Origin of the sequence: Paenibacillus lactis (assembly GCF_017873605.1) — a bacterium.
GTDB classification, from domain to species: domain Bacteria; phylum Bacillota; class Bacilli; order Paenibacillales; family Paenibacillaceae; genus Paenibacillus_AQ; species Paenibacillus_AQ lactis.
Genome location: NZ_JAGGKI010000007.1, coordinates 1 through 57,671, shown reverse-complemented (window position 1 = coordinate 57,671; position 57,671 = coordinate 1). Strand labels below are relative to the sequence as shown.

The following is a 57,671-nucleotide window of genomic DNA, read 5'->3' as shown; positions in this document are numbered from 1 at the left end:
TGCGGCGCCAATTCCCTCTTACAAAGCTGTGTGCCTGATGCCAGTATCCCACATTTTCATTATGCTGGATGGACATCAGGCGGCCGATCACGCCCTCTTCCAGCAGCTCCTTCAGCGTCCGAAAGAACGGCGAATACCGCAGCACGTGGCAGATCGAAAACACCTTTCCGGCCTTTGAAGCCATTTCCCCCATCCGTATGCATTCTTCCGGATCCGGCGACATCGGCTTCTCCAGCAGCACATGATATCCCGCCTGCAGCGCGCGCATCGTCGGCTCGAAATGCTGCTTATCCTGGGTGCAGATCAGGACGGCGTCAGCCATCTTGGGCGCGGCAAAAAATGCGTCCCAATCCTCGAAGCAATTGGCATCGTCGATCCAATGCCTATGCTTAAAGCTCTCTCTTCGCTCCCGAACCGGCTCCGCCACGGCGGTGACTTCGAGCTCCATGGGATGCTGCAGCGCATACTCCAAATAATTGATTCCGCGAAGCCCGGCTCCGATTAATGCAACCGACACTTTTTTCATATAATAGCTCTCCCCTTCCTGCTTGCTCCGCTGCTTTATTCCTTCACGCTGCCGACGGTTATTCCTTTAACAAAATATTTCTGCAGGAACGGATAGACGAGCATAATCGGAAGCGCACCCATAAAGATTTGGGCCGTTCGGAGCGTTTTCTCGCTTAAATTCTCCATCGCCTTAAGCTGTTCGATCGAGATGGACGTCATTTGCGAGTTTATGGACATAATCAATGTCGACAGGTACGTCTGGAGCGGGTATTTCTCCGGCGAGTTGAGATACAGGATGCCGTCGAACCACGAATTCCAGTGACCCACAATGGTGAACAAGCCGATGGTCGCAATGGACGGAAGGGATACAGGCAGATAAATGCTCCATAACACCCGCCAGTGTCCTGCCCCGTCAATCGTAGCCGCTTCATCCAGTTCTTTGGGAATCGTCCGGAAGAAGTTCAGCATCAGCACCATATTCCATACGTTAAGCGCGCCTGGGAGAATCAAAGCCCAGATCGAATCAATCAGTCCCGTATTTTTAACCGTGATATAAGTCGGAATTAATCCGCCTCCAAAAAACATCGTAATGGCAAAGAACCACACATAAAGCGTCCTGTGCTTGAATTGCTCCTTCGATTTCGATAGCGGGTATGCCGTAATGAATATCAAGAACATATTGACAGCCGTTCCCAGAACGACCCGCTCCAGTGAAACGCCGAACGAGAGGAAGAATTCCACTTTCTCTCCAAGGTACCGATAAGCATCTACATTAAAACCAACCGGCCACAGCTTCACTTCACCAGCCATGGCGGCGGTATTCGAGCTTAAGGAAATCGAAAGCAAGTGAATGAATGGAATAATGCCAAGTACAGTGATCGTCGTAAGCAGCAGCGTATTCAACAAGACAAACAGTCTTCTGCTCATCGTTGGTCTGTGCATTTCTCTCCCCCCAGCCTAAAAGATCCGGTAATTGTTATATTTGTAAGCCGCATAATAGGTCACGGACACCAGGACAAGCGAAATGACCGATTTAAACAGCCCGACGGCGGCCGCCGGTCCGAATTGCTGGCTGAACATGCCGAGCCTGTAGACGAACGTATCGATAATATCCGAGCCTTCATAAACCGTCGGATTATACATAATCAGGATCTGCTCGAAGCCCGCATTCAGGATTCCCCCCAGGCTTAGCACGGCAAGAAGAATCACGATCGGAGCCATGCCCGGCAGCGTGATATGGAGCATTTGCTTCCATTTTCCGGCACCATCGACCTCAGCAGCCTCATAAAGATTGGCATTGATCCCCGCGATGGCTGCGAGCATCACGATCATGTTATAGCCCATGCCCTTCCAGACGTCCGAGCCGATGATGATCCCACGGAACCAGTCATTATCCAGCATGAACATGATCGGCTCCAGATGAAAGGCGGTCAGTAACCCGTTTACCGGACCGCTAAGCGAGAATAATTCGATGATGACGCCGCCGAGAACCGTCCAGGATAGGAAGAATGGCAGGAAAATGGCGGATTGCACAAACCGGGAAAACCACTTTCGGGTGACCTCGTTAAGCAGCAGGGCGAGTATTAACGGCACAAGCAGATGCAGGACCATCTTAAATACGGAAATGACGAGCGTATTCCACATGACCTGCTTAAAATCCGGCAGCCCGAACACGTACTGAAAATTTTCAAATCCAACGAATTCGGAGTGAAAGAAGCCGGACAGCGGCTCAAATTGTTGAAACGCCATCACCAGGCCTACCATCGGCCCATAGGCGTATATCAGTGTCACGATAACACCGGGCAGCAACATCAAATGAAGCAAGTATTCTTTTTTCAGCGTTCTCACAGCTGGACCTCCCGGACATTTCAGGATATGGCAACGTAAGCTCTATGAATTTGTAAAACGGGGGGGAGGCGCCGGTAACCGGTAACGCCTCCTCCCCGCTTTGGAACGACTATTTTACGGCTTGCTGGCTGTACCAATCATTGACTTCTTGCGTAATTTCGTCGCCGCCAAGCGACTTCCAGCTGGCAACAAACTTATCGAATTCATCCACGGAAGACCCCATAATAATTTTGGTGAAGGTCTCCTGCATAAGCTTATCCAGCTGGGCCCCCTTCTCCACCTGCGTGGCCGTTGGAAGACCGTAGAACTCGTGGTTGACAAACGCCTGTTTTTCTTTGATCTGGCGGGTCAAGCCCCAGCCGCCGTCCTTCGCTGCACGGCTGAAATATTGTCCCCAGTTCACGCCTTTACTCGCGTTCGATGTATCACCAGCCAAGTAATCCTTGGTGGCCTTGAAGACGTCGGCGACGTTCTTGTAATTTTCATCATCCAGCGTAATTTCCGTCTGATTCGCTTCAAGCGCTTTATTCACTTCGGTGTAAATGGTTTCGATCTGGGCAGGGTTATAGATCCGCGGACTGAACCAGTTGTATACATATCCCTTCTCTGCCTGGTTCTGATTCAAATACTCCTTATTCCCCATCTCAATATAGAAATTGATCATTTTGATAGCGGCTTCAGGGTTCTTCATTTTCTTGTTCACCGCATATACCTTGTCACCCCGGATTTTAGGCACCAGCGATTTGCCCGGACCGTCTAAACCAGGAATTTGAATGGCAATCCAATTCGCGTTCGGATCTTTATCCACATTCAGGTTCAGCGGCCAGTTCGGATACCACCATTCCCCGTAGGAAATGCCGACTTTGCCTGCGGTAATGTCCTCGACCGCTTTGTTCTCGTCCTTGAGCGCAAACTCTTTATCCAGGATGCCTTCTTTGTACCAGGATTGAAGCTTGCCAAGCGCTGTTTTTACCTCCGGCTGGATCAGACCCGGAATCAGCTTTCCGCTGCCGTCTTGAATCCATGCCGTTTGACCATCGCCCATGGACGGATACGCGCCAAAGCCGTTGAAGAATCCTCTTGCGTCAAAGCCCCAGAAGAACAAATTCTTTTGCAGCACGAGTCCGTAGGTGTCGTTCTTGCCGTTTTGGTCCGGATCCTGCTGGACAAATGCTTTGGCGACCATCTCCAGCTCGTCCATGGTTTTAGGAGGTTCAAGCTTCAGGTTGTCGAGCCAGTCCTTGCGAATCCAGAGCAGCTGCGTCGATAAGAAAGGGTCCTCAAAAGCCGGGATTCCTAACTGTTTGCCGTCCTGGGAATACGTCTTCATGGCGAAACCGCCGTCAGACTCCATATACTTCTTTAATGTCGGCGATGCGTAATCGTTGTAGGCCTCGGTCAGATCGGCAAGCATCCCCTGCTTCTTCAGCTTTTCGAAATTTTTACCGTCCAGCTCCAAAATATCCGGCAGGTCGCCAGAAGCCAAGGCAAGCGAGAACTTTTGACTAAATTGGCTGGATGGGACCGTCCATTTGTATTTCACTTCAATGTTCAGCATTTCTTTCAAATCTTTAAGATAAGCATTCTGCTCCGGCGTAATGCCCTTCGGCGTCCGGGGATCTTCGGGCGGATTGAAGCCCATTACCTCCGTTACGGTTACCGTCTCGGGATATTTCCCCAACGGATCAGGCGGAGCCGCCGCCGTGCCGCCCTCTTCTTTGGTCTCGGTTTGCGGCTGGGAACTTGCTGGCTCTTTACCTTGACCTGAACATGCAGATATGACAAATAACGACAATGTGGCAAGCAAAATCATTTTCCATAGCTTGATTCTTTTCATGTCGATGGCTTTCCCCCTTCGAATCGTTTGTAGACTGCTTTGGTCTTTACTTCTTGGGTCCAATTATATATGCCGGAAGAAAGCGCTATCAATTTTAAGATTTTTACATAGCTTTCAATTTATTTACTTGTTTTCAAGGCTGCGCGATAACCCGGCTCCGTCAACTGCGGTATTCCTGAGGAGACATGCCCATCTTCCGCTTAAAAAACGTCGTGAAATACGAATGCGAATCGAAACCGACCCGGGCAGCGATCTCCTGCAGCTTTAAGTCCGTGTTCCGCATGTAGTCGATTGCTGCTTCAAGGCGCTTGGCCTGAATATATTCCAGCAAATTCTGCCCCGTCATCTGCTTGTAGTAGCGGGACAGGTAGGATGGATTAAAATGCACCTCCTGCGCGATCGCGGTCAAGGAGACATCCCCGGCCAGATGATCCTGTATGTATTTCTGAATCTGGGCAATGACCAATGATTTCGTATCACCCTCGCGATGGCGCGCTTGTTCGCCCGTGTTCCCAATCGGTTCTCCGACTTTCGAAATGTCAGTGATCACCATGCTTTGACCCAACGCTTGCTTTTGCTTCAAGATCATCCGCAGTGTTGCGTATTGCTCCCGGATCGTCCCCCACGCTTCCTTCAGGTTCCCTGAAATTCCGAAGGATACCTGTACCCCGAGCAATTCGTCGCATTCATTTTGTATAGACTCCAGGATCCCTTTCATATAGCCCGTGACTCCGCTCCACGAAATCGTCCCCTCGCTCTCCCCTTCTTGGAAGCGGCCCAATAATTCTGCATCCGGTTGAAGAAGCCAAATGAGTGTTCGTTCATAAACCGCTTGCTCGCAGCTAAACGAGGACGGTAAATCATTCATAAATATCCCCTGTATGGATGAGATCATCTCCCTGGATGCCGAATGCGCCGATTCGTCTATGCACCCCATCACAAATAACGAAGGCAGGTCTGGACAAATGCGAAAGTCCAATCCTTCATAACGCGTATCGGTCAATAGTGCACGGATCGGCTCCCCGTCTAGGATTCGCTCCATCCGTTCGTTTTTCAGCAGGGGCCTGGCGATTTTTGCATGCTGCTTCAACTTGTCTTCCTGTACTCTGCGGCGATTCTCCTCATCAAGCCTCTGGCAAGCCTGTTGGACAGCAGTAAAGATCGGATCGATGCCTTCGGTTTTCAGGATGTAATTGTCCACATTTTTGCGCAGCGCTTCGTGCACGTATTCAAATTCGCTGTATCCCGTCAAAAAGATGATTCGGCACATCGGCCAATAATACATCAGCTCGTCCACCAGCTGAAGCCCGCTTTTTTGCGGCATCCGAATATCGCTGACAAGGATATCCAGCTTCATCTTTTTGGCAATCGCAAGCGCCTCCTTGGCCGAATACGCTTTAAGGACATCCAGCTCAAATTCCGGGTTTTCCTCAAATAACTGAACCAGACCGTTCGTGATCACCGGTTCATCATCTACGATCAACAGTCGATACATTACGAAGCCTCCTCACTTACGTCGATTATGATCAGCTCTACTTTAAGACCGCCATAGACACTGCGCGAAATGAACAGCCCGCTTTCGGGCCCGTATTTAAGGCGAAGTCGGTTATGCACATTCATTAAACCCGTCTTCTCCATTTGCTTGGAATCGTCTCCCAGCCTTTCGCCTAATTGCGCGATCAGCTCATCCGTTACCATCCTCCCATTATCCTCCACCGTTACCCGCAGCCTGCCATCCCGGTAATCCGCGTTGATATAGATCCTCCCATCGTCCATGCCGTCCACGAACGCATGCTCGAACACATTCTCCACGATCGGCTGAATGATGAGCCGAGGAACCGAAAAGGCTGGCGGAATTCCGGACGGCCCTCCATCCTCGTATGCAATCCGGTTGGAGAAACGGATGCACTGAATATCGCAATAATCAAGCGCATGGCGGTATTCCTTGACGAATGGAACATCGTCCGAACCGCTTCTCGTAATGTACTGATAATAGCTCCCCAGCTTCTGCGATAGCTCTGCTGCGCTTTCCGCGTCGTTTACTTTGCACATCATGTAAATATTAAAGAAGCTGTTGTATAGAAAATGCGGATTGATCTGGGATTGAAGCTGCTTAAGCTGGGAGAGCTGCAGCGCCATTTTTTGCTCATAATTTTCTTCGATGGAGTGTTTAAGCTTCAGGGTCATATTGTTGAAGCTGTTGAACACATAGTGGAACTCGTCCTTGGATTTGGATTCGATCGTAATATCCAAATTATCGGTCTCTATCATATGAAACGCCTTGACAAGCTTGGACAGCGGCCTGTGAATCATCAAATTGACGGAGAACGAATACAGGATCAGCACGATAAGTGCAATAATAAACAACGTGTAAAACCAAGTAATAAACTGGCTCAGCGGGCGCGTAATTTCATTCTGGTTTACGTACATGATCAGCTCCAATCCGAGGGAGCTGACGTCATTTTGAATAATAAAATAGTCAACGCCATGCATGCTGCCCTTGGTGGGCGTTTCCAGGCTATTCAAATCTCCACTGCCGGCGAGCGCCAGGATGCCTGTCGTCTGCGCTGGTTCCGCTTCGGTTGCCAGAATGGAGCCGAGCTCCTTATTTCCAAGCAGCACCTCGGATTCGGGATAGAGTTTGGCGATTTCTTTTAAAGCCTCAAGGAGCTTAGGCCTGGCTATTTCGATATAGGACCAGATCTTGCCGTTGTTCTCTGTTTCGATAAAAAAGATACGGTCGCCGCTTCGATAAAACGAAGGCTTGGATTTCACCGAAAGCAGCGATGAAATCAGCTCCATTTCAACATTCGGCGTATTGGTAACCCCGGAGAAGGTTGAGATGGTTTTTCCCACGGATTCCACATAAACGCCGGCATTCAGAACATATTCGCTCGATACCGTTAACGTGGCAAGCCGGTCCCGGATTTGGTCAATCAGCGCCACCTCTTCATAATTATCCAGGGTCCCGCCCCGAAAGCCCAGCTTCTGCAAATCTTGGTCATTGAGCAGCTCCAGCTGCAAATTCCGGATAAAATACATTTCTTTGTCCAGCTGTTTGGAGTAAAAAGAGGCCCCCGCGAATGAAGAATCCAAGATCGCATCCTTGGAAACGGACATTCCTTTGAAGTTGAGCCAGAGGCTCATGGTAATGAGAGGCAGCAATAATACGATAAATACGATCACGATTTTTTGATACACAAACCAAGTGGATGATTTCCCGGACGCCTGCAGCTTCATGAGCTCCCCCCTCTCGGCGTAAGTATAGATGGTTACTGATTCTGGAATTCATCTCCTGCTTAACCTCCCTCCACCTAATTTTTCTCTAAAGTATACATCCGGCACTTCTTGTCGTACAGCACAAAGAAAGCGCTTGACGTTGACAATGCATGTGTAGCTGTAGGCCCCCGATTGCTTTGCTGCTTGCATTCACGGATGTCCGCATCAGCTGCACCAACAAAAAAAGCTTTTATGTCCTAACGATTCCTATCATGAACCCGTATCCCTAATAAGCAGAGGAATGGCTCTTTTAGAGCCTTGCGATGATGAGCTTTACGGACCCATTATTGTATTGTGTATGGTAACAATATCTATGATTGGAAAGATTTGTAGCAAACGGACATTCAGGTGGACAAAGAGAAAACTCAATCTAAGAGGTACGGCATAATCGTTATCATCATCATTGCGATCATTGTTCTGTTTCGACTTTTTATATGGGATGTTTATCTGGTCCATTCAACGCGTGAGGCTGTTTTGGATGGGTTGAAGGAAAACCGGGTCTCGGATTATTCGTCGATGATGCTCGGAAGCAACATCTAACCGTCCGCCCTTTGGGCTATGGCCTCGCCAGCCAATTGATCCAAAGCTTATTCGGGAATTAAGTCCCGCTAATAACACGAGAAAGCCTCCCTGTCGAATGTGGGAGGCTTTCGTCATTATTGAACATTGATTTAGCGTTATTTCTCTTACACTTGGATAAAGAGGCTGAATTCCTGGCCGTTCTTGACCGGCTCTTGTGCCATGCTGTAGCCGTGCTTGACGACCTCTTCCGGCACATTCCGGAAAGCGGACGGGCAGTCGGAAATGACCTGAAGCGTCTGCCCTTTTTTCATATCGCGCAGTGTTTCGAGGGTGTAAATGACCGGGTAAGGACAAGATTCCCCCCGGAGATCCAGTGTGAAATCAACGGACATGAGTTGCATCTCCTTTCTTGAATCCAACGCCGTAGCGGTAGTTCTTCTGCCAATATGCGGCGACCGCGAACCCGGCCCCGAGTACTAGCAGTGTTACAAGTAATGCAGCCGCCGGACCCATCTCAGTGATCAGGTTGACTGGCGCGCCACTCTTCACAAGCAGGTTATATACCCCCATGTGATCCCAAGCAAACGCCAAAGCGGTAGCTCCGATAATGTTGCCGATAAACACTGGCAAAAACACGACCTGCCCTTCCATCAGGCGGTACATCATCCCGGTTTCACAGCCGCCGGCCATGACGATCCCCAGTCCGAACAGCAATCCGCCGATAAAGGTGCTAGGTGCCGCAATTTTCGTAATGGGGTCTAAACCGTATACAAGAATAATGATCAACGTAGCGACAGAGCTGACCGCCATGCCGACGGCAATCGCTTTGGTCATCGTAGCCCGGCCGCTGATCCACAGGTCGCGGAAAGCGGAAGTGAAGCAGATCTGCCCCCGCTCAATCAGGATTCCGAATGCCGCTCCGAAGAGTGCGGCTGTTCCAAGCATGGTGCGTCCAGTGGCATAGAAATATACGATGAGGGCTATGTACGCTAAACCGAGAACCGCTCCAAGAAGGGGCTGCCGGCTTTTCCCGGTCTTAGCTATCGGCGTTGTACCGCCCATCTTCAGAACTGGCTTGCCTTTCCACCACCTCGTATTGACCAGCTTGGCGCCCAGGAACGTGCCCGCAGCCGTAGCAACGATAAAGATCCAGGAATGCAGCGAAAACTGAGGTACACCGGTAAAAAATGCCGCGAGATTGCAGCCCAGCGCCAAACGGGCTCCAAAGCCCGCTATGATGCCGCCCACGAATCCCTGCACATACCGCCGCTTCTGTCTCGGCATCCGGATCTTGAAGTTGTTGCTAAGCAAAATCGTAATAAGGGCTCCAATAAACATCCCCCACACGATCCAACCATCGGTTCGGGTCCAAGTCGTTCCGTTCATATGGACAAGGTCGAAATAGGCCCAGTCCGATACGTCCACCCCGAAGAATTCAAGAATATGGCCTCCAAGACGGGTAAACTCTCCGGTTACGGCCCAAACCGTGTTGGTGATCCCAAAATAGACCGCACTGAGAATACCTGCCAAAGCCATGACCAGATAGGGGCTCCAGTAGCTTCCGAACCATGATGCATATAATTTTTTCACGTGCTTAATAACTCCTCACCCGATAGAGTCTTTGACTCTACTCTTAAATTGAACCGGCAAATTTTATTTTACTATAAAATATTCAATTCGGTAAGAAATTTGAGCACTGATCTAGACGAAGTAGGGGGAACGATCAAAATTCATTGCGATGCTTGACTAAAAACCTGGATATCTGTTCATTTACGGCATTCGGATTATCAAGATTCGTTGCATGGTGAGCTCTCGGAATGATGTGCAGCTCCGAGTTTCTTATTTTCGAGTGCATATATTTCTGCTGCCTTTTGATCATGGTGTCATGTTCGCCTTGAAGCAGTAAAACGGGACATTGTACATGGTCCAAATGCTCGCGGCTCTCCATCCGGGTGATCGCATCCCATAAGCGCAGCCATCTCTCTTGTGTCAGCATATTGAATGCTTCCTCAATGTATGCTCGGTTATCCGGATTATACTTCGAGAGCATGGCCGCCTGGATCCAACCGGTTAGCCGGATCGGGATCATCCGGGAAGACCAACGGTTAAAGGGGACAAAACATTTTTCGAACCAGTTAAATGCGTTGGTGAACGGAGTACCGATTAATACAAGAGCCTCTACCCTTTCAGGAAACCGAATCGCGGTTTGCAGGGAGATATGACCACCCATGGACAATCCGCATAGCACGGCTCGCTTTATCTCAAGGTGATCCATCAAAGCTATTAAGTCTTTGCTGAACGTTTCCGAGTCAACCTTTCCTTCCGGAAGTGAGGAGTAACCATGCCCTCTGACATCCCAAACAATCGTCTTATATCTCTCGGCAAAAAACTGAACTTGCGGCTCCCATTGCTTGTGATTCCAGGAAGCGCCATGGGTAAATATGACCGGATGACCCTCCCCGTGCACTTCGTAGTATAGATCTGCATGGTGGCTAGTCATCGTTGGCATCTTCTTTCCCCCCTATTCGTAGCGGTCCGATCACAACGCGAAAACAATCGTCGATTAGAGCGTCTAGCGACTTCCCGGCATCCCGAATCCAGATCAGGAGCGCACCGCTGATAGCGGACTGCAGCACGGTGCTGACCAGCTCGATATCGCAAGATTGAAGGAACTTGCCCTGAACAGCTTTACTCAGCAGCCTTCTCGTTCCAGCATCAATAATAGCCAGGCGCTGTTTCGACCTTTCCAGCAATTCAGGGTCGGTCGTGCTTTCCAGATAAAAACTGGTATGGCGCGCCAGGGAAACCGGGTCATTTCCTAACCGGACCGCCTCTTTATAAACGGATTTTAACGCTTCGATCGGCGGGGCGTCGCTCTGATCCGCTTCAGTAAACTTCGCTTCAGTCAATTGAATGACAAAATTGCTATAAGCGAGGAAGATGCCCTTCTTTGAGGAAAATCGTTTGATCAATGCTGCAGGAGATACACCGATCTCGTTCGCTATATCCGTGAGCGTAGTCTGTGCGAACCCCTTCTTGCATAGCGACTGATAAACGCCGTAATAGATGTTCTCATCGGTGAATTCACGTGGTCTGCCCATATTAACCCCCCCATTAGTAAATGGTCATTTACTAACAATTGTAGCATGTGCTTCTTTTAGCAACAAGCCGTCGTATTCGTGAATCCCATTTATTTTTCGATTGATGAATCAACGTGAACAGCCCTCGCTTCCTGATATAAGAAGATGGGAGGGCTATATTCCGAGAACAAAATAAAGAGCCAGCATTCTTGTTAAGGAATTCGGCTCTTTGGAGTAAGTTATAATAACTAAAAGTGCGGTGCTAGGAAATGTCTGAATCAATCGAGGTAATTGTAATATTCGACGATATCTGCTATCGCTTTCTTCTGCTTCTCGGTTAACGTGTAGTCCGTTGCTTTATTGGAAATGTCCTCAAAACGAACAATGGTCTCATCGTTTGCTGGAATGACATTGCTAATTAGATCTTCAATTTTCTTATCTACGTCAATATCTACTAGCTCGGTCATGCCGGAACCAAAAAGATCAACATCATTCAATTTGTTCATTGGATTAAACTTAAGCTCCTGTAATTGCTCTCCGGCACGTACCTTCACACTGGTAAACACAAACAATGCCTTAGAAGCATCCTCTTGAAACCCAACTCGCAGGATCATGTATTTGTTAGAATCCTTTATACCGATGTATGGATAAAATACGAGACCCTTGGTAACACCGGAGGAAGGCGAAATAAAGGTAATATTCTCGACCTTGTCTTCTTTAATCTCGAAATTGGCCTCAAGCTCGGTTTTCCGCTTTTTGATCTTAGCCTCTATATCCGCTTTCAGTTTGGTATACTCTTCTTTTGGCTCAGCTTTAATAGCATCATCCACGACCGCATTTGCTTGAACATAGTTTCCATTTTTAAATAAATCCTGTGCTTCGGCATATTTTGCTTCATGATCCTTGGACTTGCTTGCGTCCGTTCCACTCGCTGCTGTCTTGTTATCCGAATTGGATGTGGAATCGTCGGACAGTGTCCCAATTACGAATAGGACCACAATAACCCCCACAATAATAAGCAAAAATGGTTTAAACTTCGACTTTTTCTTCTCCACGTTTACACATATCCCCCTTAAAACTAGTAAGCAATCAAGATATATAGTAACATCGAACCATTCCAACATCAACCTTTTGAGAGATAATAAACCAAAAGTAATAGGAAAATACGACGATTCGTTACTAGTCTTCCAGTACTTTTTCGATACATCTTTGATTCGGATTCCAGGGATCATCAGGCTTCTAGCAGTCCCCATTTCGTTGCTTGGGTTTTAACCTGAGAAAATTACATTTAAGTGGATGTCTCTAAAATAGTTATATTTTACTAGTATTAAAATTAGGTTAAAGCGCAAAATACTAGTTCTTTATTCTTATAGTTTTTATCCAATCTTCTGCCATTCCATCCTCTAGGGCTACGGAAAATATTTCGCCATTATTTACTCCCCCTGGGTCAAAGCGTCGTCAAACGCTTCCCCCATACGATCCGCTTCTTTGGAAACCACAATGAAAACAAATGGCCCTTTCACCTTTAACACATGATTTTCAACTAAAAAATACTCGTCCGGGCGATAGTCCCTGAATTTCGCTGTCTGTTCGTTGATGCGCGCTTCCACTTTCTCTTTGACAGCTTCCGCTTCTTGCGGGTCCTTAAGCTTGATGACAGCCCATTCATCCGCTTTCACGTTCGATGTTGATGTGTAAAGAATGAAATCCTCCACGCCGTCCAGATCGAGCTTGTACAATTTTTGAAGCTTCTCCTGATCCCCTTCACGCATCGCCTCAAGGTCCACCGCTTGCATAATCTGCTCGCCTACTTCGCTGGCCGTAAGCTGAGCCGCCATTTTATCATCCTTCCCCGAGCAACCGGATAGCACGCAAATCGCAACGACAATCGCCAAGATCAGGGGGGATATCCTTCTTCTACAATTCAATTGATTTATCATATATCTCACTCCAATAGATTCTTTATAGATGGGTCTTCACGAAATGTATTCGCGTTATAAAGCATCAGCATGTCGCGGATGTCATGCTCTTGCACGAGAGCGGCCAGATCATCAGCATAATAACGCAAGTCCACCACGAAGATTTCGCTGTAATGCTCGACTAAAAAAGGAATGAAGCTGTTGGCGTACGAGTCTTTGACCACCAGCAGCTTTTTCTCGTTCGTTTGAGCTGTTGCGATGTGGACAAGTCCATGGTTGCCGTTGAGAAAGACCTCATACTTATCCTTTTTCTGCAGATTGTCCATCGCATATAGCGAATCCGTGGTTTCTCCTTCGTCGGCATAGGTAACCTTAATCTTTGGCGGATCGCTCCGCAGGAACAACTCGATGCTGTCAGGCTGCACATGTCGATAACCGCTTCTCGAATAGAGCGAACCGTAAAATTCGTCGGTGATCTTCTGAATATCAAAGCCGCTTTCTTCGTTCGGGACCAGCCCCATATGCTTGCACAGCTCCAGGTAAGCCAGATAAGCGCCTTTCGTTGTCCAGTGATGGTCCGTTTTATAAAAAACATGCTGCTCCCGCTTGCCATATAATGCAGGCAATACGTCGACGTAATGGATACCCTGAGGCAGCGAGCGCCGGACATCGCTTAAATATGCTGCCTCCACGCCAGTTCCCGCAAACCTTGGAAGCTTGTCTTGCAGCACCGTCGCTGCTGTGGGAACGATCATTACGTATTTGCGAAGATCAGGTGTGGCTTCATCGAACGCAAGAATGGCAGCCATTTTCTCTTGCAAATCCCCTTCAATCGGAGGAACAAATTTTTGAATCAGATAGCCGTCTTTTCCGAGATAAACGCCGTTGCTTTCCTTTTTCCCCTGGATGCGGTCCGCGTCCGTTTTAAGCCCGATCCATCGATCCCGAAAGACGAATTGATCGGAAACGTAAGCCTCGAAATCGGACGTAAAGGTCCCTGACAACACGGCTTTTAAGGAGAAAGGCGGCAGCTGCTTCAGCACCCGGTTCTCCGATTCCGAGAAGGTCCGGTCCGCCATTGCGAGATTCAGAGCGCCGAACACGCCGATAAACGAGAGCAGCAGAAGGGCTATGCATGTCCCGTTGATTTTGTCGTTCTTGTCCATTGCCCCCTCCTCAAAATCGAAAATATAAAAATGGATTGTACGTTTCGTTGACCAGATAGGCCGTTGTCAGCAGAAGGAACAACAAGTAGATAACCGGAACTGCAGCAGTGCTGGTTGTGCTCCATCTTGTCTTCACATACGATAGAGCTTTACGTGGCAGAGGCGTCGCACAGATGGCCAATACAACTAACAATACGGCATTGGTGGACAACCTATAGAGTGCCTGACGATCGACGAATCCTTCCCCGCCGAAACCGAAAAGGACACGAATGAAATGTCCCGCCGCACCCAAATCTTCCATTTCGAACAACACCCAGCCAACCATTACAATCATGAGCGTATACAAATGGGCAGCAACAACAGGAACGCGTCCAAGTATTTTTAGTAGAAACAGCTTCTCGAGCACAACGAACAAACCGAAATACAATCCCCACACGATAAAATTCCAGCTGGCGCCATGCCATAAACCCGTTAAACACCATACCACTAGTAAATTCCGCAACTGCTTCCGCAGCCCTGACCTGTTGCCGCCAAGCGGGATATAGATATACGCCCGAAACCAAGTACCAAGCGAGATATGCCATCTGCGCCAAAATTCCGTCACGCTTTTTGAAATATACGGGTAACGGAAATTCTCCATGAAATCGAATCCGAACATCCTGCCTAGCCCGCGAGCCATATCGGAATACCCGCTGAAATCGAAATAGATTTGCAGCGTAAATGCAATGATGCCAAGCCATGCGGATAAAACGGACAGCTCGGCGACCGGCTCCGCTTTGACGCTGGCCCACAGCAAACCGATATTGTTGGCAAGCAGCACTTTTTTGGCCAGTCCCCGGATAAACAGCTCCGCCCCTTCGCCGAAACGATGCAGACTCACCCTGCGTCCATCCAGTTGACCAGCGATATCGCCGTATTTAACAATGGGACCCGCTACAAGCTGCGGGAACATCGTCACGTATGCCCCGAAGGAGATGATATTCCTTTGCACCGCCACTTTATCCAGGTAAACGTCCACGACATAGGACATCGTTTGAAATGTATAAAAGGAGATGCCAAGCGGCAGCGGCAGATCAGCTGTTTGAAGTTGCAAATGGAATAGCTGATTGATGTTATCTATGATAAATCCGGCATATTTGAAAAATCCGAGAATTCCTAAGCTCCCGACCATCGAACCGATCAATATCGCTCTGGCGATCCGCTTTCGATGCCTGAACTTGTCGATAAGCAGTCCGTTATAATAATCGAACACCGTGGAGAACACCATTATCAGAATGTACACGGGCTCTCCCCAAGCATAAAAAATTTAACTAGCAACCAGCAAAACAGCATTGCGCAGCCTGCTCGGCGACACATAGTACATCAACAGGGTGACCGGGAGAAAAAGAAACAGAAAGATAAGACTGCTAAAAACCAAGATCCGTCACCCCCAACCTATGCCGGTGCAAGAACATCCTCTGCGCTGGGGACAAAACCGATGTTCTGCTGGCGTGCCAACGAGCGGTTCGCATGTTATTTCACGTGCTCCTTCAACAAATCCAGCATCCTTGCATAGAACTCGGGTTTGAAATGAATCCCGTCCGAATCATACATATCAGCCGCATCCTTAAAGATCGGGGCTAGATCAACGAAGCCGACTTGCTCATTGCCAGCAAGATTTTTTAGCGCCTGATTGAAATCCGGAATCGTGTTGTAACGGGGCTCCTTCTTTATTGCCTCCTCTGTCACCGGAGTAACCGTTAACAGCGTGATTTGGACCTCCGGAAGCTTATCCCTGATCATGCCGATCAGCTTGGCATAGTTGTTCATGGCGTACGTCAGCGGATCGTCCGTCGGCCATAAAATATCGTCTGAGCCCAGCTGGATAAACACCTGCTTCGGATTTCGCTTGACCAACTCTTCGATATCTTCAAGGGCGAACTCCGCCGTTTTCCCGGCGCCTGCGAGAACATTCTTCTCGTCCAGTACATCGTGGAAGGACAGTCCCTCCGTAATGGAATCCCCCAGAAACACACTGTTCTCGAATGTCTGTTGATACACCTTAACTGTGGATCCCGATGCAGCTCCCTCCCGTCCCTGTGCTTGGGACTCAGGCTGCACTGCGGATTGGTCCGCTGATTGGTTTCCGCATGCGGCTAATGCCAGCACGATGCTCCCCATTAGAATAGTCAAGGTGATTTTTGTACGCATGTCCATCTTCCCCTCATTCATGTATTTGCAGGTATTCCTTGATTCCATCCAGAATGGAACCGGCTATTCGGTACTGAACCTCATCGGTCAGCATCTGTTGCTCCTCTTGCGGATTCGTTAAATAGCCTGTCTCGATTAGTACAGCCGGCATATTCGTATCCTTCACGACAAAATAATCCTCTTGCTTGACCCCCCGATCACGAAACCCGCTGCCTTGCACCATATGCTTCTGGATGATTTCAGCCAAAGGATAGGAATTTCTATGATAATAGTAGGTTTCTACTCCAGAAACGCTAGGATCCTCAAACGTATTGCCGTGAATCGAAATAAACAAGTCCGCTCCAAGTTCATTGGCGAAATTCGGCCTTTCCCGGTCAATCGAGGATATAAATTGGTCTTCAGCTCGAGTGAGATGCACCTCGATTTGCGGCTCCTGCATCGCCAGCTCCTCAACCTTGAGCGCCAGCTGCAGCGTAAAATCCTTCTCGAAGCCTCCGCTGGCCCCGGTCGCACCATGATCCTTCCCCCCATGCCCGGGATCGATCACCACTTTGAATGGTATCCCTGGCGGATGCGATGCAGTTCCATTCTTGCCTAAGAAGCCCGTCATTTGATGCTCGGCATCGCTTTTGCCGCGGTCTCCCGAGTAAACGTTGTACAGCAGCACGAACAGCATGGCAGACAAGATAAACAGCACCATAGGTATTCTCTTTCTCATTCTCTCTCCTCCTCACGAAAAGAGTTTACGAGGGTGAGATAAAGATAAAATGCAGATGAAATCAAAATGATTTATAGATTTTATAGAGGTAGGATCAGCTAAAGCCTTTTGAACAAAAAATAAGCACAGATCTAAAGATCTGCGCTCGGATGCATGAAGCCTATGTTTTTTTATTCAAATAAAAGTAGAATATAACCCCGCCCGACGTATTCGTAACGCCATAAGGCATGCCATGCATCTCCAATATCTTTTTGGAAATGGCGAGGCCAAGGCCCGTGCCTCCGGTTGAGCGCTGGCGGGACGGCTCCCCGCGATAGAAGCGGTCCCAAATCTTCTCCAGCTGTTCGTCCGGAATATGCGCACCTTTATTTTCGATGGATATTTTAATGCTTCCCTGCTCCTCCATGGTTGTTATAAATATGGACTCCCGCTCGGGTGAATAACGAATGGCATTGGTTAGAAAGTTAATCAGCACCTGTTCGATGCGCAGTTCATTGCCCACAACCTCGACAGGTTGAACCGATGCGTGCAGCTGCAGGTTCTTGCCTTCAATGTCCGCCGCCAATTTTGTGCAGATGCGCTCGATGACGGTATCGATATAAAATGACTCCATCTTCATCTTATAGGTTCCGGATTCGTATTTTGCCAGCTCCAGCATATCCCCGATGAGAAGATTCATCCGGTGCACCTCGTCCTCCATCGCCGCAAAATAATGCTCCCGCTTATGGCTTGCAATCCCGTCCTTCAGAACGGAAATGCAGCTTTGTATGACGCTTAGCGGGGTCTTGAGCTCATGCGATACGCCGGCGATAAATTCCTTCCGTGTATGCTCAAGCTGCTTCTCCTTCTCGATGTCCTGCTCAAGCCGGTCGATATGGTCGTGCAGTCGTTCGGACAGCTCGTTAATGCTTCGTGACAGCTGGCCGATTTCATCCTTCGTCCCAACCGGGATCTTCTCCGAGAAGTCAAGCGCCGCCATTTGCTGTGCCGTTCGATTGATGCGAAGCAGAGGCCTTGCGATCTTGCGGGAATAATAAAACGAGACGAGAACGACCAGCAGTACCGCGGCTCCCATAATGTAAATGTAGTAATCGGTCATCATGTCCGTAGCTTCCGTCACCGGCTGGAGTGAGGTCATCGCAAACAGATATGCCGGTTTCCCGTCCGCATCTTGGATCGGTTCGATAAATAGCTTGTAATTCACATGGTTTTCCTCGTAATCGATAACCTGTCCCGTCTGCGGCCTCGAAATATCCCCATACAGCAGATCCGCTTGAAACGTTTGAACCCGCTGCAGAAGCAAGCGGTTCGTATAACGGGACACCGCAGCGCCTTCCGGTATGCGCAGCTTCGTGATTCTTCCGCTTACCTGGATGCTGGGGTATTTTTTAAAGTAATCTTCCGTGGCACCTTGATACCGATTGACGACTTCATACTCTTTATTCACGAGCTGCGGATTTTCGAGATGGCTTTCGTCTCGCAAATAGGAAGGGCCCCTCCCCATTCGCTGAATAATCAGCTGGTCATTCATGATGAGGCCTTCCAAGGCAATGTGTTCCCCTTCCTCGATCCATGGTTTTACAAATGGATTGTTGGTGTAAAAGTCCTCCACATTGATATAACTGTAGAGCGGAACATGGATCATACGTGCGGAATATGCGAAGTCGTCCTCGTCATGCTCCAGTTTGATTTCCATGGAAAAATCATCGGCATCCTTCAGATTTCCTTGTTCGTCCAGCGTCGTAATCCAGGTGTTATGTTGTTCATAAAAGTCTTGTTCCCGCTTGGCCGTCTGCGCAAGACCATCCTCGCCTTGCAGCAGCTCTTGTTCGTAGGCGGTCAGCGCCGCTCTGACATCCTTGACCTTCTGATAAGCGTAAAATCGCTCGAAGAAAACGGTTTGCAGGGCAAAAATAGCGACGATCAGGAACAAGGATAAGCCGGCCGTCAACATAAACAGCTTCAGGACAATGCTCTTGTTCATGGCTCTTCCTCGAATTTGTATCCCGAACGAACCACCGTCACGATGTGCTTGGCAAGCTCGCCGAGCTTGGAACGCAAATTGCGGATATGGCTGTTGACCGTTCGATCATCCCCGGCGAAATCATAGCCCCAAATCTTGGTGATCAGCTGTTCCCGGCTAACAATAATTCCTTTGTTCTTCATCAGATAAGTCAGTATTTCGAATTCGGTATGCGTCAAGCCGCAGGCCTTGCCGTCAATCGATACGCTGCGGGATGGAAAATGGACCATAAAACCGCCGATGGTTAGCGTGTCTTGATCATGATCGTGAGCAAACCTGCGTTCCAATAACCGCTTCGCGCGTGCAAGCAAAATAGGCGGACTGTATGGCTTCGTGACATAGTCATCAGCGCCGAGCTCGAAGCCGAGGAGCGTATCGTCTTCGTCCGAGCGGGCCGTTAACATAATAATCGGGACATTCGAGGTTTTGCGGATTCGCTTGCATACGGACCAGCCGTCGAGCTCCGGCAGCATGATGTCGAGGATGATCAAATCCACTTCATGCTCCTGAAATAGGGCGATTCCAAGTTTTCCATCCGCGGCCTCAAGCACCTCATATCCTTCCGCAAGCAAATAATCCTTCATGATTTCACGTAAAATATGCTCATCTTCTACAATTAGTATCGTTCTTGACATATAACATCCTCTTTAGCGTTTTCTAGTTACGTACCCTTAACGATGTGCTGGGATTTAAGGAAGCCGGATTCTAAAAATCATCCTCGTATCTCCTGATCTTGATGTTTTTCCATCGCCAATGGGATCCATCCTTCGAGCAGCGCTCCTCCTTCCGGATGATTGCTTGCAGCAAGGTCTCCTCCATGCTGCCGAATAATTCGTTGTGAGATCGTCAGCCCTAATCCGCTGCCTCCGGTTGCACGACTTCGGGAAGCTTCTCCGCGATATAGAGGTTCGAATACACGCTCCAGCTCTTCCGAAGAGAAGCCCGGTCCTGTGTCTCGCACCGTAAATGTTACCTTATCGGCATGTCGATAACAATCGACCTCAATCATGCCACCCGCAGGCGTGTGTCTGACGGCATTGTCCAGCAGATTGTTCATCGCACGCTCTAATAAATGCATATCCCCGTTGGTGCTGCAAGCATCTGCCGCATGAAACGAGATGGAGATGCCTTTCTGCATCGCCTGCGGTCTCAAGCTGTCTATCGAGTTCTGAAGAATATGTTTAAAATCAACTTTCTTATCGTTTAGCTCCGATTCGACGTACTCCATTTTGGTAAAGGTGAACAGATCCTCGACCAGACGGTCCAATTGCGCCGATTTATCCTTGCAAACTGCCACATACCGGGCCATCTTCTCAGGGGATTGAGCGATCCCTTGCTCCAGACCATCCAAATACCCCCGCAGCGCGAACAACGGGGTCCGTAAATCATGCGCTACGGCCGTAATGACGAATCGGCGTTCCTCTTCCAATTCGGCTTGTTTCCGGTAAGATCGCTCAAGTCCCTTCACCATCACATCGAATCCGTCGCGGACCTCAGCAATTTCAGTAACCCTGGACATCGGTAATCGAACATCCCAGTCTCCCGTAGCAATTTGTCTAGCTGCCAGTCCCATCCGCTCAAGCGGCGTAAGTACGAATCGTCTCATCCCCATGCCGACAATAAAGATGGCAAGCAGCAGCCCGAAAAATGCCGCCATCACTTGAACCTGATTGGATTGAGGCAGATAAAGAGTAACGCGTCCCCGTAACTGACCATCTTGGATGACGGAAAACCGCTCGGTCGACAATGTTGTTCCGCTTCGCTCCGGATTGGACCGATAAATGTCCTGATCTGCGGCGGATTGGATCAGCACATCCATTTTCGCTTGGCGGAGGGCTGCATGCAATTGATTTTGCCAATCGGGATCCGCCCATTTGTCTGTGTCTGATTCAATACGCCGAGTTACTTCCGAGATATTGGTTTGCAGCGTCTCATTTTGCAGCCGGCCTTTTTCGAAGCTGAGCGTCTTGGTCTCCATAAAATGAGCGGCAACATAGAAGTTCCATGGAAGCGCGAGGATGAAGACGAAGCAAAGCAAAGTAAATGTACGAATGCGAATTTTCCTCATCTTTACCCTCCTTCGAATCGATACCCTACTCCCCATACATTTAGCAGGTATTTCGGGTGATTCGGGTCGGATTCGATTTTCTCCCGCAGCCGACTGAGATGAACGCGAATCGTATGCCTGTCGCCGATCCCGTCCCAAAACTTCGCCAATAGCTGCTCATAGGAGAAGACATGCCTTGGATGCTCCGCAAATAATCGCAGCAGTTCATACTCCTTCGGCGTGAGCACGACATGCTTCCCATCCACGACAACTTCCCTCGCGGAGAGGTTGATCTTGATGCGGCCATAATCCAAGATTCTTTCATTTTTTTGCCAGCTGGAATCGGTACGCCGCAGTACGGCCTTCACCCTGGCTACGATCTCTCCCGGTGAAGCTGTTTTGACGATATAATCATCGCCGCCGAGCGTGAAGCCCCTGATCTTGTCCACATCATCGCTGCGGGCGCTCAAGAACAGGATCGGAACATGGCTCTCTGCCCGAATCCGTCGGCATAACTCAAACCCATTTTGCCCCGGCATCATGATGTCCAGCACGATACAGTGAATGGGAGACTGTTTAAATATCGTCCACGCTTGGTCAGCGTCACATGCGGTCATTACTTGAAAGCTGTCATTCTCTAAAAAATCCCTCAATAGATCAACGATACTCGGGTCATCGTCTACAACGAGGATCGTATGTAATCCACTCATGATTATCCCACCTTCACCACCTAGTTTATCATGATATGAGCTGGAACAGGCGGGACCCGGTATTTTGTGATGATTTGTTTATACTTTTGTGACTGTTTCGCACTTCGTTCGAGATATTCCTTTGTTATGATTCTCCTTGCAGCACATCACGCATTCCAGCCATGCAAAAAAGGAGGTTCATGCCAATGGGTGTCGAAAACGGCACGTTTTCTTTTTTTCCCTTTGGAGCTTTATTTTGTCTCACGCTCTTTTGTTTCGCAGCCGTTCGATTCTATGCGATTTCCCGTCGCCAAAAACCTTCCGATCTAAACGATCGTGATATTGCTTTCATTCTAAAAAGACGGATGGCTAAAGGTGAGATCGATGAGCAGGAATATTACAGGCTGAAGGATCTTTTGGGAATAGAAAAACAAGGAGGATGAGAAATCACTTATGCTGCATGTTCAAATCGTGTTATTTGATGGCTTTGACCTTCTGGATGCCATTGCGCCATATGAGGTTTTCTGTGCAGCAGCCCTGTATGCTGAAGACGCGATAAACGTCGAATTGGTCACAGCCGAAGGGCCGCGTTCCGTCCCCAGCGGCATCAACGGGCTGACGATTGAGGCGAGCGCCACGCTCGACCCGAATCGCTCGGGGATCATCGTCGTTCCCGGTGCCTCGGGAAGCGTTGAAGGAGATGGCCCGGATACGGTTCCTGCTATTCTGAGCCGGGCGATGAATACAGATTTAACGGAGATGATTCGCCAGGCACTTGGCAACAAAGACATCGTTGTCGCCACGGTTTGCGGCGGTTCACTCGTGCTGGCCATGGGCGGGCTCTTGGAAGGCAGACCGGCGGTAACGAATCATCTGGGCCTGGATTTACTCGCTGCAACCGGGGCTGTTCCGATCTCCGCTCGCGTGGTGGATGACGGCAATCTGGTTACCGGCGGCGGCGTGACTTCCGGGCTTGACGTTGCGCTATACCTGCTGGAACGCGAGCTCGGACCGCGGATGGCCCACGCGGTAGAGCAGCTGTTCGAATTTGAACGGAGGGGAACCGTTTGGAAGGAATCCGGCGTGGGACCTCGCAATGGAAATAAACCGAAGGTCGGCGAACCGAGCTTCGACGCAGATCAAACGTCTATCCCCTACAACAAGCCGGATACCGATGCGGTACAGACCTCTGCCTTTGACGGCGATTGGGATGCGACCATTGCCACGCCCGTCGGAAAGCTCCAGGTCAAGCTCTCCATTTCTGCGAGTGAGGATCGGATCCGAGGCACGGCTACCCAAGGTGAGGAAACGGTCGAATTTTTGAATCCTGTGCTTCGAGACGGTCAGCTTGCCTGGTCGCTTCAAATCACGAAGCCGATGCGGTTGAATTTAAAATTCGAAGTTTCCGTCGATGGTGACCAAATGTTTGGCGTCGCCAAGGCGGGAATCCTGCCGGCATCCAAACTATCAGGAAGACGGGTTACATAGCCAGGTATGCGCGTATGGGTAACGAATTTTAGAGCCTCGGGGGTTGCGGTTGATATGAAGAAACGGAACACATTATACGGATTGTTGGCTAGTGCCAGCGTTCTATTTATTCTCTACGCCTTGGTGAAAAACTATATGATCGATCCTGAAGCGACGTCCTTCTTAAGCCATAAAACCGGGCTGAAGCGCGAGTTGAATCTGCCGGTCTGGCTGAACGTGATGTATGTGCATGTTGCTTTCGCATGTATTGCGATGGCGTCGGGGCTGGTGAACTTTTCAAAATGGATATTCGAGAAAAAGCGCCGATTCCATCGCATCAACGGTTATGTTTACATCGTATCCGTGCTTGTTGTCGTGTTGACCTCCGGTTACATGGCACCCTACGCCACCGGCGGAAAAATAAGCAGTATGGGCTTCAATGCCTTGAATATCATATGGCTGATAATTACGATTACCGCTCTCGTTCAAATCCGAAGGAAGCGGATCATCCGCCACCGGAATTGGATGATCCGAAGCTACGCCTTTTGTTTCACAAATCTGTTGATTCATCTTATAACTTCCCTCTTTCATCAGGGGTTTGGGTTCGTTTATGCCACGAGCTACACCATTGGCGTTTACGGCTCTATCGCGCTGCTGCTCGTGATTCCCAGCATCTTCATCCGAACCATCGGTCAATCGAAGGATGTTTCGTTCCCCTCCTAAACGAGGTATCGCTTTCCCCTCCATTTCACTGTGGATACTGGGTTGGGTACCCCTTCATTTTAGGAATCAATCAAATACTCAATGCCTGGCGGATATCATTCGCTGACGCCTTGGGCAAAACGAAAGGATGCAGGTTTATAATGAAAAAAATCTTTGGTTTACTCATGTCGTTTACCCTGCTGCTATCGCTTGTCGTCCCAACTGCAAGTGCAAATCCTGCAGAAAATCAAGATCTAGCAGCGGACAAAAATATCCATGTTCAAATCGTATTATTCGACGGTTTCGATTTGCTTGACGTTACCGGGCCTTATGAAGTGTTTGCTGCCGCAGAAATGTATACCGGCGGAAAAGTTACGGTGGAATTGGTATCTGCCGAAGGCAAGCGAGTGGTCCCGAGCGGATTGAATGGTCCCTCCCTTGAAGCGCAGGCTGCATTAGACCCAAAACGTTCGGGAATTATTGTGGTTCCTGGGGCTTCGGGTAAGCCTGCAGGACATTCGGATGATTCGATCCCCAATATTCTTAAGCAAGCCAAGGATACCGGCTTGACCCGTTTGATGAAACAAGCATTAAACAATAAGGAAGTGACGGTCGCAACGGTCTGTGGCGGTTCTCTGCTGCTTGCCATGGATGGTTTGCTGAAAGACCGGTATGCCGTCACCAATTCAATCGGCATGCCCGCGCTCGCAACTCTTGGTGCGAAAACGGTCGAGGCAAGAGTCGTTGAAGATGGGCCTCGCTTGGTGAGCGGTGGAGGAGTGACTTCCGGGCTAGACGTCGCCCTGTATTTAGTTGAACGAGAATTAGGGCCGCAAATCGCGAATGCGATTGAAAGATTATTCGAGTACGAACGGAGAGGAACGGTGTGGAAAGCGGAAGGTACGACGCCGATGAATTTTGGATCGAATGCCGGCGATGCTCCGGAGAAGAAATAAAACACGGCATTGCCTTCAAACGTCATTGAATCACGCAGGCACGGCAATCGTGCTTGTATGATTCACGCTTTGGGCTGAGGCTTACGCTTAAAAAGCACTTCGTTCCCCTATAAGGAACGAAGTGCTTCTTCAATTGGCGTGTCTCCACTAACCATGTCGAATGCCTTGCCGATGGTATGAGGATTTTCCAATGAAGCGACAATCGTAGATGCAACATCCTCCCGCGGAATGCTGCCGCGATCCAAATCAACCGCTACGGCGACCTTCCCGGTACCCCCTTCGTTCGTCAGCCGGCCTGGACGGATAATCGTATAATCCAGTCCGCTTTGCGTTAACCAAACATCCGCGTAATGTTTGGCCGCGCTGTAGTATGGTGCGCTCTCCATCCATTTTTCACGATGATGCACACCGATGGCGCTGACCATCACGAAACGACGTACGCCGGCTAGCTTGGCGGCTTCCATGGATTTAATGGCTCCGTCCAAATCGATCATCATGGTTTTATCCGCGCCCGTATGACCGCCGGATCCTGCGGTAAATACAATCGAATCAGCCTCTTTCGCCGCACGGGCGATATCCTCTATGCTTCCTTCAAGATCGACAAGGATCGTCCGGGCACCCTGTTCTTCGAACTTCGTTCGCTGCTCTTCCTTCCGCACCATCGCAATGGCGTGATGTGCCTTCGATGACTGAAGCTTACTGAAAACATGCTGGCCGATTTGGCCATTCGCTCCGATGATTAGTACCTTCATGGTTTTCGATCCTTCCTTTCTTTGCTTATGGTCCTTTATTAACCGCTTGAGTCTCGCATGAATGATATGTAGTGTTTACTTATAAGATACACTTAAACCTCGCGTGAAGCGAATACGTTACTCTCGTTCGATTATAAGGATGAAGTTAGCCTCTATAAAAACAAGAATGCATGGAGTCCCTAGACTCCATGCATTCTTTTTATACACCTTTGCAATTTCTCGAAGTGAGTGCCTCTTTCACTTCTTTATAGCGCCTCTTGTTTACTCCGGGCGCTCAATGGCAAAGATTTCTCCGATTTTGGCATAATGGTGGCCAGCCAGCCTGCTAACCGCCCTCAGACCAACGGGATCGATTCTTCCATTTTCATAAATATGATCCTGAATATGAAACTGCACGACCCTTCCGATGATAAAATCGCATCCGTTCTCACCACTCCCGTCGAACGCCAACGCTTGCTCCAACCTGCATTCCATGCGGATCTTGGCCTCCATGATCCCCGGAACGGTAATCTTAACGCTGTCAACGGGTGAAAATCCGGCCAATTGGACTTCACTCTGATCGGGAGGAAGCTTGGCGGTTGTTAAATTAACCTGATGTACATTGTCTTCATCCACAATATGAACGACAAACTCGCCTAGCGTCTTTATATTCCGGGCAGTGTCTTTCTCCATCCCTCCGGAACGCTGGATGGACAGCGAGATGAGCGGCGGGTCCGAAGATACGATATTGAAATAACTGAAAGGAGCGCCGTTTAATACGCCATCGTTCGAGAGCGTCGTAACCAATGCGATCGGTCTCGGGATAATGCTGCCGATCAGCAGCTTATAGTTTTCCCTTTCGGTCTGATTCGATGGATCGATGGACAGCATCAAGACTCGCCTCCCGCACTGGATTCCAGCTCTCTCACTTCGAACGGAAGCAATACTTTTTCGATTTCAGATCGGTGAGGCTCGTATTGCGACGGCAGCTTCAATTCTTTCCCCATCGATTCATGCGATTCGTCGTGCGCAAATCCAGGAGGATCCGTGGCGATTTCAAAGAGAATGCTCCCATGCTCTCTGAAATAAATCGCATTAAAGTAGTTACGGTCTTGCACCGGAGTTACCTGATAGCCCTGGTCCGCAATATATTGCTGCCACCGGAGCTGTTCCTCATCATCTTTAGCCCGCCATGCAATATGGTGAACCGTACCGACACCCAGCTGGCCGTAGCCAGCTCGTGAAAGTCTCAGATCAATCGTATTCCCAATATCCGCGGAGGAACGATACCGAGCAAGCTCTCCTTCTTGGCCGACATATTCCAGTCCCATGACGTGTTCCAACAGTTCGGCGGTTCTTTCCGGTCTCATAGAAAATAAGGTTGCCCCTCCAAAACCTTTAATCGCTACATCGGAAGTAACTCCGCCAAAATTCCAGGTATTGAGCTCACCTTCTTCTCGCTCCACGAGCTCGAGATGAAGGCCATGGGGATCATCAAACTGCAAATAAGTTTCTCCAAAGCGTTCACTCATCGCAAATGAAACATCATATTTCCGAAGGCGGTTCTGCCAGAATGACATCGCCCCCTTCGGAATCGCATAGGACGTGACCCCCACCTGTCCGCTGCCGATTTTGCCCTTGTAGGCGTCCGGCCATGGAAAGAATGTAATGATTGTGCCGGGTTTGCCGCCTTCGTTGCCGAAATAAAAATGGTACGTGCCCGGATCATCGAAATTGACCGTTTGTTTTACTAAGCGGAGCCCTAATACACCGGCATAAAAATCAACATTCTCTTGCGGATGCCCTACAATTGCAGTAATGTGATGGATTCCTGTTGTTTTCATTATTTATCGCTCCTCTGTTTGGTTGAGTGCCGGCAACGAAATTTGGCGAACCGGCTTTGTTAATGGATTATGGCTTCGCTTCAAACCAATTGGGTTGCAGGTCGCAATTCATTTGTCTTTATTTTAAGATATTTGTATTTGAGATTATTTTACGCACTTATCTGTATCCTGTCAATACACTTCGTGTTTTATTTATTGACATGGCTGCTGTGACCTGTTCGTTGATCACTCAACTAAGAAAGCAGCCTATGGGGCTGCTCCTTCACATTTCATGTATTCGAAAGACGTAATGAATATTGATGCGGGAACCCCGGTATTCCCTTGAACGTCAGGACACCATCGCTGGTTAACCTTAAGATTCTGTAAGTAATAAAAGAAATACTGATTCGCTGCCGTGAAACTTCAAGAACTCTGGCCATGACTTCACCTGCATGCACATAATCACCGGCTCCATGCATCCCTTGCAGATCGGTGACCGACTGGATAATCAGCGGATCCAGCTTGTCCTCCTCGCAGCCTCTTAGCTCTCCCGCCTCCCATAAACGAAGCCAATGGTTCTGTCCCGCCAACTCGATCCATTCGCCCTCATACCGCTTCCTGGTTTCCGAGTCCAGCGGGAAGCCCTCAGCATAGTCCCGAACGATTTCAACATAATTATCCCGGTCGATCAATGCCTGCGCATAAGGAGTTCCTCCTCCCTTCTGGTGAAAACCCAATTCTTGGGAAACCTTCGTCACATTAACGATACGTATCGGCTGTTTCCTGTCTTTCAACAGGTAGAGGGCGAATCGGAGCCCCGTTTGATCATGGGCATTATCGGCACACCAGATCACAACGGTTTTATGCTCGGGGATGGCCTTTAACTCCTTCATCAATTGCGCAATTTGGTGATCCCGGTTAATCGAGTCGAAGAAATAGTCATCCTGGACATGATTCATGAGCCAGCTTTGCCTGCGTTGCTGCCCTTCCGACGTGTCCAATTCCGCAATCGGGCCGACCGAAAACCAGTTATTAAATGCCAGTACTCGACTTTGTTGATGTTTACCAACCTTACTAAGGGCTACTTTCAATGAACCTGCATCCGATAGACTGAACACCACATGGACATGCGTCTGCAGCCTCTCGATTTCCATATGCTGCTCGTACGCAGCATTGATATGCTTGCCAAGCAGCCCGTATAACCGATCTGACGTCTTTTGATCATACGGCTCCTTCACTGCCGTATCATCCTGTTTCACAGAATGCAGCAAATTTCGGAGTATGGCTAGGTGTTCTCTTTTATGCAACGCCTTTAATTTTTCATCGAGCTTATCGATGGGAATCCCTCCTTTGTCAGTCACAACAAGTGTGAGCTTTCCTCAGCTGTTTTTCTATCGATGATTGCCGTCACTTTCCCTTTTAAAAATCATCTTCCCGCCAATCATCGTCCATTCGACTTCAAACTGGTCATCCAGCAATACCAGATCGGCATCCGCTCCTTCGGCGATGCGTCCTTTGTTGGTCAGCCCGAGCACATCCGCCGGCGTGGTGCTTGCCATCCTAACCGCATCTTGAAGCGGGATCCCCAATGTTACCGTATTTTTCAAAGCTTCGTTCATCGTAACGGTGCTTGAAGCCAATGTCCCATCCATTAATTGTGCAATCCCGTTTCGGACCGTTACCTGATGTCCGCCAAACACATACTCTCCATCCCCGAGCCCCATGGCCTGAAGCGCATCCGTAACGAGCACGATCCCGTCTGGCCCTTTCACACGATGCATGAGCCGGACGATGGCAGGATGAAGATGCACATTGTCTACAATGGCCTGCAAGCTTACCTTCTGCTCCTCCATCGCGGCAACGATAAGTCCCGGATCGCGGTGATGAATCGGCCGCATTCCATTAAAGCAATGCGTAATATGGCTGGCCCCGAGACGGAATGCCTCTTTGGCTTCCTCATACGTTGCATCCGAGTGGGCAATCGCAATAACGATACCTTTTTTATGTAAGAAAGAAACCAACTCCATACCCCCGGGCAGCTCGGGAGCAATCGTAACCATCTTCAGTAAGGAATCGGCTCGCTCGATGATGAGTCCCATTTCTGACAAATCCGGATGCCGCAGATGCGCTTCGTTCTGCATTCCTTTTCGCTTCACGTTTAAATATGGGCCCTCCGCATGGATACCGGCAATCATCGCTCCCTCTTCGTGCCCCGCAACCTGCTTCACCTTGTCGATCATGCGAAGAAGCGTTTCCAAATCAGATGTTACGGATGTCGCCAGGAACGAGGTGCAGCCGGTGGCCGCAGAGGTTTTGGAAACTTCTTGAATGCTTCTTGTCGTTCCGTCCATCATGTCATAGCCGTTCGCTCCGTGAATATGAACATCGATCATGCCGGGAATGAGCAGCTTCCCCTCCCCATCAATGATAATCGTCTCTCCCGTGATTTCCGGGGCTTCCCTCTTGATGGCATAAATGCGCCCTTTATCGATAAGCACTGATCCATTCTCGATGACTTGCTTATCGGTTGCTATTCGAGCATTAATAATTTGTACCGCTTCCATGTCAAACCCTCCCCTGCTATTAGCTCAGCATCCGTCTAACCAAGAAGATACATAGCGTATATTGTTGAGAATTCGAGGAATAGGCGCGCCGAATCCCATTCTTTATCGTGATTCACTCTCCGCACTTACGCAGCAAAAGCACTCAGCTTTCACTTCGGCTCATTCGGCTCGTCCAGACCCTCGAGTTCCGGCAGTCCAGCTTCGCGCCGCTTCTCAATAATGTAACGGACATACCATTCCGGATTCTCCGTGTTCTTCCGTACCGATGCGATCGTTCGCAGCCACACCTCGTTCCAGCTCTGCCCGTTGGACTTGATGTGCCCTCTTTTCTCCATCTCAATACTTCCGTCATAGGCAAGCGCGGCAGATTCACGCATCGCAGGTGTGTCCAGCAAGATGATGTTTCCATGCTCGTCACGCCTGCTCTCGATGCCCATATTCCCATCAAATTTGGATGCGATCCAACCCACCACCAGCACCAGGACCATGAACAAGACGACGACTCCAATAAGGACCCACAACCAAATACTCATCTCATTCCCCCCACCACGACCGGAACCATTTGTTCCCTACTACACCATTTTATACGCACTTCTGTTGTAAAAGGTATCCTCCCAACTAAAAAGACAAGAAAAAACTCCCGGAACGATATCCGGGAGTTTAAGCTGAGCGCCAGCAGCAGCCTATCATGAACTTCCTGCTGCGCCTGATCCGCATCTCCGTTCAGATGCCGGTTAACTTGCTCCATGCCTCTTTTTCGGAATAGCTGTATATCGGTTATTAAAATATGCTATCAGGAACGTAATAAATTTTCTGGGTATCCTTCTTATTTACCGGATCTGTAACGATCGTGAAATACACATTGCCGTTCTTGGTCTGGACGCCCTCGATTTCGCGGTTGCCCACATTTGTAATCTTCACCAGCGATTTATACGCCCCCGTGTTCGACATCATGGCAATTTGCGGCGTTTCCCCCTCCGCTCCGCCTGAGGTATAGATTTCGGTGCTGCCGAGCATGTCCACCCCTTGGAATGACCCGTTCGGTCTAATAATGGCACTGCCTGATTGGGTGAAGCTGGTCACGCAGGCGCTTACCGCTGCCGCGCTGTCCATTCGCACCATTTCATTGCTGTCAAGGAGCTTGTTCAATGCTACCGTGTCATAAATGGCCCAAGTCACAGTGCCTTCCTTCGTCTGTACGCGGAAGACCGTATGCGTGCTGTTTCCGCCGCCATCCACCCGGTAAGTATCACCTAATCTTGCACCCGTCTTATTGGCGTAGTTCATGTAGGTAAACCGGCGAAGATCCGTATAATCGACGGTTGTGCCTGGCGAATATTGAACTCTTGCTACCTGGAGCGACCAGTAATAGTCCGTGGATGGATCAGCTTTAGAGCTGAAATAAAAATAGTTCTCGCCATTGTACGTATACATATCCAGCGTCTGGCAATGGCCGGTATTGGTAATGGTCATTTTATCAACGAACGTAGCGTTATTTCCATCGATCAGCAATCTTGAAAGATAGCAATTTCCTCCCGACCGCTGCGTTACATAAATATATTTAGATGCGATGTAAGCTTTCTGCACCACCACATTGTGCTGCAGTCCTTTGAGATTGTAAGCGAGCGTTGCGGAGGCGTTCACGGTCTTCTCGGGGGTTGCCGCAAATGCAGGCAAAGCAGACATACTGAATATAAAAATGGCAAGCAGTGCAGAAGTGAGTGTCATTAACCGCCGTTTCAAATGGTTCCACGTTTGATTTCGTAGCATACGGATTACCTCCATCGTTATAATCTTATCCATGCACATGTCCCTACGACCGTGGTGCCTTTAATACACAAAACAACCGAAGTGCGCAATCTTCCTCCTTCCCTAATCGATAGGCAAGTGATGCCACCATTCAACCCCGACGCGATGGTCACCTCCTTTTTTAAAAGGAATGTTTGCAAGTTATTCTTCTATAATTTAACAAATATATGGGATTTTATCAAAGCTTTCATAGGAAGGCACGATATTTTCTATTTGGTCGATTCTCCCCATTTTTTTAGTAACTTCTATACCGTAAAAATCTAAAAAGCCGCGAACTTCGCGGCTTCAGACCTAACCTATGGATGAAACATCATGATGTTCAAAATTAGCGCACTATTCCCTGAGGAGCCACATTTCTTGCTGCGGTTGCGGCAGCTGCAATGCCTTTATTTTATCTTTCCCTTGATCGGTTAAACCGATCGCCCATTGGCTAAAAAACTGTGTCAGATCCTCGCCAGCTTCCCTCGAGGCAACCAATGCAAACGTGTCGACAGTATTCTGAATATCACTTTGCGGCATTTCTCTGTAAGCTTCGAAAATCCGGGTATAGAGGTCCCAGCCGTAAGAAAGCTGCAACTGCTTGAACATTACGAGTCTTTCGTAGTTTCCGATACTCCCGTATTTTTTGTCTGGATCGTCACTGCTTGCGAATGATATCGCCCGGTCGTAATAGTCCTGGCCATCGCTGCCGACCTTAAGCAATTCGGAAGGATTTCCGTATCTCTCCTGTGTATACAGGGAGAAAATATTTACGGTAACCTCACCAACATCGCCCCAAGTCCATGTCCGTTGCTGGTATTCATGCCCCAGCTCATGCCAGAACCCCCAGGCACTCGATCGGAGATAGTCAATATCGAGCAAATTGGGAGCATAGCTGAACGGAAGCATAATCGGATAACCCGCATGCATTGCACCTGAGGAAATTTGAACATCTGCCACGTATCGGCGGTTCATCTTATGAGCGGTGTGCGGCATAGCCCTCTCCGAGTGTAGTCCGACCAATTCATCATAGCTATCGTATATTTCATCCCAAGTCTGCATCAGCTCTTCAGGATTCGATACGTCACGGATCAGCTCAGAAGGAACGGTTAGCACGATTCTTTTACCCTGAAGTTCAGCAAACGGAACGCTAGGTGGCAGATTCCGTATCGCTTCCCATTGCTCCGCCGTCGTTTCTCCAAGCACGAAGCGGGGGGCTTCAACCGCACCGCTAATGCTGACTTTAACTTTTACACCTGGTTTAGACTTCAGTGGAATAAGATATATCAACCCACCATATGGACTGTTCACCTGATTTCTTCCGGGTGCCAGCTTTTGATGATTCACCACAAGAGGAGCACGTTCCCATTTGCTTGCCCCCCTCAGGTCGTCATCATGTGAACCGATTTGTACCGTCAAATGCTCGGCGCCTTCCGGCACTTCCAATGTTACGGCTTTTCCAGGAGGTGCATAAAGTCCTGTGCTAACCCAATTTTTCGAAGGGAGAGCATGTGTGTACATCATGTTGGGAAAGTCAAAATCCACCTCAACCTCCCGGTTATTCACTACGAACGCATCATCAGCGACTTTACCTGGAAATTGATCCGCATACGGTGATTTTTTATTGGATGGGTTCAACGTAAAATGGCTGAATTCGAATACGCGAAGTGCGTTCGTGTACGGAGCTTGAAATTTAGAGATTGGGAAAGTGGCCGAAGGCAATTTACTCGCCTCTAAGCTGGCCCAATCAAATAATTGTGATTCAGTCGATAATGTCTCGAGTGTTTCACTTAGAATCGTATACAGTAGCTCCCGCTTTTTGCTTTCAGTTGTTCCGGCTGGACCAATGTCGATGTCGTCATAAGTGATCGTTCCTGCTTCAACTGCTCTTCCTTGCTGAAAGCGGTTCATGAAGTGATGATTCAATGATTGTTCTGGGGTCAGCTTGGATTCATTGCCATTTGAGTCGGTGCCGCGGTTCATCAAAGTCAGGCCTGCACGGTTCATTAATTTTTGAATGGCGAAATCCCGACTCAGTCGTCCCCCTCGCAGATTGCCGACCTGCAGGACAATATGCTCAGGCGTATCGCGCGTAATTCCTTCAAGTACGCTGTTGTTTTCAGATACGATCACGCTGCCACCAAGACGTATATACTTATCCAGTGCTTCTAGATCGGAATCCTTCACCGAGCTGTCTACGTAAGCAACCGCATATTTTTGCGGGTTCAGATTCGCTGATTCCCAGCTGTCGCTTTTCACGAGCTCGATAGGAAGATCAGGAGATACCGTAAATGAATGAGAAGTAGTGATCAAGCTGATTTTCTTACCCGTTCCCCGTAAAGCATCCGCGTAGCGTCCCGTTATATCGTTGCCGCGGCCAGAATTCGTATGCGACTCGTCCGTTAGCCATAATAAAATATTTCGTGCTAGCGTGCTGCTAGTTTCATCTGCTTGCTCGGAAAGGTTAAAATATCGATCGCTCCCAGCCAGTAGAACTCGCCCTTTGCCATATCGTGATGCCGCGATTGCCGGGATGTTACCCGGAACGCTCACATTGAACGCATTGCCGCCAATTGCAGCTACCCCTCCGCCTGCAAAGTATGGAATCGCCGCCAAGTCCTTATATAACAGACTGAAGTCTTTGCGAATATCGTCTATTGAGGGCAAATCCGTCGTCAATGAAGTCGGACCACCCGAATGAAGGTGTTCCATAGTGACTCCAGACGGAGACCCGGTTACGTTAGATGAAGCCTCAGGACTTTCAGCATTTAGGGTTAACGGTGATATGGAGCTTATTACTAATGCAGAGCTGATAAGGGCTGCGATCTTCAAATTCCACTTTTTTGACAAATGATATCTTCCTTTTCAATTTTCAGGTTAATTTCCGATCATTTTGCTTGAGCTGGTAAATTTCGTGCGACCCAGTTCGGACTTGTACGTTATTCTACTTCCTTTCAGCTAAAGATATAAAATTTCGATTAAAGGTAACTTCGGATTAAATAATAAATATTCAACTCCTTCCCCTATGATTAGTTTGAAAAGGCGATCGATTACTTTGTCCAACTCCTTTTAGCTTGTAGCTGTGTCATTTCGCCCATCCTAAATATAGAACAACTTACGGGAATTGACCCACTGCCGATATTTAAGACCGGACTGTATTTTTTTCGGACAGACTTGTTTATTCTTGTTTAGTCTACAAATGAAAGGCGTATCGGCCATTGCTTCCAAGCGTTATTCGCAGCGCCTGAAGCCCCGCTCTGATATGAGCGAGGCATGGATGGAATACGGCTGGTTAAGTGGCTAAAGGTCCATCATTTCTTCGCTTTCATGACCAACCGCTAGTTGATTACATTAACCTCTGTGTAAGGCGAGTCTGTAGTCGCGAGCAGAGGCTGCGGAATGCCCTTTAAATGATAATCGAAGAACGCTGCCACATATTCCCGTTGAGCGTCAAGCGATTGCTCAGAGTCAGCGGTTCCAATGCTTTGCTGGACCGCAAGCCTGGAAAGGCTTACCTTGCTTGCAAGCTGAGGCAACAGGGACTGATAATCGGTAAAGGTAAAGTGGGCCCCGTTCGGTATGGTCACATCCATTTTCCAACCGCTTGTATGGTTCCAGAACATAGCCCGGTCCTCCGCCGTCAAATGCGAGTCCACATCTCCCTCGTCGTTGAAACCGGAGTTCAACAGCATAAATGGACGATCCAGGCCGTGCTGGGCAACGGGCAGCGGGTGATTGGGCATATGCCCCATCGTACCGTCCATATCGATCCCCGCATCGATTCGCTCGTCCTCATACATCGTTTGCGCAGCCGTCGCTCCCCCGGCAGAGTGCCCATAAATGCCTACCTTGGAAAGATTAAGACTGGCGGCCAAACCTTGAGGCAGCAACTTCTTACCTGCATCCGGATTGCTGCCTGCCCTCATTTCGATCAATTGATCCAGTACAAATCGCACATCATCAACACGGACATCGATCATCTTAAGCACCGTTTCAGCACTGAAAGCCGGCAGCGCCTCCGTTACGACCCGACCGTCGGCAAATTCGACGACTGATGCTTCATGGGTATGATCCAACGTAATGACGACATATCCTCGGCTAGCCATTTCCTGCACCAGGATCGTGCCAAAGCTTCGCGGGATGGAGCCGCCCGGGGAGAAGATGATCACCGGCCAACCTCCCTCATTATCGGCCGCAGGCGCCTCCAGCCATGCGTGGGTATCGATATCGGCCAGATTGACCGTGCCAGGGGTAAGACCGATGGATGGAAGTTCCGCTTGGTCATAATGTTTTGCTGCACCTTCCCGCATATACATGGCCTTTTGTCCGCTTTCTTCCTCGGCAGGGTACCAGATGCTGATCATAAGCTCCCTCGGTCCTTCGTTAACCCAAGGGTCCATTCTGTCCTTATCCATTAAGTGTAGCTCTGTCACGCCGACCGGATATTTCCCCATAGGTGCAGGAATGTGGAGCTGGACGCTTGGCCCCTTTGCGATTTCTTCTTCCTGCGGGACCAGGGCCAGCCATACGAAGATCCCGACAAGTATGATGGCTACTGACATGATCACCAGCACCGAAAGACGGACCCAACGCGGGGTTTCCCCGATGAGAATTTTGCTGACAGAACCTACGGTCAGCACAAAGTAGACCATATAGATCATCATAAACACGCTAATACAGACCAGGACGGGCTCCAGAAGACTGATGCCGCCCAATCCGCCGAACAGCCTCCTTAGCCAGCTGAATACGACAATATAATGTACCACCCCAACGAGCAGCGGCAGCATAAAGATCATAGCGTTCTGCTTAAAGATCGAACCGCTAATCTCGTTATTGCTCACACCGATTCTCCTCAGAACATCGTAGCGGGCCTGATCTCCCGCCGCTTCGGTCAACTGCTTGAAATAAAGGACGCTCCCCGTTGCCAAGAGGAATACAAGTCCCAAAAAGCCAAGGATAAATACATTTAGCGCAGCGCTCTCGATTCCAACGCGATATTCGGCATAATACGACGTCATCTTTGATTCCGGCGTGGCCATGGAGGCAAGCGCATTAGAAGTAGCCCTCGTTGTTTTCTGCCCCTCTACCGTGTAGCCGATATAGTCTACAGAAGGACTCTGCCGCTCGATGGCGCGGTAGGTTTCATCAGCGACCACGACCATTATATCCGGATAGCTCCAGTTCACGATACGTTCGATCGTCATATCGGTAAATGCCAGAGTCAACGGTCGTGAGGGCAGCTCCAAGGTGATCGTCTCTCCGTCATAATCCGACCACTCATGCTCCGTGTACATCGGGCGAATCGCAATCGCCCGGCCGGGCTCCGTCACATCCAGTCGGGGAATGCTGAGCGCTTCCGCAGCCCGGTTATATCCGCTCACGGAGGTGACTTTGATGGGCCGATCGTTAGATGCCATTTGTTTCTTCGATATAATCTCATCGCTCGAAGAATGTCCGTTCAGATGAATAACAGGAATCGTAACCTGCTCGGCCACAGGATGCGCCATATCGCTTCGGATCAGATGGTCGACTTGCTTGTTAAAAGCTTCCTCCTGGCTAACAAACATATAGCTGAAGGGAGCGATCAAACGCGTGGAATGCTCGTAGGTATGGTAAGTACTCAAGCCAAAGCTGAATGCGCACAACGCCAAAGCCGACAAGATGGATATGATGCCGAACGTGCGGGCGTTCCCCTTCATGCGATAGACGAGATTCGACGTAACTACCAAGTTCAACCCCTTATAGTAATAACGTTTACGGCGCTTCGCCAATCGCAGGACAAAAATAATAAGCGATGAAAACAAGAGTCCCGTCCCCGCTATGATCCCGACCGACATCACCCCAAGATTGGTCAGGATCTGCTCATTATTCGCAAACTCGCGAAGTCCGAACCCATAACTGATCGACAGGATGAGGATAGCAGCAAACGCCGAAAGGATGGAAGCCCGCGGTTCCCGCTCCCCTTCCTGTTCCGCACGAAACAGCTCGATCAGCCGGAATCGGTAGATCAGCCTATACGCCTGCACAGAAGTGATCAGAATAATCATCATGAACACGATGATCGTACTGATGACAGCCGGAAAGGAGATCGACATCCCTATATCCACGCTGATGCCGAGCAGCCGGGCCAGGATCATGGTGAAGAGCTTTGACAGAAGAGATCCGGCACCGATTGCCAATGCGAGAACGATTAAACCGATCAGAAGATTTTCATAGAATAGCAAACGGCCGATCGTTCGTTTGGGCAATCCCAGCAGGGCATACAGCCCTACTTCCTTCTTCCGTTTTCTGGAGAAGAATTGGTTGGAATACAGGATAAACACCGACACGAACAAGATTAACACGATCGAAGCAATGAAGAACGTGGACTTCATGCTGCTGGACGACTCGATCGCGTTCATGATTTCCGTACTGTACTGCAGGGAAGCGAAAATATAAAAAATGACGACACTTATAAACATGGAGATGAAATAAACAAAATAATGGCGGAAATTGCCCCGTATGTTTTTCTTAGCCAGATCAAACAGCGTCATTGGCATCTCCTCCCAGCACGTTCAGCACATCCAATATCTTTTTGAACATTTCCTTTCTGGACATGCTTCCCTTGACCAGTTCTGCAAAAATGCCGCCGTCTTTAATAAACATCACGCGGCTGCAATAGCTTGCTGCGTAAGCATCATGCGTGACCATCAGGATCGTGACGAATTCCTGCTCGTTCAGATCCTTCATCGCCTCGAGCAAGTCGGCAGCAGCGCGGGAATCCAAAGCACCCGTCGGTTCATCCGCCAAAATCAGTCTCGGATCGGTCACGATTGCACGGGAAGCAGCCGTTCTCTGCTTTTGCCCGCCGGAGATTTGATACGGGTATTTGTCCATAATATGGCCGATGCCAAAGCGCTCCCCGATCGCTGCCACCCGGCGTTCCGTTTCATCGACGCCCATCCTTGCAAGGGCGAGCGGAAGCACAATATTTTCCTTGACGGTCAGCGTATCTAAGAGATGATAGTCTTGAAAAATAAAGCCCAGCTTCGTTCGGCGAAACTCCGATAATTGTGCTTCATTCATCTGCAGCACGTTCTCCCCGTCGATCACGATGTCTCCAGAGGTCGGCTCGTCGATCGTGGATACGATATTGAGCAGTGTCGTTTTCCCGGAGCCGGATGGCCCCATTATCCCGACAAATTCTCCTTCCTGAACAGTCATATCAATGCCGTACAGCACCGGGATCACATTTCCTTTGACGCCGTACGACTTTTGTAATTGCTGTATTTTAACGAGCTCTTTCATCTGTTCTCCACCTCCAGGTAGTCATTCCCTGGTATCATAACACCGTTTTTAACGAGCAGCCTTACTCCTGACTTACGAAATTCTTGAGCAGGCTTACATTTTTGTAACCTTGTCCAAAGCGATGATGTTTGCTTTCCCTATCAAAGGTATAATGAGATGAAATGACATGAACCGCGCCGGATCGGAGGGATTATATGTGAAGATCATGATCGTGGAAGACGATGCAACGATCAGTGAAATGCTCGGGGAAACCTTGCAGAAATGGGGATTCGAGTCTGTGCTTTGTAACGATTTGGATCGGGTCCAGGAACGTTATGTGGCAGAACAGCCTCATCTGATGCTCTTAGACATCAACCTGCCTGTGTATGACGGTTTCTATTGGTGCAGCCGGATTAGGGAAGTCTCCAATGTGCCGATTATCTTCCTTTCCTCCCGCAATACGCCAATGGATATGGTGATGGCGATCAATATGGGCGGAGACGACTATATACAGAAGCCGTTCTATGATGAAGTACTGATCTCCAAAATCAAAGCGCTGCTGCGCAGAACCTACTCGTATATCGATCCTTTCCCGAATGTAATCGAACATGAAGGCGTGATCCTGAACCTTCATGATGGGAGGCTGTTATCCGGAGAGCAATCAGTGGAGCTGACGAAGAACGAGTTCCGAATCCTGAATCTGTTGATGCAGAGTAAAGGTAGCATCGTCAGCAGAGAAACCATCATGCGCCGTTTGTGGGAGGATGAAAGCTTTGTGGATGACAACACCTTGACGGTTAATATGACGCGAATCCGAAAAAAATTGGATGATCTGGGAATAAGCCGGTTTATCACAACGATCAAGGGTGAAGGGTATATGATCAAATGAGTTTTCTGCGATATTTAGAAGATAAACGTTATGTGATATTATTGGCCGTCGCGCAGATGCTGTTTGCAACCTTAATGATGTTTGTTAGTGCATCCGGAAAATATGATGCCGGAGATATTTTTTACACGCTGCTCGGGTGCTTAATCTTAACCGCCACCTATCTGATCGTTGGATATGCTCGGCGCTATGCACATTATCAAGCACTGGATGAATTGACCGGAAACGATGATGACGATATTGTCGCTGCTGTACCAAAGCCGATCAGTCATGAGCAACAGCTCTACACAGCGTTGGCAAGAAAGCTCCATCAAGCGAAGCTGGACACTATTCGAAAGTACCATGGGGAACGGAAGGACTATCATGACTTTATCATGTCTTGGATTCACGAGGTAAAGCTTCCCATCACGGCTGCCCATCTGCTGATGAGAAACAGTGCCGGCAAATCGGCTGAGGAGCTCGTGAATAAGCTGGAGGATGAAGTGAACAAAATCGATCACTATGTTGAACAAGCGCTCTATTATTCTCGGATCGATTCATTTTCGAGGGATTATTTGATTGCCGAGGTTTCACTGAACCAGATCATGCGAGCCTGTGTCCGCAAGTACGCCAAGCTGTTCGTTGCCAAACGGCTCCGGTTCACCATGTGGGAAGAAGAACACACGGTTCACAGTGACGCCAAGTGGCTTGGATTCATCCTCGACCAAATCATCACCAACGCCTTGAAATATACAAACCAAGGAGGTGCCGTTACCTGTTCCATCGAGGATAATCCGAGCGAGAAGCGGCTTTTGATCCGGGATACCGGCATCGGCATCCTTCCGGAAGATCTCGGAAGAATTTTTGATAAAGGTTTCACCGGATCAACCGGTAGAAATGACGCAAAATCAACGGGATTGGGATTGTACCTGGCCAGCCAGATGGCCATCAAACTGGGACACCGGTTGTCTGCGCGATCCGAACCAGGCCAATATACAGAGCTTGCCATCATCTTCCCTAAATCGCGAAGCATTCATGAAATGATGTAATGTTACTTGCTTCCAATAATGAAGGCATCGTCATAAACCTTTAAAGCCGCCAAGGCCTCCTGAAAGAGACAGGCGGCGTTTTTTTTAACTCTACTTTTTACCCTCCAATTGATTGCTTATCTGGAATAGCTGTTCTGTTAATTCGATTCCGGTTTGTTCTCCGATGATATTGGAGTACCGATCATAGAGGTTAAGCCAAGCTTTCTCGATATCCGGCTGCAGCTCTTTCCCCTTCTCCGTGGAGTAAATCAAGGACATTCTGCCCTTTTGTTCAGCGTACACCAGGCCTTTAGCCTGCAGCTTCTCGATAAAACGGGTCACCGTTGAAGGTGTTATATGCAAAACCTCTCCAAGCTCCTTCTGAGAAATGCCTTGCTTCTCATTCACGGCAATCATCAGGAACGCGTAGGTCGGAGACAAGCCAGTTATGCGAAATTCATCCTCGGCTAGTTTGGTCATGGAGCGGGCCAACTGATTGGCCGTGAAGTATAGACATCCCTTGAGTAAGTGGTCATGAAAGTGTTCCATCTTATACACTCCTTTTTAGTTGTGCATACAAATTATCATTCCACATGACTAGATGTCAAGCCTTTCCACGACCGAAAACGCGCGAGATTGTCCTCTAATCGAAATTTAGATACGAAGAAGACAATAAAAAAAGCCCCTCTGACCAATGTTAGATCAAACGAGGGGCTCCTAAATTGCCAAGATTGATGAATATTGCTGCTTACGAATAAAAGGAAAATACGCTAAAAAGTTCTCGCTTCAGCCTGCAGTTTAATCGCCGCCATCTCCTCCATCGCTGCCGCTGTCGCTGCTGTCTCCGAAAAATCCGCCACCGCTGTCCCCATCCCCACCGTCTCCGCCGCTGCAGCTCCATGAAGACGAGTTGCCAGCCAACCCTTTCCATGACCGTTGAAAGGCAAAATCAAGCGCAACATGCGAAGCGGGATCAAATAGCGGAGAAGCGTGAGGTCGGACATAATCCGGTTGCTTCTTTCGAATACGTGTCAAAAACCTCCGTCCTACGCCGAGCAGAAGCGCCGCTTCCATCATCCGTTCGAGATGAATAGGCTCGCGATCTTCGCTTCTGCCGCCTCTAGCCAGCATTCTGCGATATCGTTTCACCGTGCTCCGGCAGGCTTCCGATCTGCGATCTAATACGACTCCGGGCATAAGTCCGACCAATAGAATCGATAGAAGAACAAAGTCCAAGTATGTATCAACGACCGGGTCGTACATGATTTGAGCACCCATGAAGAAGCAGACGATCAAGAAGGCTATGATATATTTTTTCTGACGCCAACGAATGGAAGCCAGGACGGCTCCGCCTCCCAAAATAAGAATCATTACGCCGATCCATCCCCATGATATAACGTCTGCGATATACAGGTAGGTCAGCAATGTAACATGCACGAGAGCAAGCACGGCGAAGATTATTTTTCTCGGCCTATATACTCCGTACTTTATCGTTTGGCGATTCTCTTGTTCCACGATCTCCCGCCAACGATTGAACCCTGTCTCCAGGCCTTTCAAGCGATTCTTGTAGATGTGCATCGAGCTTTTCTGATGACGTTCTGATTTCGTGGGCCCGGATATGCTGTCCAGTTTCAGAAATTCCGTCCCACGGAACAGCCAGCTCAGAAGATACCGCTCCGATTTCGTCAAGCCGGAACGATTCCCCGCGAATCTGAACTGCGGGCCCTCCTTCGGGGCGCTGTCATCTTGCTGAAACCGCGTTCCCAAATGCTCCATGGAAATATCGAGCATGCCCTTGCGTCGCAGAGCAAACACACTGGCGAGCACATTTTCGCGCCGAAGCTTACCTTTCCTGAAGAGGTAGACCAGACTGCTCGGATCCATATGTTCAATCTCTTCCATGGTTATTCGCCGTCCGTCCCACCATGCTGCGAGCCTGCGAATGGATAGTGCATAAAACACGACACCTGCTATTGCGGCATAAGTCATCCAGCGGCTTACATAAACACCGGCTTCAAGCAGACGATCCCGCTCCACGAATCGGCGTTGAAGCGCCGACTCTTGCTCCAGCCGTTCCGATAGTAGGGAAGAAGACGACGTCGTTTCCAACTCGGGAAGCGCCTCTGCTGGAACAAACACCTTCATCCGCACATGATCCCCCTTCGGCAGAAGCTTGTTTTCGTATCGGGATACTCGTTCGGAAGTCTCCGTAACAGCCCCACCGGAGCGGTCGTAAGCGTAAACGATAACCGGTTCTTGCACAGGCTGCCTTATACGCAGCGTAACCGATACGTTCTGATGCTCCTTGTCGTTATCCTTAAGCAATGACCAATCCAGCTCTCCGCGATCGTCATATTTCACTGCCTCCTTATCAAGCCTGTAGCGATAGTATACCTGCCTGGTTTCATCCTTTGCCTGTACATCGATGAAGTAGGAACCCCTTTTCCATCTTAAGGTGACCGGATACCGCTCTAAACTTTGATAGCCGAAATTGCCTAGTTCTCGATCGACGGGTGGAACATATGCCTCGAAGAACTCGATATTCGCATCCCCGAAATTGTCCATAAATCGCGATATCGAATCGTACTCACCGCTGACAGTATAGGTAAAAAGCTCCTCCACGTACAAGTCACCGTCCGGCAGCAGATCGGCCACGATGTTAACCTGATCGACCGTCAATTTGTTGGTGCCGCCGCAGCCTACGAGAAGAACAACCAGAAGAACCACCGTTGTCAACAACATCACAGATTTCGAGCCTTTACTCATTAAGCCATCCTCCTGTTTCCTTAAAGGACAATCATGGCATACTCCTTTCGAAGGTATAGACAGATTCATTTCATGTTAATGAAAGATTTGCGATCTGGCAAGCATTTTCGATGGCTCCCAGTAACTTCCCGCGATTGCTGTGAAAGGAATTTAATTGAGTTGGAAATGGTAAAAGTTGTCATGTAAAAAGCGCCCTATCCCATTCGAGATAAGGCGCTTGGATCATTAGTGAGGCATTATATTGCCAGGTGTTTGCGGCTGAACCATAGCAGGAGCGTAGCTATTTTGCATTTGCGTCATATCCTGCCGCGGAAGCTGCGGTACCTGATAGTAGCCATGCTTGTTCTGATACAGGGAGATTTCATAAGCCATTTCAATACAGTTTGGCAGCGAATCTGCAAGCACCCGGCGCACGACTGGATTGGTGGATTCCAGGGCGGCATTTGTTTTTACGGTAGCACCGGCTTTAACCGCATTCAGCATGCATTGGGAAATGAACTCATCGTTTATTTCTGCTGTCGACTGCATTGGTTTCTTCGGCTGGGATGGCTTCATCCCGTAAGTAAAGTCATTCCCCTGCTTCATTTTATAGCTTTGGGTCGGTTTGGATGGGTCTTGCCCTGATTTAAAGCACTCCAAGGTGATGTTATATTCATCAGCCATAAATTGCTTCTGGCGCTGCATAATATCCCGAAGCTCCGGATCTTGTACGTGCCCGCTCAGCATCGTATAAGTATCAATCGTATTGATGGCCCCTGCCAACACTTCGTGGACGTCGAACATTTCGTGCCCGCCATGGTTCAATTGCGGAGGAACCATACCGGTTTCAATATTTTGGTGATTTTGCGGCTGTTGGAATTGCATGCATATAACCTCCTCATATTTTAGCCTTATTTCCAATGCATCAACTTGATAGCCGGATTATGGCTTGGGAATGGCTCCTTATCTGCAGTTCAAATATGGAGTCCAAGGTTTATTGTTATAAGAATCGACTTAAGTTATTCAGAGAAAATGCAGCGTGAGCCAAGCGAAGTCAACATGAAGTAATTGATGATTGGATTTGATTGTGCCTGCAACAAAAAAGACGGCCGCCAAATGGCGGTCATTAGCAATTTGTTCGTACTTCTCGGCATCTCGTTCTTTCCTTTACCAGTACATATCCCAATCTTTTAAAACCCTCACCAGCGCTTCAAAATAGAAATAATCTCCCCATATGCAGCATTCGTCGATTCCGTTCCCGAGCGGCTTTCCATACACCGCATGCTGGAGAATGCCGTTGGATTCAGGGAGCGAAGCCGTCGTATATCGATCGGATAAAGACTCCAGGATACGAAGTGCTGCGTTCTCGTACGTTCGGCGCTCCGGATGCGAGAGCGGCAAGTGCTTAGCCAGTTCCAGCATTCCGCATACCGAAATGGTGGCCGCCGAGCTGTCCCTCTCTTCTTCCAGGCCTTCGGTGAATATCAAATCCCAATAACACACATAATCCTCAGGCAGCCGATTCAAAAAGTATTTCGTGACCCGCTCAGCATGATGCAGCAGCGCTTCTTCCCTTGTATATGCATAACTGAGCGGCAAACCATAAATGGCCCAGGCCTGACCGCGCGACCAGCATGAATGATCCGCGTACCCTTGGGACGTTTGCCCAAATCTTGGCTCTCCGCTCTCGACATCCATATAATACGTATGGTACGTTGAGGAATCCTCACGAATCAAATATGCAGCGGATTGCCGGGCATGGCTTATGGCAGCACGTCGATATTTCGGTTTACCGGTTTCTTCAGTCGCCCAATAGAGCAAAGGCAAATTCATGCAACAGTCGATGATCATCCTGCCGCGCTGAGACGGTTGGTCCAGCTTCCCCCAAGCCTGAATGATGCCGGCTTTCTCGAAAAACCGCTCCATCAATAGGTCTGCGGCGGCCAAGGCAACCTGTCTTGCATCTTCGTTCCCGGTCAATTTGTATGCAGCCACGCAGGACAAGGAATACAAAAAACCCAGATCATGCGTCTCCGTTGCGATGCGCTGCTCCACACGCTCCTTGTAGCTGTGGAGTTGATGCTCCGCGGTCGAGCGGTACTTCGCATCACCTGTAACTTCATATGCCAACCACAGCATCCCGGTCCAGAAGGACGAGGTCCATTCCGTGTTGCCGATTGGCTCGTAGATATGATTACGGCTTGCAGGGGACGGAAAACGGTCCGAAAATGTGTCCAAATTTTCATCGATCTTATGCAGCACGAATTCAATGGCGGCTTCGGTCCTTTGACGCGTCCAAGTCGTGGTCACGCCGTATTTTAATGGTTCCTGGATCGCTTCCATGTCTAATTGGCCACTCCTCTTCACGTTCAAGTTTAATGCCCGCTTGCACTCACCCGATATTTGCCGGGTGTTACCCCCTCCAATTTCTTGAATGCCCGGATGAACACGACATCGTTTGTATAGCCGACTAGTTGGGCCAGCTGCGCATTGGTCAGTTCCGATTGCTCCATCAAAGTCTTCGCTTTCTCAATCCTCGCGCGGGTAATATAGTCGGTGATATTGCATTGATTCATCTTCTTAAAGAAACTCGAGATATATTGCGGCGTCATGCCGAAATGGTCGGCAATCATGCCAAGTCCTAGATTATAGTCAGTTAAATTCCGGTCGATGAATACCATCAAATCCTGCTGCAGCTGGATGCTGTGATCGCTGTGCTCCGTATGAAAGAGACGGGACAGCTTTTCATACAACCGCTTGGTCTCGGTATGCATTTCATCGCTTGTGGAACAACCGAATATGTGTTTTACGGGATCAAAGCTCGGGCCTAGAAGGCTTTCATGATCCGTGTTCGTCAAATTCAGTATTTTCAGAAATGTGCTGATAATGTTGAAGAACAAGCATCTTCCCAGCTCAGGGGTCATTCCCGATGAATTAAAATTCATCGTATAAATATTGTCCAGCAGCTTAGCGACGTTTTCCGTATCTCCGCTTCTCACATGGTTGACAAGCTGCGTCTCGAATTCGATCGGATAGTAATAATGATGCTTAATGTCCCGTACATGCCCGAAGTGAATGATTGAATTTCTACCGCTGAACATCCGGTAATCCAGGGCTGCCATTGCTTCCAGATAAGCGCTGCCGATGGTTCCGTTTCCTGTGTGTACGCTGCTGACGGCGATCGTCACGGAAATATGAAAACGGTCCTCCAAGACCCGAAGCAATCGTTCTGCGATCTCATGAAGGAAGAGTCCTGTTTCCACCTCTTCAACCGGATGGAAATTGATCAGGATCGCTACCCGATCGCGTTCCAGATCGACAGCGAATCCCTGATGTCCCGAATTTGCAATATCCGTGCCGATATTCGAGATGATAAACCGAATTTGCGTCCAGTCTTGCTCGGATGGCTCTGGTGACAGCCTTGTAATATTCACTGCTTGAACAATGATGACTGCAAACTTGTCGGACGCGAAGTGTATACCCATCGTCGCTAATGACGGCCCCCCGTGATCGCCCGCATGTTCCGGATCAATGTATCCCCGAATGAGCCTTGACAGAAAATCGGCACGGATGACAGGCGTCTGCCTGAACAATCGCTCTCTCAGATGCCGCTGCTCAACGAGCGAGCCTTCGATCGTTTGCAAAATAAAATCATATTCGTTTGCGGCCGGCTTATCCTGAACCGGCTTTCCTTGAAGTATGGCATCAACCACCCGTTTGACGGGACTATATTGTCGGTATGCAAACCAACAAGCAATGGCCGCCCCCGCGACAAGCGATACGACTAACACCGTGAGCGCCATTCTCTTTAGCTGCGATACTCGTTCCATAACGCTGTCCATCGGCATGACGGACACATAATGCCAGCCAGCTTCCTTGGATTCCGTAAAGGTTATCATGCTGTCCGTGCCATTTAATGTAGTTTTAAACAATCCCGATGGACCAGCCAGCTTTTCCGTCACCTGTAATGACAGCTCCGAGCCAGAGGAGCTTGCGATCACGCCCTGTTCCTTGTCGAGGATATAAATCTCGCTGTCGTTCGCGGACTCGATTTGCCGGAACATCTCCTGAAGCTGCTGCCCATCGATCATGATCACAAGCGTTCCGCGGATATTGGAAACTTCATGGAACGGAAGGGACTGCGCATAAGTGATGACATCCGCCGGGTTGCCATTTGCTTGATTCGGGTCCTGCAGCAGCACATTGGAGGGCAAGAAAGCCTTGTTGTGGTAGCTGCCGAGCAACGTCCGCTTCCAAGTTTCAAATTCCATATGCTCAAACCGATAATACTTGTCGTAGAAGGTTCTTGCATCCGTCCGCATTCCCGGCTTTAGAATGACGTCTCCCGCTTGCAGATGAACATAATAGTCCTTCACGAATCCGCTTACAAAAGATTGATAGCGGTTCAAGTAATCGCGGACGAATTCTACCTGGCGATACGCCCCGGCTGGATCTTGCCTATCAAGATTCAGCAAATGAGCCAGCTTCGGGTTAAACATGATTTGTTTGGCCAAAATATCCACTTCTTTAAGCTTGCTGTCCATTGAAAGCCGCAGCTGCTCCAGCATTGCCGAATTTGAACGCTCCACATTGTTTTCCATCACGTTTTCCACCCGTCCATATAGAAAAAGCCCCACGGTCATAGGCAATAACAGGATGAGCATGTACGAAACGATCATGGTTTTCAAGACGCGTCCCCGGCTGCTCCTCTTTCGCTTGCCGGGAATAAAGCCGGGTATCGAGATCATGGGCATTCCTCCAAGAAAATGTATGGAAACCTATTTCTTGAATCCTTCGCCAAACGGACTAGCAATCCCTTTAATAAGTCCGGTCATCCAATGAGAGGAACCAATCGAACCGAACGAAGCTTCACGGCTGCCGCCTGCCAAATTTCCGGTCCGAAAGGCTTCGGTTTCGCAAGCTTGGTTGATAAGGTCAACGCATACGTACCCGGATCCTCAATTACGATCCGTCCGACAGATGAATGAACCTCGGTGTACGGATGCTGACAGGATATGGAGTCGTTGACGACCTTATCCTCTTGGGGAATACATGAGATCGTCTGCCCTGCCGCCCGTACGGTGACCTCATGATCGTATTCCTTTTCCCAAACGGCACCGGATTTTTTGAAATTAACAAGCATGACTTCGTAAATGCCGGAAGATGAGGCCTTAAAGCTCCACCGTGCCTCGTTCATCTCGCTCCCGGTCGTTATCTCTGACAGTACAAGATCCAGCTTAATGGAGCCATTCGCCTGTTGGATAAACCCCCGATCTACATCGATCTTGCCCTCGACTTCCAATGCAATAACCGATACATGGTCTTCCGGGGGATGCTTGGGCAGTCGGATCCGCATCGCGTGATGGTCCGTTTCCGGTTGATAGCTCTGGTGCACGGGAAGACTGCTTGTCGTCGGGTCCGTGAGCAGATATGCATGTTTAACCGTATTTCTCACCCCGTTCAATGCCAGTTCTCCCTCTGGCCAATAACGGTTGTATACATGAAGGAAGAGAATATCTTCTTTAACCGTAACCGCTCCCCACTCCAGCTCATAAGGGAACGGGCTTGCGCTCGTACCGTAGACCGCCTCTCCATTTCGAGCAAGCCATTCGCCAACTTCCTTCAGGCGCAAAGCGGATTGTTCCGGAATTATTCCTGTTTCCGTAGGGCCGACATTGAGCAGCAGATTCCCTCCCTTGCTTACGATATGCACCAACTTTCGGATCAAAGCATCCGTCGATTTCCACACTTGATCCTTGGTGCTGTACCCCCACGATTGATTTAGGGTCATCGGCGTTTCCCATTCCCTCGTTTCCTCGCCATACATCGGGATTTCGTTATTGCCCTTGGATTGGTAATCACCAAAATCAGGCCAATGGCTCACTCTGCTGTTAATCAGGCAATCGGGCTGAAGCTCACGAATCATGTTGACCATCGCTTCGCTCTCCTTCTTCGACAATCCCCCGGATGTATCGAACCAGAGCAGTCCGACGGGGCCGTATTCCGTCAGCAGCTCGCGCACTTGCCCCTTTGCTTTATGGTTCCAATAACTGAAGAACGCCTTCTTCTCCAGCTCATAGTCCCACAGATTGTTAAATGTATCGTGAAGCGCATGCGGATGATGCCAATCAATCACATGAGAATAGTAGAAGCAGAGCCTGATTCCTTCCTCCCTGCAAGCTTCGGACAGTTCCTTCAACGGATCCCGGCCGAATGAAGAAGCATCAACAATATTGAACGGGTCCGTCCGCGAGTGGTACATGGCGAAGCCATCGTGGTGCTTGGCCGTGATGACGATATATTTCATGCCGGCCCTTTTGGCACATTTCACCCAAGCTTTGGCATCAAACTGTGTCGGGTTGAATTCCCCGGCAAGCTTCTCATATTCCTTTACCGGAATTTTGTCAGCATACATCACCCACTCTCCTTTGCCGAGCAGCGAATACACCCCCCAGTGGATGAACATGCCGAATTTGGCATCCTTCCACCACTGCATCCGGTTCTTGCTTTCCGCTACGATATCTAATGATGAATCAGCCATCGTTCTCCTCCTATTCCTTAATGGCGCCGATCAAGACACCTTTGACGAAGTATTTTTGCAAAAACGGATACAGAAGCAGTATCGGTAATGTGGACACGATGATCGTTGCATATTTAATCGTGTCCGCGATCGCCATCCGGTCCCCGGAGGCTTCCGTCATCATGTTGTCCGTCGTATTGGTTATGAGAATTTCCCGGAGCACAAGCTGGAGCGGGAATAACTCCCGGTCCCGCAGGTAGATGAGCGCCCCGAAATATGAATTCCAGTGTCCCACGGCATACCATAGAATCATTACGGCGATAACGGGCATGGACAGGGGGATAATGATTCGGAACAGAATGATCAGGTCGTTCGCACCGTCGATTTTCGCTGATTCCTCAAGACTTATCGGTACGGACTGAAAGGCAGTCCGCATAATGATCATATTAAATGTCCCGATCATCCCTGGGATGAGCATCGCCCAGATCGTGTTCAGCATTCCCAGGTTATTGATCAGAAGATAAGTCGGGATCAGGCCGCCGCCAAAAAACATGGTAATGACGATCAACATCATCAATAGATTTTTAAAGTACAAATTTCTGCGGGACAACAAGTATGCGCCGATCGCCGTGGCCACCAGATTGATGGCTGTTCCCGCCGCAACGTAGATCAGCGTGTTCCGATACCCCGTCGTAATCATCGGATTGTTAAACACCGCCTTATAGGCTTCGAAGTTGATATCAAGCGGCGTGAACAGCAGCCCTCGGTGCTGGGCCAACGAAGCGGGATCGCTGAACGAAGCAAAGGCAACGTACACGAATGGATATAAGGTGACGAAGCAGAGACCGGTTAGAATCAACGCATTGAACCAGACGAATATGGTCTCTCCGGCGGTTCGTTTATTAGCCATAACCGCCCCCCTCTCTACCAGAGTTTATGTTCGCTGACCCGCTTGCTGATCGAGTTCGCGAGTACAAGCAGAATGAAGCTGACCACCGAATTAAATAAACCTACAGCCGTCGTAAAACCGTAATCCGTCTCCAGAACCCCTCGCCGATACACAAAGGTCGAGATCACGTCAGCCGTTTCATAAGTTAGCGGGCTGTACATCAGCAATACTTTTTCGCTGCCAACGCTAAGCATGGAGCCCATATTTAAAATAAAAATAATAATGATCGTCGGCAGCATCCCAGGCAGCGTTATGTGCAGCATCTGTTTCCAGCGGCCAGCGCCGTCCATCTTGGCTGCTTCGTAAAGGGTCGGATCAATGGTTGCGATGGCGGCAAGATAAATGATTGATCCCCAGCCTACGCCTTGCCAAATGCCGGACCCGACATATAGCGTACGGAACCATCCGGCCTCGCTCATGAACGGAATCGATTCGATGCCGAAAAAGCCCAGTATCTGATTCACCAAGCCATCTCTTGCGAGGAAATCGAACATGATCCCTGTAACCACGACGATGGATACGAAATGCGGCAAATACGATATCGTTTGAACTGTACGCTTAAACAGCCGGCTGCGGATTTCATTCAGCAGCAGGGCAAGGATAATCGGTGCCGGAAACGCGAAGATGAGCTCATAAACATTGATCAGCACGGTATTGCGCAGAAGGCGTTCGAAATAATAGCTGTTAAAGAAATTGCGAAAATGCTCAAATCCGATCCACTCGCTTCCCCAAATGCCGTCCGCGATACTGAAATCTTTGAAAGCCATCAATAGACCGTACATCGGTCCGTAGTGGAAGACGGCATAGTATAGAATAACGGGAAGCGCCAGTATGTAGACGTATTTGTTCCGTCTTAAATCTTTCGCAATCGTTGTCCATTTCCCTTTGCGAGACTCGAAGGGATGTTCCCGTGCAGCAGACAATCGGATTCCTCCCTCCAACTTTTATTTATTGTGCCGCACCAAGAGCGACGGGAACTGCATATTTTCCGCCGCTCTACGGCGGTTAGCCTTTAATCTTTTGCCTTATTGCTTCCTACCGCTTACCGTAACGCTCCAAGGCGTTCTGCTGGATTTCCAGGGCTTCCGCTAGACCCATGGATTCAATGGTTTTCACATACTTATCGAACTGATCCAATGGCTCGGCGCCCATGACGAATTTCAAGTACATCTCGTCCTTGTACGTGTTAATGTCTGTCATAATTGAAGCATAGCGGCTGCTCTCGGCTTGAGTCGGCGTTGTGCGCGGCATTTTCTTTTCCATGGTCGGCTCAGCCCAGATGATCTTGGACTCCAACTGATCAGGCTCGGTCGTATATTGCTCATCGAAACGAATATCGAGCATGAACGGCCCGCTGAAGGTTGCTCGGTTATGCTTGGACATGGATTGGATCACTGGCAGTCCGGAAGGATCATTTAATACTTCGGGTTTGAATTTGGGCTTGCCGTCTTCCATCGTATAGCTGACGCCCTCTTTTCCGAAGTTAAATAACAGGGTCCCTTCCTCGGAGTAGCCGTAATCCAGCCACTTTACGGTTTCGATCGGATTTTTGTTGCTGGTCGTGATCGCCGCCCCGATTCCGTTAAATGCATAGTCCTTGTAACCCCAGATTTGCTTGTCGCCTTTGTTCATCACAGGGTAGGGCGCTGCCACCAATCTGAAATTCGGATCTTTATCCTTCATGAGCGTTCCATACTTGCCGATCCCACTGCCGGTGTATAGAATCGCTGATCCGATTTGCCCGCCGGTAATTTTGGCCTCCAGCATTTTCTCATCGGTCGTCGCAAAGTCTTGATCGAGTAAGCCTTCCTTGTACCACTGGTTCATGAGTGTCAGGAACTCCTTGAACCTCGGGTCAGTCGGGCCGTATTTAACCTGTCCTTCCTCTTGATAAAATCCGGCGTTAATTCCCCACGCTCCGAGAAAAGCGGTCGTTGTATCGACATCTCCCTTCGTCAGATATAGTGGGATCTCATCCGCTTTGCCATTGCCGTTCGGGTCTTGTTCCTTAAAGGCCTTCAACACGTTGTACCATTCATCAATCGTCGTCGGCATCGAAAGCCCCAGCTTATCGAGCCAATCCTGCCGGATCGTCGGTCCGAGAAATACCTTAAGCTTGTCGTCGGTACGCAGGAACGGGAACACGTATATGCTGCCGTCATCGGTCATAATTTCCTTCTTCCACTCCGGATGCTCCTCGAGCACCTTCTTAAAGTTTGGTGCATGCTGGTCGATCAAATCATTGAGTTTGATGATTTTGCCATCCTTGATCGCCTTCTCCGGTCCCCCAGGATAGCCGGCCCAAGAATATTCGATCACATCCGGAAGCTTATCCGAGGTCATCATGAGGTTAAACTGCTCCGTGGCTTGCTGGCCCTGCGGAGGATGCTGAAAGTCCACTTTCACTCCGGTTAAACTCTCCAATTCCTTATAAGCCTCGATTTCGTTGTAACTCTTCATCGTAGCGGACACCTGGCTAACGATTTGCACCCAATACGTCAGTTCCGATAGAACCGGAGGGGATTCCGGGTCCAACGTTGCCTGCGGTTGTTCCTTGGCACTGCCTCCGCAGCCTGCCGCTGTCATGGACATGGTGGCGGCAAGCAAAACAATCCAGAATACTTTAAGCCTGTTGACCTTCATTATCTTTGCCTCCCTTTTCATTTGCTTGTTGTGCGGATTTCTGGTTTGTTAAGCACCACCTTACAGAACATTTTGGCGATTGAACACCGCCGTATTTTCTAATTGTGCAGTATATTTTTAAAGCAGTACATTGTCTAAATTTAATCTTGGACTGATTTATTTCATGATGGACGGTCACTACAGAAATAAAGGGCGGCCGAAACGGCCGCCCTTTGCAAATTATAAGCTGCTATGAAGCCGAGACTTGGTTTCGGATGTAGTCCATGTCTCCAAGAAGCAGATCCGCAAAACCGGAATCGATATGCTTGCCCCGTTGTGCTTTGATGGCGTTCTCCAGCGAAGTGAGCGCTTCATCGGCTCCTTCGCTTCCAGGAGGATGCTGCTGGAGATCTGCAATTTTGGCCAATAGGCTTAGCGTGATGCCGTGATTATCAATCCAGCCCTTCTCTTCCCCTGCTCTCACGATATCGTCGAGCTGTTCCTGATCGACAACAACTACGATCGGATATTCACGAACCGTGACATTCCCGGCCGCATCTTCTGCCGTTATACGAAGAATATGCGGTCCGGCTGTCAGCGTTAATGGCTCTCTTACCAGTGTTTCGGAAGCTTCCTTGCCATCCAGCTCCAAGCTAAAGTCCGATACGCCGCTTAATGTGTCCGTGATTTGAGGCGAAATGGTTACACGCTCGGTTTGGTATACGGACTGTGGCACATTTGCCTTTATTTCCGGTCCGCTCCGATCAATCCTCACTGTCTTGGAGGTTTCGTCACTTGTCACGCCAGACAAAGCGGCCATTCGGGCATATACGGTTGTCTCTCCCTCTGTTTCCAAGAGTATGGGAGCCGTATAATTCGTCCATGTGCCTTTGGATCCTAGCTTAAATTGGCTCCGCATGCCTGCAGCTTCAGCTTCCGGAGTCATCGCGATGGAGACCTGCACCGAGTCACGGTTCCATTCGGTTTCCGAATCGACCTTGATTTCTGGTGGGTCTTTAAGCGAATGCGTCTCCCTCAAGCGCCACAATTCCTGCGCAGGGGACGGTAAGTTCAACGCCTCGATGCGGGATTTAACCTCCGCTTTGGAATACGGCAGCGCCCACTTATCGAAGAACTCCGTCAGATTCTCTCCTGCCGTAATGGATGCCATCACGACAAACGTATCGATCTCTTCCTGGTTCGTCGCAGGCAGCTGCGATGCCGGCAGCTCTCGGTACGCCTTATGAAGGTCAGCGTAAAAGTCCCATCCATAAGCCAAGGAAAGCTGGCGGAACATCACGAGATAGCCGAAGAGATCCAGCTGGCCGGAAGCACCGAACGACTTACCTGGAAGATCGCTTTCCATATATTCAAACGCTAAATCATAGAAGTCCTTTCCATCGGCATTGCGAATCAATAAGTTGCTGCTGTTGCCGAATTTCTCCTGAACGTAAAGGGAGTAAATATTAACCGTGATTTCACCTGTTACGTTCCAGTTCCAGGCTCCTTGCTGATATTCATGGCCCGTCTCGTGCCAGAAGCCCCATCCTCCCTGTGTAACTCGAGATATGTCCACGGCGTGGCCCGCTGAAGGATCGATGTGAAACATGATCGGATAGCCCGCATGCATGTAACCAGCACTAATCTGTCGATCCGCAACATAACGGAACGGAAGGTCTATACTTTTGTGCGGCAGCGGTTGATCCGGGGAAAGCCCCGCAACTTCCTCTGTGTAGTCCACGATCGCATCCCACTTCTCCACTAATTGCTGTGGATCTTCTAGCTGCCTGATATACTCGGACGGCAGCGTCAAGATCACCCTGCGTCCCTGAAGCTCCGACCAGGGGGCGGGATGATGCCGAATCGTATCTTCCCATTCGGCCTTAGAGGTCTCGCCAAGGATATAATGCGGTGCGCGAACTCCGCCGCTGATTTCAATATCCTTCGCAACGCCAGGCTGAGGCTTGGTTGGAATCAAGTAAATCAAACCGCCAAAAGTACTGCGAATCCGATTCTCACCCGGAGAGAGGGTCTTTCGCTGCGTTATGACCGGTGGTCGTTCCCATTCCGTTTTACTTGTCAGATTGTCCGTGTGCGCCCCAACCTGAACGTCTAGATGCTGAGTGCCTTCGGGGACGCGAACCGTTACCCATTCTCCGGCCGGCGCGTACAGCCCTGTACTAATCCAATTTTTAGGAACCGTCCCTTGACGCAAATAGTCAAAGGTTGAATAATCAAAATTCACGTGGACGGATTGTCCCGTCACACGAGGGGCCTCTGCTGGAACGGCTCCGGGGAATTGATCGGCATAAGGGGATTTGGGGGCCGTCAGGTCATTTCCGATCCGTCCCAATTGAAACGCTAATAATGCGCTCGTATAGGGCGCTTTGGAACGGTCGAGCGGAAACGTAAGATTGGATTCCAAATCGCTCGCATCCTGCTCGATCACGGCATACAGCGGACTCTGCGGAGTGATGCTGCTGACGGTTCCACCGGTCACCGAAGCGATGACCTGCAGCTTCTTATCCGCGCCGGCACCAGGCCGCCCGACGTTTACCTGATCCGGTGACAGAGTCCCGGCCTCAATTGCTTCGGCCTGTTCCAGCAGCTTTTGCGAATGATAATTGGCGGATTGCTCCGGTGTCAATTTGGGCAGGGTTTCCGTTCGAGTCGATGCCGTATTGTTCATCAGACCAAGACCCATCCGGTTCAATAGGCGCTGCACCGGGTAATCCTCACTGAGCTTGCCTGAAAGTCCCTGATATTCATTCCCAAGAAAGACATGCGGATATTGTTCCATCACCCATCCCTTTAAGGGGACAACGACATGACCTCCTTGCGCGACGTAATTCTCGACGGCGTCGACCTCGCTATCCTTCAGCGTCCCGTCAACATAAGCTACGGGGTAGCGGGACGGATCCAACTGCTCCGGCGTGAATTGGTCCAATCGGACCAAATCGATCGGTACATCGGTTTCGATGGAATAATTCTTCCACGTTGCGGACAACATGGGCAATCGACCTTTGCCTTCCAATGCCTCCTGATAGGTCAACGTCTCGGAATCCTCCGTCAACCACAGAAGAATGTTGCGGGCAACCGTTGTCCGCTCATCGGTAATATCAGAAGTGAACTTGAAATAGGAATCATCGCCTGCAACGACGACTTTGCCCTTTCCGTAGCGGGCAGCTGCTAGTATCGGCGTCGTGTCGGGGTTGACCGCCAGAACGAAGGCTTGATCTCCGATAGCAGCGACGCCGCCGTTATAGGTGGCTGATACTGTCGGATAACCGGTCAGATCCTTATAAATCACATCAAGGTCATGCTGGGTCGCCTTTCTCACGTCGGTATTGGCGCCTAATAATTGTACATCAGCTTGCCCTGTCATGACCTCCGCAGCCGTCAGCGTTTTTCCTGCCGTCGGAACGGCTGCAAGCGCGCACGCAACTGCCAACAACAGCTTCAACCGCTTCTTGGTGTGAAAAACCATTAACCATTCAACTCCTTTGCCGTCAAATTTATCAAAGCAATGATGAAACTAAACCTTCCTCCTTCTCACCTCACCTTCGGATCTTTTTTCGATACAACCCAACTATAAAACGGCCGCCCGCTGCTCCCAACCGTCTATTTTTAAGATCCAACTGTATTTTCTCTGATCGGCACTGATCTTTTTTAATATTGAATGGCATAAAATTAACAGGGAACCATTCGAATTTGTTCACAAACACAATCAGAACCACCCGTCAAACGGGTGGTTTGCTCTTGGGGTATAACCCCTTGTTGCCAAACTGCGCCTAAAGACGCTAGCCTGACAATAAAATTG

At 49.3% G+C, this 57,671-nt stretch carries 45 protein-coding genes and 1 pseudogene (1 of these 46 running past the window's edge); 6 read left to right on the top strand and 40 right to left on the bottom strand.

Annotated features, from left to right (window positions below; genetic code table 11):
- The 20 genes and pseudogenes from J2Z18_RS14750 to J2Z18_RS14655 all read right to left on the bottom strand — a co-directional run.
- Positions 1-526, bottom strand: partial view of a Gfo/Idh/MocA family protein gene (locus tag J2Z18_RS14750; RefSeq protein WP_007131829.1) — the 5' end (the start) only. 740 nt of this gene lie to the left of the window's left edge; only the first 526 of its 1,266 coding nucleotides appear in the window; the start codon lies at positions 524-526; its stop codon lies off the left edge, out of view.
- A 35-nt stretch (positions 527-561) separates the two neighbouring features.
- The gene (locus J2Z18_RS14745) at positions 562-1,449 is read right to left on the bottom strand and encodes a carbohydrate ABC transporter permease (protein ID WP_007131828.1); all 888 of its coding nucleotides are present in this window, start codon (positions 1,447-1,449) and stop codon (positions 562-564) included.
- A 15-nt stretch (positions 1,450-1,464) separates the two neighbouring features.
- Positions 1,465-2,355, bottom strand: coding sequence for an ABC transporter permease (locus tag J2Z18_RS14740; RefSeq protein ID WP_007131827.1), 891 nt, complete (start codon positions 2,353-2,355; stop codon positions 1,465-1,467).
- A gap of 109 nt (positions 2,356-2,464) precedes the next feature.
- Positions 2,465-4,192: an extracellular solute-binding protein gene (locus J2Z18_RS14735; RefSeq protein WP_210094889.1), complete on the bottom strand. Its 1,728-nt coding sequence runs from the start codon at positions 4,190-4,192 to the stop codon at positions 2,465-2,467.
- A gap of 160 nt (positions 4,193-4,352) precedes the next feature.
- Positions 4,353-5,687, bottom strand: a complete 1,335-nt coding sequence (locus J2Z18_RS14730; RefSeq protein ID WP_028406641.1) for a response regulator transcription factor — start codon at positions 5,685-5,687, stop codon at positions 4,353-4,355.
- Positions 5,687-7,432, bottom strand: a complete 1,746-nt coding sequence (locus J2Z18_RS14725; RefSeq protein WP_210094888.1) for a histidine kinase — start codon at positions 7,430-7,432, stop codon at positions 5,687-5,689. The genes J2Z18_RS14730 and J2Z18_RS14725 overlap by 1 nt, the downstream gene beginning before the upstream one ends.
- A 725-nt stretch (positions 7,433-8,157) precedes the next feature.
- Positions 8,158-8,385 (bottom strand): sulfurtransferase-like selenium metabolism protein YedF, encoded by a 228-nt coding sequence (yedF, locus tag J2Z18_RS14720; protein ID WP_007131822.1) that lies wholly within the window; start codon positions 8,383-8,385, stop codon positions 8,158-8,160.
- Complete coding sequence (gene yedE, locus J2Z18_RS14715; protein WP_210094887.1) at positions 8,375-9,583, bottom strand: selenium metabolism membrane protein YedE/FdhT; 1,209 nt, start codon at positions 9,581-9,583, stop codon at positions 8,375-8,377. The genes yedF and yedE overlap by 11 nt, the downstream gene beginning before the upstream one ends.
- A 133-nt stretch (positions 9,584-9,716) precedes the next feature.
- The gene (locus tag J2Z18_RS14710) at positions 9,717-10,502 is read right to left on the bottom strand and encodes an alpha/beta fold hydrolase (protein ID WP_210094886.1); all 786 of its coding nucleotides are present in this window, start codon (positions 10,500-10,502) and stop codon (positions 9,717-9,719) included.
- Complete coding sequence (locus J2Z18_RS14705; protein ID WP_210094885.1) at positions 10,486-11,094, bottom strand: TetR/AcrR family transcriptional regulator; 609 nt, start codon at positions 11,092-11,094, stop codon at positions 10,486-10,488. Before J2Z18_RS14705 ends, J2Z18_RS14710 begins: the two co-directional genes overlap by 17 nt.
- 257 nt (positions 11,095-11,351) lie before the next feature.
- Positions 11,352-12,128, bottom strand: coding sequence for a hypothetical protein (locus tag J2Z18_RS14700; protein WP_210094884.1), 777 nt, complete (start codon positions 12,126-12,128; stop codon positions 11,352-11,354).
- A 378-nt stretch (positions 12,129-12,506) separates the two neighbouring features.
- Complete coding sequence (locus J2Z18_RS14695; RefSeq protein ID WP_306436989.1) at positions 12,507-12,911, bottom strand: DUF4358 domain-containing protein; 405 nt, start codon at positions 12,909-12,911, stop codon at positions 12,507-12,509.
- A 107-nt stretch (positions 12,912-13,018) separates the two neighbouring features.
- Positions 13,019-14,158: a DHHW family protein gene (locus J2Z18_RS14690; RefSeq protein WP_210094882.1), complete on the bottom strand. Its 1,140-nt coding sequence runs from the start codon at positions 14,156-14,158 to the stop codon at positions 13,019-13,021.
- Positions 14,159-14,168: 10 nt separating this feature from the next.
- Positions 14,169-15,575: pseudogene (locus J2Z18_RS14685) on the bottom strand (MBOAT family O-acyltransferase).
- Positions 15,576-15,670: 95 nt separating this feature from the next.
- Positions 15,671-16,354, bottom strand: coding sequence for a GDSL-type esterase/lipase family protein (locus J2Z18_RS14680; protein ID WP_210094881.1), 684 nt, complete (start codon positions 16,352-16,354; stop codon positions 15,671-15,673).
- A gap of 7 nt (positions 16,355-16,361) precedes the next feature.
- Complete coding sequence (locus tag J2Z18_RS14675) at positions 16,362-17,066, bottom strand: N-acetylmuramoyl-L-alanine amidase family protein (protein WP_210094880.1); 705 nt, start codon at positions 17,064-17,066, stop codon at positions 16,362-16,364.
- A 160-nt stretch (positions 17,067-17,226) separates the two neighbouring features.
- Positions 17,227-19,050, bottom strand: a complete 1,824-nt coding sequence (locus J2Z18_RS14670) for a sensor histidine kinase (protein ID WP_210094879.1) — start codon at positions 19,048-19,050, stop codon at positions 17,227-17,229.
- A complete protein-coding gene (locus tag J2Z18_RS14665) occupies positions 19,047-19,724 on the bottom strand; it encodes a response regulator transcription factor (RefSeq protein ID WP_007131808.1) in 678 nt (225 codons plus the stop codon). Before J2Z18_RS14665 ends, J2Z18_RS14670 begins: the two co-directional genes overlap by 4 nt.
- Before the next feature lie 77 nt (positions 19,725-19,801).
- On the bottom strand, positions 19,802-21,157 hold the full coding sequence (locus J2Z18_RS14660) for a sensor histidine kinase (protein WP_007131807.1): 1,356 nt from the start codon (positions 21,155-21,157) through the stop codon (positions 19,802-19,804).
- 2 nt (positions 21,158-21,159) lie between these two features.
- Complete coding sequence (locus tag J2Z18_RS14655; RefSeq protein WP_007131806.1) at positions 21,160-21,846, bottom strand: response regulator transcription factor; 687 nt, start codon at positions 21,844-21,846, stop codon at positions 21,160-21,162.
- Between the two features lie 185 nt (positions 21,847-22,031).
- Here J2Z18_RS14655 and J2Z18_RS14650 point away from each other — a divergent pair, with 185 nt between their 5' ends.
- The 4 genes from J2Z18_RS14650 (at position 22,032) to J2Z18_RS14635 (ending at position 24,950) form a co-directional block, all read left to right on the top strand.
- Entirely contained in the window at positions 22,032-22,268 is a 237-nt protein-coding gene (locus J2Z18_RS14650) for an SHOCT domain-containing protein (protein ID WP_007131805.1), read from the top strand.
- 10 nt (positions 22,269-22,278) lie between these two features.
- Complete coding sequence (locus J2Z18_RS14645) at positions 22,279-23,313, top strand: DJ-1/PfpI family protein (RefSeq protein WP_007131804.1); 1,035 nt, start codon at positions 22,279-22,281, stop codon at positions 23,311-23,313.
- A 54-nt stretch (positions 23,314-23,367) separates the two neighbouring features.
- A complete protein-coding gene (locus tag J2Z18_RS14640) occupies positions 23,368-24,015 on the top strand; it encodes a DUF2306 domain-containing protein (RefSeq protein ID WP_007131803.1) in 648 nt (215 codons plus the stop codon).
- Positions 24,016-24,155: 140 nt separating this feature from the next.
- On the top strand, positions 24,156-24,950 hold the full coding sequence (locus J2Z18_RS14635; RefSeq protein WP_007131802.1) for a DJ-1/PfpI family protein: 795 nt from the start codon (positions 24,156-24,158) through the stop codon (positions 24,948-24,950).
- Between the two features lie 107 nt (positions 24,951-25,057).
- On the opposite strand, the gene J2Z18_RS14630 is transcribed toward J2Z18_RS14635, so the two are convergent.
- The 10 genes from J2Z18_RS14630 to J2Z18_RS14585 form a co-directional block, all read right to left on the bottom strand.
- The gene (locus J2Z18_RS14630; RefSeq protein WP_210094878.1) at positions 25,058-25,702 is read right to left on the bottom strand and encodes an SDR family oxidoreductase; all 645 of its coding nucleotides are present in this window, start codon (positions 25,700-25,702) and stop codon (positions 25,058-25,060) included.
- A 261-nt stretch (positions 25,703-25,963) separates the two neighbouring features.
- Positions 25,964-26,572, bottom strand: coding sequence for a flavin reductase family protein (locus J2Z18_RS14625; RefSeq protein WP_007131800.1), 609 nt, complete (start codon positions 26,570-26,572; stop codon positions 25,964-25,966).
- Complete coding sequence (locus J2Z18_RS14620; RefSeq protein WP_007131799.1) at positions 26,572-27,525, bottom strand: ring-cleaving dioxygenase; 954 nt, start codon at positions 27,523-27,525, stop codon at positions 26,572-26,574. Before J2Z18_RS14620 ends, J2Z18_RS14625 begins: the two co-directional genes overlap by 1 nt.
- A 269-nt stretch (positions 27,526-27,794) precedes the next feature.
- Entirely contained in the window at positions 27,795-28,742 is a 948-nt protein-coding gene (locus J2Z18_RS14615) for a DUF1835 domain-containing protein (RefSeq protein ID WP_232239409.1), read from the bottom strand.
- 153 nt (positions 28,743-28,895) lie between these two features.
- Positions 28,896-30,068: an N-acetylglucosamine-6-phosphate deacetylase gene (gene nagA, locus J2Z18_RS14610; protein WP_007131797.1), complete on the bottom strand. Its 1,173-nt coding sequence runs from the start codon at positions 30,066-30,068 to the stop codon at positions 28,896-28,898.
- 149 nt (positions 30,069-30,217) lie between these two features.
- Entirely contained in the window at positions 30,218-30,601 is a 384-nt protein-coding gene (locus tag J2Z18_RS14605) for a hypothetical protein (RefSeq protein WP_007131796.1), read from the bottom strand.
- 247 nt (positions 30,602-30,848) lie between these two features.
- Positions 30,849-31,838 (bottom strand): helveticin J family class III bacteriocin, encoded by a 990-nt coding sequence (locus tag J2Z18_RS14600; protein ID WP_028406659.1) that lies wholly within the window; start codon positions 31,836-31,838, stop codon positions 30,849-30,851.
- 372 nt (positions 31,839-32,210) lie between these two features.
- The gene (locus J2Z18_RS14595) at positions 32,211-34,535 is read right to left on the bottom strand and encodes a M60 family metallopeptidase (protein WP_244152768.1); all 2,325 of its coding nucleotides are present in this window, start codon (positions 34,533-34,535) and stop codon (positions 32,211-32,213) included.
- A 659-nt stretch (positions 34,536-35,194) separates the two neighbouring features.
- Positions 35,195-38,389 carry an alpha/beta hydrolase gene (locus J2Z18_RS14590; protein ID WP_007131793.1) on the bottom strand — a complete coding sequence of 1,065 codons (3,195 nt, stop codon included), beginning with the start codon at positions 38,387-38,389 and terminating at the stop codon, positions 35,195-35,197.
- Positions 38,376-39,143, bottom strand: coding sequence for an ABC transporter ATP-binding protein (locus J2Z18_RS14585; RefSeq protein WP_007131792.1), 768 nt, complete (start codon positions 39,141-39,143; stop codon positions 38,376-38,378). The genes J2Z18_RS14590 and J2Z18_RS14585 overlap by 14 nt, the downstream gene beginning before the upstream one ends.
- Positions 39,144-39,339: 196 nt before the next feature.
- Here J2Z18_RS14585 and J2Z18_RS14580 point away from each other — a divergent pair, with 196 nt between their 5' ends.
- Together J2Z18_RS14580 and J2Z18_RS14575 are read left to right on the top strand one after the other, a co-directional pair.
- Complete coding sequence (locus J2Z18_RS14580) at positions 39,340-40,011, top strand: response regulator transcription factor (protein WP_312889629.1); 672 nt, start codon at positions 39,340-39,342, stop codon at positions 40,009-40,011.
- Positions 40,008-41,036, top strand: coding sequence for a sensor histidine kinase (locus J2Z18_RS14575; protein ID WP_007131790.1), 1,029 nt, complete (start codon positions 40,008-40,010; stop codon positions 41,034-41,036). Before J2Z18_RS14580 ends, J2Z18_RS14575 begins: the two co-directional genes overlap by 4 nt.
- 90 nt (positions 41,037-41,126) lie before the next feature.
- On the opposite strand, the gene J2Z18_RS14570 is transcribed toward J2Z18_RS14575, so the two are convergent.
- The 10 genes from J2Z18_RS14570 to J2Z18_RS14525 all read right to left on the bottom strand — a co-directional run bounded on the left by J2Z18_RS14570 (position 41,127) and on the right by J2Z18_RS14525 (position 57,338).
- Complete coding sequence (locus tag J2Z18_RS14570; protein ID WP_007133286.1) at positions 41,127-41,564, bottom strand: MarR family winged helix-turn-helix transcriptional regulator; 438 nt, start codon at positions 41,562-41,564, stop codon at positions 41,127-41,129.
- 249 nt (positions 41,565-41,813) lie between these two features.
- On the bottom strand, positions 41,814-43,781 hold the full coding sequence (locus J2Z18_RS14565; protein ID WP_210094876.1) for a DUF2207 domain-containing protein: 1,968 nt from the start codon (positions 43,779-43,781) through the stop codon (positions 41,814-41,816).
- A 225-nt stretch (positions 43,782-44,006) separates the two neighbouring features.
- A complete protein-coding gene (locus J2Z18_RS14560) occupies positions 44,007-44,645 on the bottom strand; it encodes a spore coat protein (protein ID WP_007128308.1) in 639 nt (212 codons plus the stop codon).
- 282 nt (positions 44,646-44,927) lie between these two features.
- Positions 44,928-46,103 carry a glycoside hydrolase family 88 protein gene (locus J2Z18_RS14555; protein WP_210094875.1) on the bottom strand — a complete coding sequence of 392 codons (1,176 nt, stop codon included), beginning with the start codon at positions 46,101-46,103 and terminating at the stop codon, positions 44,928-44,930.
- A 32-nt stretch (positions 46,104-46,135) separates the two neighbouring features.
- Positions 46,136-48,508: a helix-turn-helix domain-containing protein gene (locus J2Z18_RS14550; protein WP_210094874.1), complete on the bottom strand. Its 2,373-nt coding sequence runs from the start codon at positions 48,506-48,508 to the stop codon at positions 46,136-46,138.
- 83 nt (positions 48,509-48,591) lie between these two features.
- Positions 48,592-50,301, bottom strand: a complete 1,710-nt coding sequence (locus J2Z18_RS14545) for an alpha-L-fucosidase (RefSeq protein WP_210094873.1) — start codon at positions 50,299-50,301, stop codon at positions 48,592-48,594.
- Positions 50,302-50,311: 10 nt separating this feature from the next.
- Positions 50,312-51,190, bottom strand: coding sequence for a carbohydrate ABC transporter permease (locus J2Z18_RS14540; RefSeq protein WP_210094872.1), 879 nt, complete (start codon positions 51,188-51,190; stop codon positions 50,312-50,314).
- A gap of 14 nt (positions 51,191-51,204) precedes the next feature.
- Positions 51,205-52,152, bottom strand: a complete 948-nt coding sequence (locus J2Z18_RS14535; protein WP_210094871.1) for an ABC transporter permease — start codon at positions 52,150-52,152, stop codon at positions 51,205-51,207.
- A gap of 112 nt (positions 52,153-52,264) precedes the next feature.
- A complete protein-coding gene (locus J2Z18_RS14530) occupies positions 52,265-53,872 on the bottom strand; it encodes a type 2 periplasmic-binding domain-containing protein (RefSeq protein ID WP_210094870.1) in 1,608 nt (535 codons plus the stop codon).
- Positions 53,873-54,101: 229 nt separating this feature from the next.
- The gene (locus J2Z18_RS14525) at positions 54,102-57,338 is read right to left on the bottom strand and encodes a M60 family metallopeptidase (RefSeq protein WP_210094869.1); all 3,237 of its coding nucleotides are present in this window, start codon (positions 57,336-57,338) and stop codon (positions 54,102-54,104) included.
- Positions 57,339-57,671 lie beyond the last annotated feature (333 nt).

Coding starts and splice junctions, on each gene's coding strand:
- J2Z18_RS14725 (WP_210094888.1), bottom strand. CDS start 7,432: ATGAAGCTGCAGGCGTCCGGGAAATCATCCACTTGGTTTGTGTATCAA.
- J2Z18_RS14600 (WP_028406659.1), bottom strand. CDS start 31,838: ATGCTACGAAATCAAACGTGGAACCATTTGAAACGGCGGTTAATGACA.
- J2Z18_RS14550 (WP_210094874.1), bottom strand. CDS start 48,508: ATGATCTCGATACCCGGCTTTATTCCCGGCAAGCGAAAGAGGAGCAGC.
- J2Z18_RS14565 (WP_210094876.1), bottom strand. CDS start 43,781: ATGAGTAAAGGCTCGAAATCTGTGATGTTGTTGACAACGGTGGTTCTT.
- J2Z18_RS14690 (WP_210094882.1), bottom strand. CDS start 14,158: ATGGACAAGAACGACAAAATCAACGGGACATGCATAGCCCTTCTGCTG.
- yedF (WP_007131822.1), bottom strand. CDS start 8,385: ATGTCCGTTGATTTCACACTGGATCTCCGGGGGGAATCTTGTCCTTAC.
- J2Z18_RS14645 (WP_007131804.1), top strand. CDS start 22,279: ATGCTGCATGTTCAAATCGTGTTATTTGATGGCTTTGACCTTCTGGAT.
- J2Z18_RS14560 (WP_007128308.1), bottom strand. CDS start 44,645: ATGCAATTCCAACAGCCGCAAAATCACCAAAATATTGAAACCGGTATG.
- J2Z18_RS14710 (WP_210094886.1), bottom strand. CDS start 10,502: ATGCCAACGATGACTAGCCACCATGCAGATCTATACTACGAAGTGCAC.
- J2Z18_RS14680 (WP_210094881.1), bottom strand. CDS start 16,354: ATGGACATGCGTACAAAAATCACCTTGACTATTCTAATGGGGAGCATC.
- J2Z18_RS14665 (WP_007131808.1), bottom strand. CDS start 19,724: ATGTCAAGAACGATACTAATTGTAGAAGATGAGCATATTTTACGTGAA.
- J2Z18_RS14705 (WP_210094885.1), bottom strand. CDS start 11,094: ATGGGCAGACCACGTGAATTCACCGATGAGAACATCTATTACGGCGTT.
- J2Z18_RS14745 (WP_007131828.1), bottom strand. CDS start 1,449: ATGCACAGACCAACGATGAGCAGAAGACTGTTTGTCTTGTTGAATACG.
- J2Z18_RS14530 (WP_210094870.1), bottom strand. CDS start 53,872: ATGAAGGTCAACAGGCTTAAAGTATTCTGGATTGTTTTGCTTGCCGCC.
- J2Z18_RS14605 (WP_007131796.1), bottom strand. CDS start 30,601: ATGAGTATTTGGTTGTGGGTCCTTATTGGAGTCGTCGTCTTGTTCATG.
- J2Z18_RS14620 (WP_007131799.1), bottom strand. CDS start 27,525: ATGAAAACAACAGGAATCCATCACATTACTGCAATTGTAGGGCATCCG.
- J2Z18_RS14640 (WP_007131803.1), top strand. CDS start 23,368: ATGAAGAAACGGAACACATTATACGGATTGTTGGCTAGTGCCAGCGTT.
- J2Z18_RS14655 (WP_007131806.1), bottom strand. CDS start 21,846: ATGAGTGGATTACATACGATCCTCGTTGTAGACGATGACCCGAGTATC.
- J2Z18_RS14675 (WP_210094880.1), bottom strand. CDS start 17,066: ATGAGAAAGAGAATACCTATGGTGCTGTTTATCTTGTCTGCCATGCTG.
- nagA (WP_007131797.1), bottom strand. CDS start 30,068: ATGGAAGCGGTACAAATTATTAATGCTCGAATAGCAACCGATAAGCAA.
- J2Z18_RS14575 (WP_007131790.1), top strand. CDS start 40,008: ATGAGTTTTCTGCGATATTTAGAAGATAAACGTTATGTGATATTATTG.
- J2Z18_RS14585 (WP_007131792.1), bottom strand. CDS start 39,143: ATGAAAGAGCTCGTTAAAATACAGCAATTACAAAAGTCGTACGGCGTC.
- J2Z18_RS14660 (WP_007131807.1), bottom strand. CDS start 21,157: ATGAGGAAAATTCGCATTCGTACATTTACTTTGCTTTGCTTCGTCTTC.
- J2Z18_RS14630 (WP_210094878.1), bottom strand. CDS start 25,702: ATGAAGGTACTAATCATCGGAGCGAATGGCCAAATCGGCCAGCATGTT.
- J2Z18_RS14735 (WP_210094889.1), bottom strand. CDS start 4,192: ATGAAAAGAATCAAGCTATGGAAAATGATTTTGCTTGCCACATTGTCG.
- J2Z18_RS14570 (WP_007133286.1), bottom strand. CDS start 41,564: ATGGAACACTTTCATGACCACTTACTCAAGGGATGTCTATACTTCACG.
- J2Z18_RS14730 (WP_028406641.1), bottom strand. CDS start 5,687: ATGTATCGACTGTTGATCGTAGATGATGAACCGGTGATCACGAACGGT.
- J2Z18_RS14540 (WP_210094872.1), bottom strand. CDS start 51,190: ATGGCTAATAAACGAACCGCCGGAGAGACCATATTCGTCTGGTTCAAT.
- J2Z18_RS14670 (WP_210094879.1), bottom strand. CDS start 19,050: ATGAACAAGAGCATTGTCCTGAAGCTGTTTATGTTGACGGCCGGCTTA.
- J2Z18_RS14650 (WP_007131805.1), top strand. CDS start 22,032: ATGGGTGTCGAAAACGGCACGTTTTCTTTTTTTCCCTTTGGAGCTTTA.
- J2Z18_RS14590 (WP_007131793.1), bottom strand. CDS start 38,389: ATGACGCTGTTTGATCTGGCTAAGAAAAACATACGGGGCAATTTCCGC.
- J2Z18_RS14625 (WP_007131800.1), bottom strand. CDS start 26,572: ATGCTGTCCATCGATCCATCGAATCAGACCGAAAGGGAAAACTATAAG.
- J2Z18_RS14695 (WP_306436989.1), bottom strand. CDS start 12,911: ATGGCGGCTCAGCTTACGGCCAGCGAAGTAGGCGAGCAGATTATGCAA.
- J2Z18_RS14555 (WP_210094875.1), bottom strand. CDS start 46,103: ATGGAAGCGATCCAGGAACCATTAAAATACGGCGTGACCACGACTTGG.
- J2Z18_RS14635 (WP_007131802.1), top strand. CDS start 24,156: ATGAAAAAAATCTTTGGTTTACTCATGTCGTTTACCCTGCTGCTATCG.
- J2Z18_RS14545 (WP_210094873.1), bottom strand. CDS start 50,301: ATGGCTGATTCATCATTAGATATCGTAGCGGAAAGCAAGAACCGGATG.
- J2Z18_RS14525 (WP_210094869.1), bottom strand. CDS start 57,338: ATGGTTTTTCACACCAAGAAGCGGTTGAAGCTGTTGTTGGCAGTTGCG.